At 74.1% G+C, this 44,250-nt stretch carries 30 protein-coding genes and 1 pseudogene; 17 read left to right on the top strand and 14 right to left on the bottom strand.

Going from position 1 to position 44,250, the window contains the following annotated elements:
• Positions 1-2,301, bottom strand: a 2,301-nt coding sequence (locus ACFVFS_RS31860; RefSeq protein WP_380628297.1) for a Tex family protein, incomplete at its 3' end; no start/stop codon positions are given.
• A gap of 402 nt (positions 2,302-2,703) precedes the next feature.
• On the opposite strand from ACFVFS_RS31860, the gene ACFVFS_RS31855 reads away from it, so the two are divergent.
• Positions 2,704-3,645, top strand: coding sequence for an aminoglycoside phosphotransferase family protein (locus tag ACFVFS_RS31855; RefSeq protein ID WP_380628296.1), 942 nt, complete (start codon positions 2,704-2,706; stop codon positions 3,643-3,645).
• A 43-nt stretch (positions 3,646-3,688) separates the two neighbouring features.
• Here ACFVFS_RS31855 and ACFVFS_RS31850 read toward each other — a convergent pair whose 3' ends face one another.
• Positions 3,689-4,885: an FHA domain-containing protein gene (locus tag ACFVFS_RS31850; RefSeq protein ID WP_380628295.1), complete on the bottom strand. Its 1,197-nt coding sequence runs from the start codon at positions 4,883-4,885 to the stop codon at positions 3,689-3,691.
• Positions 4,886-5,079: 194 nt separating this feature from the next.
• Between ACFVFS_RS31850 and ACFVFS_RS31845 the strand changes: the two genes are divergently transcribed.
• From ACFVFS_RS31845 to ACFVFS_RS31825, 5 genes are all read left to right on the top strand, one after another.
• Positions 5,080-5,811 (top strand): tyrosine-protein phosphatase, encoded by a 732-nt coding sequence (locus ACFVFS_RS31845; protein WP_380628294.1) that lies wholly within the window; start codon positions 5,080-5,082, stop codon positions 5,809-5,811.
• A 359-nt stretch (positions 5,812-6,170) separates the two neighbouring features.
• The gene (locus ACFVFS_RS31840) at positions 6,171-6,599 is read left to right on the top strand and encodes a hypothetical protein (RefSeq protein ID WP_380628293.1); all 429 of its coding nucleotides are present in this window, start codon (positions 6,171-6,173) and stop codon (positions 6,597-6,599) included.
• A gap of 45 nt (positions 6,600-6,644) precedes the next feature.
• Positions 6,645-7,487 (top strand): ATP-binding cassette domain-containing protein, encoded by an 843-nt coding sequence (locus ACFVFS_RS31835; RefSeq protein ID WP_380628292.1) that lies wholly within the window; start codon positions 6,645-6,647, stop codon positions 7,485-7,487.
• A gap of 1 nt (position 7,488) precedes the next feature.
• Positions 7,489-8,796 (top strand): hypothetical protein, encoded by a 1,308-nt coding sequence (locus tag ACFVFS_RS31830; RefSeq protein ID WP_380628291.1) that lies wholly within the window; start codon positions 7,489-7,491, stop codon positions 8,794-8,796.
• A 23-nt stretch (positions 8,797-8,819) separates the two neighbouring features.
• Positions 8,820-9,398, top strand: coding sequence for a hypothetical protein (locus ACFVFS_RS31825; protein WP_380628290.1), 579 nt, complete (start codon positions 8,820-8,822; stop codon positions 9,396-9,398).
• A 30-nt stretch (positions 9,399-9,428) separates the two neighbouring features.
• Here the strand turns inward: ACFVFS_RS31825 and ACFVFS_RS31820 are convergent, their stop codons facing one another.
• Positions 9,429-10,346, bottom strand: a complete 918-nt coding sequence (locus ACFVFS_RS31820) for a pentapeptide repeat-containing protein (protein ID WP_380628289.1) — start codon at positions 10,344-10,346, stop codon at positions 9,429-9,431.
• Positions 10,347-10,530: 184 nt separating this feature from the next.
• On the opposite strand from ACFVFS_RS31820, the gene ACFVFS_RS31815 reads away from it, so the two are divergent.
• Positions 10,531-12,147 carry a DUF2079 domain-containing protein gene (locus tag ACFVFS_RS31815; RefSeq protein WP_380628288.1) on the top strand — a complete coding sequence of 539 codons (1,617 nt, stop codon included), beginning with the start codon at positions 10,531-10,533 and terminating at the stop codon, positions 12,145-12,147.
• Between the two features lie 17 nt (positions 12,148-12,164).
• Here the strand turns inward: ACFVFS_RS31815 and ACFVFS_RS31810 are convergent, their stop codons facing one another.
• Entirely contained in the window at positions 12,165-12,962 is a 798-nt protein-coding gene (locus tag ACFVFS_RS31810) for an SGNH/GDSL hydrolase family protein (protein ID WP_380628287.1), read from the bottom strand.
• A 260-nt stretch (positions 12,963-13,222) separates the two neighbouring features.
• Positions 13,223-13,633 (bottom strand): annotated as a pseudogene (locus ACFVFS_RS31805) (winged helix-turn-helix transcriptional regulator); the annotation flags it as partial.
• 97 nt (positions 13,634-13,730) lie between these two features.
• On the opposite strand from ACFVFS_RS31805, the gene ACFVFS_RS31800 reads away from it, so the two are divergent.
• Positions 13,731-14,945 (top strand): pyridoxal phosphate-dependent aminotransferase, encoded by a 1,215-nt coding sequence (locus tag ACFVFS_RS31800; protein ID WP_380628286.1) that lies wholly within the window; start codon positions 13,731-13,733, stop codon positions 14,943-14,945.
• A gap of 63 nt (positions 14,946-15,008) precedes the next feature.
• Here the strand turns inward: ACFVFS_RS31800 and ACFVFS_RS31795 are convergent, their stop codons facing one another.
• Positions 15,009-16,676: a fibronectin type III domain-containing protein gene (locus ACFVFS_RS31795; RefSeq protein ID WP_380628285.1), complete on the bottom strand. Its 1,668-nt coding sequence runs from the start codon at positions 16,674-16,676 to the stop codon at positions 15,009-15,011.
• Positions 16,677-16,855: 179 nt separating this feature from the next.
• Between ACFVFS_RS31795 and ACFVFS_RS31790 the strand changes: the two genes are divergently transcribed.
• The gene (locus ACFVFS_RS31790) at positions 16,856-17,515 is read left to right on the top strand and encodes a ThuA domain-containing protein (protein ID WP_380628284.1); all 660 of its coding nucleotides are present in this window, start codon (positions 16,856-16,858) and stop codon (positions 17,513-17,515) included.
• A 68-nt stretch (positions 17,516-17,583) separates the two neighbouring features.
• Here the strand turns inward: ACFVFS_RS31790 and ACFVFS_RS31785 are convergent, their stop codons facing one another.
• From ACFVFS_RS31785 to ACFVFS_RS31770, 4 genes are all read right to left on the bottom strand, one after another.
• Positions 17,584-21,765 (bottom strand): SpaA isopeptide-forming pilin-related protein, encoded by a 4,182-nt coding sequence (locus ACFVFS_RS31785; RefSeq protein WP_380628283.1) that lies wholly within the window; start codon positions 21,763-21,765, stop codon positions 17,584-17,586.
• Between the two features lie 123 nt (positions 21,766-21,888).
• Complete coding sequence (locus ACFVFS_RS31780; RefSeq protein ID WP_376083663.1) at positions 21,889-22,140, bottom strand: hypothetical protein; 252 nt, start codon at positions 22,138-22,140, stop codon at positions 21,889-21,891.
• Positions 22,141-22,208: 68 nt separating this feature from the next.
• On the bottom strand, positions 22,209-22,637 hold the full coding sequence (locus tag ACFVFS_RS31775; protein WP_380628282.1) for a (2Fe-2S) ferredoxin domain-containing protein: 429 nt from the start codon (positions 22,635-22,637) through the stop codon (positions 22,209-22,211).
• Between the two features lie 6 nt (positions 22,638-22,643).
• On the bottom strand, positions 22,644-24,689 hold the full coding sequence (locus tag ACFVFS_RS31770; RefSeq protein WP_380628281.1) for a heavy metal translocating P-type ATPase: 2,046 nt from the start codon (positions 24,687-24,689) through the stop codon (positions 22,644-22,646).
• A gap of 103 nt (positions 24,690-24,792) precedes the next feature.
• Here ACFVFS_RS31770 and ACFVFS_RS31765 point away from each other — a divergent pair, with 103 nt between their 5' ends.
• Entirely contained in the window at positions 24,793-25,173 is a 381-nt protein-coding gene (locus ACFVFS_RS31765; RefSeq protein WP_376083669.1) for an ArsR/SmtB family transcription factor, read from the top strand.
• Positions 25,174-25,221: 48 nt separating this feature from the next.
• Entirely contained in the window at positions 25,222-25,638 is a 417-nt protein-coding gene (locus tag ACFVFS_RS31760; RefSeq protein WP_380628280.1) for a DUF3592 domain-containing protein, read from the top strand.
• A gap of 49 nt (positions 25,639-25,687) precedes the next feature.
• Here the strand turns inward: ACFVFS_RS31760 and ACFVFS_RS31755 are convergent, their stop codons facing one another.
• Positions 25,688-27,310 (bottom strand): FAD-binding dehydrogenase, encoded by a 1,623-nt coding sequence (locus ACFVFS_RS31755; RefSeq protein WP_380628279.1) that lies wholly within the window; start codon positions 27,308-27,310, stop codon positions 25,688-25,690.
• 254 nt (positions 27,311-27,564) lie between these two features.
• On the opposite strand from ACFVFS_RS31755, the gene ACFVFS_RS31750 reads away from it, so the two are divergent.
• Positions 27,565-28,482, top strand: coding sequence for an SGNH/GDSL hydrolase family protein (locus tag ACFVFS_RS31750; protein WP_380628278.1), 918 nt, complete (start codon positions 27,565-27,567; stop codon positions 28,480-28,482).
• A gap of 94 nt (positions 28,483-28,576) precedes the next feature.
• Here the strand turns inward: ACFVFS_RS31750 and ACFVFS_RS31745 are convergent, their stop codons facing one another.
• Positions 28,577-31,006 (bottom strand): endonuclease/exonuclease/phosphatase family protein, encoded by a 2,430-nt coding sequence (locus ACFVFS_RS31745; protein ID WP_380628277.1) that lies wholly within the window; start codon positions 31,004-31,006, stop codon positions 28,577-28,579.
• Positions 31,007-31,224: 218 nt separating this feature from the next.
• The gene (locus tag ACFVFS_RS31740) at positions 31,225-32,214 is read right to left on the bottom strand and encodes a LuxR C-terminal-related transcriptional regulator (protein WP_380628276.1); all 990 of its coding nucleotides are present in this window, start codon (positions 32,212-32,214) and stop codon (positions 31,225-31,227) included.
• Positions 32,215-32,569: 355 nt separating this feature from the next.
• Here ACFVFS_RS31740 and ACFVFS_RS31735 point away from each other — a divergent pair, with 355 nt between their 5' ends.
• The 3 genes from ACFVFS_RS31735 (at position 32,570) to ACFVFS_RS31725 (ending at position 39,543) form a co-directional block, all read left to right on the top strand.
• Positions 32,570-32,809: a hypothetical protein gene (locus ACFVFS_RS31735; RefSeq protein ID WP_380628275.1), complete on the top strand. Its 240-nt coding sequence runs from the start codon at positions 32,570-32,572 to the stop codon at positions 32,807-32,809.
• 7 nt (positions 32,810-32,816) lie between these two features.
• Positions 32,817-33,089, top strand: a complete 273-nt coding sequence (locus tag ACFVFS_RS31730) for a hypothetical protein (RefSeq protein ID WP_380628274.1) — start codon at positions 32,817-32,819, stop codon at positions 33,087-33,089.
• A gap of 247 nt (positions 33,090-33,336) precedes the next feature.
• Entirely contained in the window at positions 33,337-39,543 is a 6,207-nt protein-coding gene (locus tag ACFVFS_RS31725) for a DNRLRE domain-containing protein (RefSeq protein WP_380628273.1), read from the top strand.
• Between the two features lie 146 nt (positions 39,544-39,689).
• Here the strand turns inward: ACFVFS_RS31725 and ACFVFS_RS31720 are convergent, their stop codons facing one another.
• Complete coding sequence (locus tag ACFVFS_RS31720; protein ID WP_380628272.1) at positions 39,690-40,793, bottom strand: HoxN/HupN/NixA family nickel/cobalt transporter; 1,104 nt, start codon at positions 40,791-40,793, stop codon at positions 39,690-39,692.
• Positions 40,794-40,989: 196 nt separating this feature from the next.
• Between ACFVFS_RS31720 and ACFVFS_RS31715 the strand changes: the two genes are divergently transcribed.
• Together ACFVFS_RS31715 and ACFVFS_RS31710 are read left to right on the top strand one after the other, a co-directional pair.
• Positions 40,990-41,919, top strand: a complete 930-nt coding sequence (locus ACFVFS_RS31715) for a hydrolase (protein WP_380628271.1) — start codon at positions 40,990-40,992, stop codon at positions 41,917-41,919.
• Between the two features lie 156 nt (positions 41,920-42,075).
• Positions 42,076-43,932 carry a CocE/NonD family hydrolase gene (locus ACFVFS_RS31710; RefSeq protein WP_380628270.1) on the top strand — a complete coding sequence of 619 codons (1,857 nt, stop codon included), beginning with the start codon at positions 42,076-42,078 and terminating at the stop codon, positions 43,930-43,932.
• The last annotated feature ends 318 nt before the right edge of the window (positions 43,933-44,250 follow it).

The following is a 44,250-nucleotide window of genomic DNA, read 5'->3' as shown; positions in this document are numbered from 1 at the left end:
GCCCTGGCCGCCCTGGCCGCCGCGGCGCTCCTGGCGCGGCGGGCGGGCCTGGCGGTCGCCGCCGCGGCCGCCGCCCTCGCCGCCGCGGCCCACCTCGTCGTCCAGCCGCAGGGTGAGCCCGATCCGCTTGCGCGGCACGTCGACCGTGGTCACCCGGACGGTCACGATGTCGCCGGGCTTGACCACCTCGCGCGGGTCCTTGACGAAGTTCTTCGACAGCGCCGACACGTGCACCAGGCCGTCCTGGTGGACGCCCACGTCGACGAAGGCGCCGAACGCGGCCACATTGGTCACCACGCCCTCCAGGAGCATGCCGACCTCCAGGTCGCCGATCTTGTCGACGCCCTCCTTGAAGGTCGCGGTGCGGAACGCCGGGCGCGGGTCGCGGCCCGGCTTGTCCAGCTCGCCGAGGATGTCGGTGACGGTCGGGACGCCGAAGGTGTCGTCGGCGAAGTCGCCGGGCCGCAGGGCGCGCAGCCTGCCGCTGTTGCCGATCAGCTCGCGCAGCTCCCCGCCGGTCGCGGCGAGGATCCGGCGCACCACCGGGTACGCCTCCGGGTGCACGCTGGAGGCGTCCAGCGGGTCGTCGCCGCCCGGGATCCGCAGGAAGCCCGCGCACTGCTCGAAGGCCTTCGGGCCCAGCCGGGCGACGTCCTTGAGCGCCTTGCGGGTGCGGAACGGGCCGTTGGCGTCCCGGTGGGCGACGATGTTGTCCGCGAGCGTGCCGGTGATGCCGGAGACCCGGGTGAGCAGCGGGGCGGAGGCGGTGTTGACGTCCACGCCGACCGCGTTGACGCAGTCCTCGACGACGGCGTCCAGCGAGCGGGAGAGCTTCACCTCGCTCAGGTCGTGCTGGTACTGGCCGACGCCGATCGACTTGGGGTCGATCTTGACCAGCTCGGCCAGCGGGTCCTGGAGCCGGCGGGCGATCGAGACGGCGCCGCGGATCGACACGTCGAGGTCCGGCAGCTCCTGCGAGGCGAAGGCGGACGCCGAGTAGACGGACGCACCGGCCTCGCTGACCATCGCCTTGGTGAGCTTCAGCTCCGGGTGGCGCTTGACGAGGTCCTCGGCGAGCTTGTCCGTCTCCCGGGAGGCGGTGCCGTTGCCGATCGCCACCAGGTCGACGTCGTGCCGCTTCGCCAGCGCGGCCAGGGTCGCCAGCGCGGCGTCCCACTTGTTGGCGGGCTGGTGCGGGTAGATCGTGTCGTACGCGACCACCTTGCCGGTGGCGTCCACCACGGCGACCTTCACGCCGGTGCGGAAGCCCGGGTCCAGACCCATGGTGGCGCGGGTGCCGGCCGGGGCGGCGAGCAGCAGGTCGCGCAGGTTGGCGGCGAAGACCCGGACCGCCTCGTCCTCGGCCTCCGCGCGCAGCCGGCCGCGCAGGTCGATGCCGAGCCGGACCAGGATCCGGGTGCGCCAGGCCCAGCGGACGGTGTCGCCGAGCCACTTGTCGGCCGGGCGGCCGTGGTCGGCGATGCCGAAGCGGGCGGCGATCCGCTGCTCGTAGTCGCTCGCGCCGGGCAGGTCGCCGCCCTCCTCGCCGTCGTACGGCGACAGGTCGAGGTCCAGCACCTCCTCCTTCTCGCCGCGCAGCATCGCCAGGATGCGGTGCGAGGGGAGCTTGGTGTACGGCTCGGCGAAGTCGAAGTAGTCGGCGAACTTCGCGCCCTCCTGCTCCTTGCCCTCGCGGACGGTGGCGACCATCCGGCCGCGCGTCCACATCCGCTCGCGCAGCGAGCCGACCAGGTCGGCGTCCTCGCCGAACCGCTCGACCAGGATCGCCCGGGCGCCCTCCAGCGCGGCCGGGGCGTCGGCCACCGACTCGTTCAGGTAGCCGGCCGCCAGCGCCGCCGGGTCCTGCGAGGGGTCGGCGAGCAGGGTGTCGGCCAGCGGCTCCAGCCCGGCCTCGCGGGCGATCTGCGCCTTGGTGCGCCGCTTCGGCTTGAACGGCAGGTAGATGTCCTCCAGCCGGGCCTTGGAGTCGGCGGCGAGGATCTGCGCGCGCAGGGCGTCGTCCAGCTTGCCCTGTGCCTCGATCGACTCCAGGACGGCGCCGCGGCGCTCCTCCAGCTCCCGCAGGTAGCGCAGCCGCTCCTCCAGGGTGCGCAGCTGCGCATCGTCCAGCGAGCCGGTCGCCTCCTTGCGGTAGCGGGCCACGAACGGCACCGTCGCGCCGCCGTCCAGCAGCTCGACCGCCGACCTCACCTGCCCCTCGCGGACGCCCAGTTCCTCGGCGATCTTCCGCTCGATCGCCTGCTGGGCCTGCTGGGCCGCCTGTTCGACTGGCGTGGTCACGAAGCCGGTCACCTTCTTCAGAGTTGCTGTCCGTACCCGGGCATTCTCGCAGCAACCCCCGACACCCCGCCCCGCCCCACCACCCCGGGCGTGGCGCGCCGGCCGCTCCCGCCCTCAGCCCGCGTCGTCGACGAGGCGCTCCGGCGCGCCGCCAGGACTCCGACGAAGAGCAGCGCCGGCACCGGCGTCCCGGACAGTGCGGGGTGCTCCAGCCCGGTGCGCAGGGCCGGCAGTCCGCCCGGACCGCGGCCGGCCCGGCCGAGGGCGGCGGCTCCCGCCAGTGCCGCCGCGAGCCCGAGCGCCCCCCGTGGAACCCAATGCCTCCGCGAAGTACGCACATTCCCACCCTGGTGTTCGAAATCCGCCTGAGGGCGGGGCCCGTCGCGGCGTACAGTGCCGGGCATGTGCGCAGCCGCTCGGACGCCCGACCACATGCACGACGACGACCACCTGCACGACCGTCTGCACGACGAAGAACCCTCCATCGACACCGGTTTGGTGCGGCGGCTGATCGCCGCCCAGTTCCCGCAGTGGAAGGGCCTGCCGCTCGCGTCGGTCGGGCTCACCGCCACGGACAACGCGATGTTCCGGCTCGGCCCAGAACTCGCCGTGCGCCTCCCCCGCGCCGCCTGGGCGGCCGGGAACCTGGGGCGCGAGCAGTACTGGCTCCCCCGCCTCGCCCGGCATCTGCCGGTGCCCGTCCCCGCGCCGATCGGCCGGGGCCGGCCGACCGTCGGCTACCCGTGGGACTGGTCGGTGCTGCGCTGGCTGGACGGCGCGGCACCGACCGTCGGATCGCTCCCCAACCCCGTCCAACTCGCCTACGACCTCGCCGATTTCGTCTCCGCACTGCGCTCCGTCGAACCGGGCCCGGACGCCCCCGCCGCGCTGCGCGCCGGACCGCTGACCGGCCGGGACGCCGCCACCCGGGCCGCCATCGGACGGCTGCGCGGGGTGATCGACACCGAGACGGCGACCGCCCTGTGGGACAAGGCCCTGCGGCTGCCCGAGCACACCGGACCGGCCCGCTGGGTGCACGGCGACCTCACCCCGGGCAACCTCCTGGTCACCGGTCAACGCCTCGGCGCCGTCCTGGACTTCGGCCTGCTGGGGGTCGGCGACCCGACCGTCGACCTGCTGCCGGCCTGGAGCCTGCTGCCGGCCGCCGCCCGCCCGGCCTTCCGCACCTCCCTGGCCGTCGACGACGCCACCTGGGAGCGCGGCCGGGCCTGGGCGCTGTCCCTCGCACTCGTCCAACTGCCCTACTACCGCACCACCAACCCGGCGCTGGCCGCCAACGCCCGGCACATCGTCAAGGAGATCCTGTCGGACCGCAGCGTGTGAGCGCGGGCGCGTGGACGGGCGGGCGGACGGGCGGACGGCGGCGTCAGGGCTGGACGTAACGGGTGGCCTCGGCGGCCCCCGGCGGCAGCGGGGTGCGGGCTGCCTCGGACTGCCAGGCACCGGCCAGCTCGGCCGGGAAGCGGCGGCCGCTGCGGGTCAGTACCAGCCCGGGCGTCAACTCGACCTCGTCGCCCGGGCGGAACGGCCGGTCGGCGCCCGGCGGGAGACGCTCCCACGGGCCCAGGTGGCCGCGCCGACCGGCCTCGCGCACCCGGCTGCCGTAGGTGCTGGTGTCCCGCACCGTCACCGCGCCGCCGCGCACCGAGACCGTCAGGTGCCGGCGGCTGACCAGGGCCGCCCGCTCGACCGGCAGCAGGCCGAGCAGCGCGATGCCGTCCCCGTCCGGACCGGGCGCCCGGCCGACCGCCGTCCGCGAGCCCTCGTCCAGCGTGTACCGGGCCGCGCACTCCCCGTCCAGCACCACCTTGACCTGCGCGGCGCCGGGCCGGGCCCCGTCGTCGAGCAGCGGCGTCCCGTGCAGCTCGCAGGTGGGCACGCCCCGGCGCATCCGCGGCAGCATCACCCGCCCGCCGCGGTGCACGCTGTACACGGCGCACCGCGCCTCCGGGCAGCGCCAGGCGCGTCCGACCACCTCGACCAGCGGCTTGCTGGCGGCCGTCAGCAGACCCTGCTTCTTGAGCGCCGACAGCTCCATCTTCTTGGAGATCTCCGCGCCCGTCCGGTAGCCCATGTCGAGCGGCACCAGCCGCACCGCCCCGCGCCCGGCCGCCTCGGGCCGCAGGAACTGCCAGGTGTTGCCCTGGATCCAGGGGTGCTCGATCCGGTGGTCGTCGTAGTAGTCGGCGGTGACCACCTGGATCCCGGTCATGCCGGCGATCTCCAGCACCCGCTCGTCGGCGTCCGGCACCTCCTCCACCAGCCCCTCCGCCACCCACCGCGCCAGCGTCCGGGCGTCCGCCTCCTCGGCGAACTCCCTCCGCCCGCCCAGCAGACTGCGGTCGGCCACGCAGTACAGCGCCACCTGCCGGTCCCCGGTCAGCCGCACCAGCGCCTCCACCACCAGCCCCAGCCGGTGCAGCGAACGCGGCGCCGAGCCGCCGAAGTCGGTCCGCCGCACGATGTTGGAGAGCTCGATCAGGTAGTCCGCCCGGTCCGCGGACGTGGCGAGGTTGCGATCGAGGGCGCGGTCGAGGACTCGGTCGGGGCGGTGCTGCTCCATGGGGCCTCCGTGCGGTCGGCGTGCACGGGCCGCACCGGACGGCCGTCCCGGCGCCCCGTCACATCCGTTCCATCATGGCCCAGACCCTCCCGCCGCGGGCCGTGACCGTCCCATCGCCCGGTCCGGTGCCACCGGGTCCGGTGCCACCGCGTCCGGCCCGACCGGTCGGGGAACGGCCCCAGTAGGGTGCGAACATGACACGCCATCTTGAGTTCGAGGGCCCCTACAACTTCCGCGATCTGGGCGGCTACCCGGCCGCCGGCGGGCAGAAGGTCCGCTGGGGCCTGCTGTACCGCTCGTCCTCGCTCGGCAGGCTCGGCTCGGCCGCCGACCTCGAACGGTTCCGGGCGCTGGACATCGGCACCGTGATCGACCTGCGCTACCCCTGGGAGATCGAGCGCCGGGGGCGGATACCGGAGCTGGACGGGGTCGCGTACCACAACCTCTCGATCGAGCACCGGCCGTACGACCAGGCCGAGATCGACCCTGGGCTCGACCCGTGGCGCTACCTGGCGGACCGGTTCGCCGAGGTGGCCGAGGACGGGGCGGCGGAGATCCGCACCGTCCTGGAGCTGATCGCCGGGGCCGAGCGGCCGGTGGTGTTCCACTGCGCGGCCGGCAAGGACCGCACCGGGCTGGTCGCCGCCCTGGTGCTGACCCTGCTCGGCGTCGGCGAGGACGACGTGGCCGCCGACTTCGCGCTCACCGAGCTCGTCACCAGCCGGCTGGTGGCCGACTGGCGCGCCGCCAATCCGGGGCGCACCCTGCGCTGGCCCGCCTTCGGGCGCGCACCGGAGGAGGTGATCCGGCTCGCGCTCGCGGACCTGGTCGCCTCCCACGGCTCGGTGCACGCCTATGCCACCGGCAAGCTCGGTCTTGACGAGGCGCTGATCGGCCGGCTGCGGGCCCGGCTGCTCACGGCGTAGCCGGTGGCGACGAGATCCGGCCAGCGCTCCACCGGAACGACAATCGCATGAATAAGAAATCGATCGACCAATAGACCAGAAGCAGTCAAGGTGGATCGATATTCGACCGGATAAGCCCGGTCCCGGGAATTTCCGGCGAATGTCGATCCGCCTCTTGCCAAACCCCGACTCCTCGGCCCCGGCGCGCCGAATGGCCGAAAAAAATAGTGCTGGGCACCTGTTCGTGCACGCTAAGGTCATTTCCGCGGCGGCTCGGCCGATCGGGTGACCGCGACCGTTCGGATCGAACCTCCGCCCGTTTCCTTCCGCCTGCACGACGCCGCCCGTACGGCGGTGTCACCGAAACGATCGGACGGACCATGCGCGCAGAGAACCCCGTCGACCGCCCCCGCCGCATCGACCGCACGCTCGTCCGAGGCGTCCTGGTCGCCGCCGCGCTCCTCGGCCTCACCGGCGCCGGCCCGGCCCTGGCCGAGGGCTCCTGGACGTCCTACATCAGCAACTGGGGGCCCGGCTCGGAGTCCCGCCGCTGGGAGGACGCCGACCGCGACGACGTCGCCACCTCCGTCACCTTCCAGGGCTGCGCGACCGGCAACAACGACTTCAAGGACGCCGACCTCCAGATCCACAAGGACGTCTTCGGGCCCGACAAGTCCTACGGCCACCGCAGCAACCACTGCGACACCTCCACATGGGGCGACCAGAGCGCCGGCATCTACTACTTCGTCCTGGAAGGCGTGCGCAGCGGCGCCAGGCTCTGGGTGGACACCGTGACCACCCGGTACTGACCCCCGCCCCCGCACCCGTTCCGAGCGAAATGCGTCGACCCCGCCATGGCCCTTGAATTCCACCGCGTCGACTTCCAGCACAGCCGGAAGGCACTCCTGTTCACCGGTCTCGATCTGCGGATCGACAATCCGGCCACCGTCCTGCTCGGCCCCAACGGCGCCGGCAAGTCCACCCTGCTGGCGCTCGCCGCCTCGCAGGTGAGTCCGCACCGCGGGTTCGTCAGCTGGCACGGCGTCAACCCGGCGGCGGGCGGCGGCGACCGGGCCGCCTACCGGCGCGCGGTGGCCTGGCTGCCGCAGCAGATCACCCCCGTCCCCGGGCTCACCGTGCGCGAACAGGTCGCGTACTGCGGCTGGTTGAAGGGCATGTCGCGCACCGCCGCCTGGCGGGCCTCGGCCGGCGCGCTCGCCCGGGTCGGCCTCGCCGGGCTCGGCGACCGGGCCGGCCACCAGCTCTCCGGCGGCCAGCTGCGCCGGATGGGCATCGCCGGCTGCCTCGCCCACCACAGCGAGCTGATCCTGATGGACGAGCCCACGGCCGGGCTCGACCCCGCCCAGCGCTCGGTGTTCCGGTCCCTGGTCGAGGAGCTGACGGGCGAGGTGTCCATCGTCATCGCCACCCATCGGACCGAGGACCTCGCGGGCGCCTACCGGCAGGTGGTGGTGCTGGACCGCGGCCGGGTCCGGTTCCAGGGCGCCGCCGAGGAGTTCCACGCCCTCGCGGCCGACGGCCGGAGCGCCGGGGCGGTCGGCGACGGGTCCGACGGCGCGCCCGGCGACGGACCTGACGGCGGACCTGGCGGCGGACCGGGCGAAGGACCCCGCGGCGGCTCCGGCACGCCGACCGCCGAGGCCGCGTACGCGCGCCTGATCGAACGGGAGACGTGACGTGCTGCTGCGCACCGTTCTGCGGATCTCGGCCGGCACCCGGGCGCTCCCGTTCCTGCTCGGCTTCGTCCTGGTCGCGCTCGGCGACGAGCTGACCGCCTGGGTCACCCCGGCGTACGGGCTCGCCGCCGCCGGGCACGCCAGCCTCGCGCTGCCGTTCGCCTGCGCGGCCTGCGCGGCCTGCGGCGCTTGGGAGGGCGGGCGGCTGCGGCGCGGCGGCGTGTTCGACCGCTCGCCGGTCCGCTCCGCGCCGGCCGTCAGCGCACCGGTGCTGCTGCCGGTCGCCGTGATGGGCGGGCTGGGCATGGCCGTCGCGCTGGGCACCGCGATGCTGGCCGGCGGCACCGCGGACGGCGTCCCGCAGCCCGGCCTGTTCGCGGTCTGGGCCGGGCTGCTGCTCGCCAACACCCTGGTCGGCTCGGTCGTCGGACGGGTGCTGGCGCCGGTGGCCGCCGTGCCGCTCGCGCTGGTCGGCAGCTTCGTGCTGAACGCCTACCCCGCCGCGTTCGACACCTACTGGCCGCGGCACCTGGTCGGCGGCGGGCTCTCCGACTGCTGTGCCGTGGACCAGGTGCTGGACGGACGGGCGGTGGCGGGGTCGCTGGTCTTCTCCGGCGCGGTCTGCGCGGCCGCCGTCCTGCTGATCCACCGACGCGGCGCCCCGCTCGCCGTCGCCGCCGCGCTGGCCGTCACGACGGGCGGCGTCGTACTGGGCGGCTGGACCGCCCGGGACCTCGGCCCCGAACCGGTGCGCGCCCGCTCCGCCGCCGCGCTGGTCTGCGACGACGGTCGGCCGCGCGTCTGCCTCTGGCCCGAGCTCGGCGGCGCCCGCTCGGCGATGGTCCGCACCGAGGTCCGCCGGGTCGCCGACGCCCTGGCCGGGCGCGGCGTCGCCGTCCCGGAAGGGTTCACCATGGCCGCCCGGCCCGGACCGGGCGAGGCCGGGCTCGGCGTCCCGACCGACGCCCTGGCACGGGACGTCGCCCCCGCCGTGGTCGGCGGCCTGCTCCCGCGCGCGCCGGACTGCGCCCGCCGCGGCGACCCCTACCCGGCCGCGGCCGCCCTCGGCACGGCCACCGCCTGGCTCACCGCCCGGGCCGGGCCGGACGGCACCACCGTGCCCCCGGCCGGGATCGGCGGCCGCTTCACCGAGACCGACGCGGCCCGCGCCACCCGGCTGGTCCGGCTGCCCGACGAGACCCAGCTCACCTGGTACCGCGCCACCGCCGAGGCCCTGGCCGACTGCGGCACCCCGCCCCCGCCGCTCCCGCCCGCCGCGGCGGCGGCCACCGGAGGAGGTGCGGAGTGATCTGGTGGTGCAAGGCGCGCGCGGTGCCGACACTCGCGGCCGTCCTCGCCGGGACCTTCGCCGCCGGCCTGCTGGTCGGGGACGGCGAGCTGCCGGTGCCCGCCCTGCACGGACAGGCCGGGCACTTCCTCCTCGCCCATGTGATCACCCTGGTCCCGGCGGTGTCCCTGCTGTACGGCCTCGGCCGGGGCGACCTGCGCACCGAATCGGTCGCCGGCCGACACCTGCGCGGCCTCGACGTCGGCCTCGCCCTCGCCCTCGCCGCCACCGGGACGGCCTGCGGCGGCCTCGCCTACGCGGCCGGCCAGGGAGCGCTCGCGCTGGTCCTGGCCCGCAACACCGCCGGCTACCTCGGCCTGGCCCTGCTGGCCCACCCACTGATCGGCCACCGCCCGGCGGCGGCCGTACTCGCCACCGTCCCCCTGCTCTGCTCGGCAGCGGGCTGGTCCCCGGACAGCCACCCGCGCCCATGGGCCTGGCCCCTGCACCCGGCCGACTCCCCGGCCGCCCTGGCCGCCGTCGGCCTGCTGCTGCTCACCGGCGCCGCCTGCACCCTGCGCGCTCCACCGCCGCCCACCACGCTGCGCCTACTGGACCGCTGAACGCCGCAGAGCCGGGACCGGGACCAGCGTTCAGCGCCGCCGGGGCCTGCCCGGGCGGCCGCCGTTCTGCCGGCCGGTGCCCGTGCGGGCACCGCCCCGCGGGCGGGCGGGTCCGCCTGTGGCGGCGTCGGCGGCGGCCGTGTCGGGCCAGTGGGCGGGGCGCTTCAGCGCCGCCGGGAGGCGGGTGGCCGCGTCGCCGCGGGCCGCGTTGAGCTGTGCCTGGGTGAGGAACAGCGCGTCGGTGAGGTCGGCGCCCGCCAGGTTGGCGTCCCGCAGGTCCGCGCCGACCAGATCGGCGAGCCGCAGGTCCGCCCCGGCCAGGTCCGCCGCGACCAGCAGCGCGCCCCGCAGATTGGCCCCGCGCAGGTCCGCCCCGCGCAGCCGGGCCCCGAACAGGTCCGCGCCCCGGTGCTCACGACGGCGCGGGACGGCGGCCCGGACCAGCTCACTCGCCCGGAGCAGCAGCTCGGCCACCGCCTGCCGGTGCGCGGGAACGTCGACCGCCAGGATCTCCTCCGGCGTGCCGCCGGCCAGCCGCTCGGTCTCCTCCAGCATCCGGCGCAGCTCCCCGTGCACGGGGCGGGCCGGGGCGAAGGTGAGCGCCTCGGCGAGGTACCAGAGCAGCTCGTGCAGCTGCCGCACCACCGGGAACACCTCGAACATCGTCCCGGCGCTCTCCGGCGCCTCGCGCCAGCTGCGCCCGCCGAAGGTGACCTGGGAGACGTGCTGACCGGCCCCGAAGCAGTCGTACACCGTGCAGCCGGGGAAGCCGCTGTCGCGCAACCGCTCGTGGATGCCGCAGCCGAAGTCCGCCCGGAGGTTGCGACAGGGGGTGCCGCCGGCCTTGTTCACGGCGAAGTCGGTCCCGGCGGCGAACGGCAGAGCGACGCAGCACAGCCCGAAGCAGCTCCCGCAGTCGGAGACGAGGTTGAGGCTCGGGACGCTCACGGTGCTGTTGATCCTCCGGGTACGACGGTGCGGTGCCCATGCGGCGGCGCAACGATGCGGTGGTTGGTGGTGCAGCTGTAGAGCGTACCGACAGCCCGGAGCGGTCGTCGGTTAGTGTGGTCGGCCGAGCGCGAGCGGCACCAGGGCACGCGCGGCACAACAGCACCGACGGAGGAACCAAGGCATGTCCCGGCACGACGTGGCGCCGTACCCGGACACCGAGGGCACCGCGACGCCCGCCGCCGGACAGCCGCCCGCCCTCCGCCTCCCGCACCGCGCCCGCACCGTCGCGTTCACCGTGCTCTGCTTCGCCGTCTGCCTGGCGATCGGCGCCCAGCAGTGGACCACCCTCCAGCTCGGCGGCTTCGACCTCGGGATCTTCGACCAGGGCGTGCGCGGCTACGCGCACCTCGGCCTGCCGGTGTCGACGCTGAAGAGCTTCCACCACGAGTTCCCGCCCGGCTTCTCGCTCCTCGGCGACCACTTCTCGCCGGTGATCGCGCTGATGGCGCCGCTCTACTGGCTCTGGGACGACCCCCGCTCGCTGCTCCTCGGCCAGGCGCTCTGCTTCGCCGCCGGGGTGCCGCTGATCCGCCGGATCACCGACCGCTGCTTCGCCGGTGCCGACTCCGGCACCGCCCGCCGCGCCGCCGACCTCGCCGCGCTCGCCTACGGACTGGGCTGGCCGCTGCTGGTGGCCTCCCGCGGCGGGTTCCACGAGGTGGCGTTCGCCGTGCCGCTGACGCTGCTGATGCTGGAGCGCGGGATGGCCCGGCAGTACTGGGCGGCCGCGCTGGCCGGCCTGCTGCTGTGCTGCACCAAGGAGGACATGGGCCTGGCGGTCGGCGCGTACGGCCTGGTGCTGCTGCTGCGGGCGCGCCGCGAGCCGGACCCCGGCCGCCGCCGCCCCGCCGTCCGCTGGGGGCTGGGCCTGCTGCTCGGCGGCCCGCTCGCCTCGGCGGTGGCGATCGCGAAGCTGATCCCCGCGATGGGCGGCGTGCCCGGCTACTACTGGAACTACCAGGCGCTCGGCGAGGACGGCGGCTCGGCGGTCGCCAACGTGCTGGCCGACCCGACCCGGCTGGTCTCGGCGTTCTTCGACGCCCCGCTGAAGCCGCTGCTGCTGCTCTGGCTCTTCGGCACCCTGTTCCTCCTCCCGCTGCGCTCCGCGACCGTGCTCCTGGCCGTCCCGCTGCTCGCCGAGCGGGTCCTCTCCAGCAACCCCAACCACTGGTCGATCGCCCGGCACTACGACGCGTTCCTCTGGCCGATCCTGCTGGTCGCCGCGGTGGAGGTGCTGGGCCGCTGCCACGACCGCGCGCTGACCCGGCGGCTCGGCGTGGCGGCGGCCGCGCTGACCGTCGCGGCCGCGCTGCCGCTCGGGGTGGCCAACCTGTTCGTGCCGGCCTACTGGCAGCCGAAGGCGAGCGAGGCGGCGCTGCTGCGCGGCGCGGCGCTGGTCCCGGACGGCGCCTCCGTCGAGGCCGACAACCAGGCGGCGCCGCGGCTGACCGCCCGGGCGGACGTGGTGCTGGTCGACGAGAAGCCGCGCGGGCGCGAGTACGTGCTGATCCGCGCGGACAAGCGGTCCTTCCCGTTCCGGACCGACCACGAGCAGGCGGCCCGGATCGAGCTGCTGCTGGCGCACGGGTACCGGACGGTCTGGTCGGAGGACGGCGTCCACCTGCTGCACCGGGAGGGCACCGAGCCGGTCCCGGGCGAGCAGGTGCCCGGCCCGGACTCCACCCCGTACCAGGACGAGGTGCCGTCGGACGTGGGCCACAACCTCTTCCGCGGCTGACGTCCCCGCGACCCGCCTCAGCCCTCGTAGGGCAGCAGTTCCGCGCGCTTGGGCGGGCGGCCGTCGCCGGAGGAGCGGCCGGTGAGCCGGCGGCCGATCCACGGGCCGAGGTGGGTGCGGGCCCAGCGGGCGTCGGCGGCCAGCCGCTCGCCGCGGGTCGGCGGCGCGGCGACCGGCAGCGGGGCTCGCCAGTCGAAGCCGGCGGGGCGGCCGAGCGCCTCCAGGACGGCCTCGGCGACCCGGCGGTGCCCCTCGGGCGAGAGGTGGAGCCGGTCCTCCCCCCAGAGCCTGCGGTCGTCGAAGCAGGGCGCGGAGAAGAGGTCGACCACGGCGATGCCCGGGTCCCGGGCGAGCTCGTGCACGAAGGCCTTCATCCGCAGGATCGCCGGGAGCAGCCGGGCGGAGCCGGCCATCCGGCGCGTCGGGTCGGTACTGGTGAACATCACCACGGTGGCGCCGGTGGCGCGCAGCCGGGCGGCGGAGGCGCCGAGCAGCTCCTCGACCCGGACGACGTCGCAGCGCGGGCGCAGCACGTCGTTGAGCCCGCCCGCCAGGGTGACCAGCTCGGCGCCCATCGCGGCGGCGGTCTCCAACTGCTCGTCGTGGATCTGGCCGATGAGCTTGCCGCGCACGGCGAGGTTGGCGTACCGGAAGGCGCCGGCCGGGTGCTCGGCGGCGAGCCGTGCGGCGACGCGGTCGGCCCAGCCCCGGAAGTGGCCGTCGGGCAGCAGGTCGTCGCACATGCCCTCGGTGAAGGAGTCCCCGACGGCGACGTAACTGCGGAAGGCGGTGGGCGTGTTCTCCGTGTTCTCCATGGCCCGACGATCGTACGCGCGCGGCCCGCGGCGGGATCCGGCGGCCTCCGGCGGCCCCGGGCGCGCGCCGCGGAACGCGGCGGGCCCGCGGATCAACGGCGGCGGCAATCGGTCGACGATCCCCCGTTCATCGGGGCCGGGCAAGGTGGGGCGGGTCGGCGGCGCTGCCCGACGGATCCGGGACCGGTCGCGGGGGAACCGGTCGCGGAACACCGGGTGCGCCGCCGACCGCGTCGCCCGGCCGGTCAGACCCCCGCCGGCTCCGCCACCGCCTCCGCCGACGCCTCCTCAGCCGGCGCCTCCTCCGGCCCGCCGGTGACCCAGTGCGTGCGCACCGCGTCGGTCGGCCGCTGCTCCCCCAGCGCGTCGAGGCCCCAGACGCCGAGCGCCGCCACGACCGGCCGCAGCGCGGCACCGCGCCCGGTCAGCTCGTAGACGGTGGCGTTGGCCGGCCGTTCGAGGCGGCGCCGCTCGACCACGCCCTCGCTCTCCAGCTGCTTGAGCCGCGCGGCGAGGATGTCGGTGGAGACGCCGGGCAGGTCGGCGTGCAGGTCGGTGTAGCGGCGCGGGCCGGCCAGGAGTTCACGGACGATCAGGAGGCTCCAGCGCTCCCCCACCGCGTCCAGGGCGCGGGCGACGGCGCAGTACTGGTCGTAGCTTCGGCGTGACATGTGGATCAGCATAGCCAAGAGGTTGGACTTTCCAAGTGCCTACTTGGTAGAACAAAGCGACCAGGGTCGATGCGGGGTGACGGTCGGGAGGCCGCAGATGGAGTTTCGGCAGTCCAGCAAGCTGAATGACGTGTGTTACGAGATCCGCGGCCCGGTGGTCGACCAGGCCAACGCGCTGGAGGAGGCCGGGCACAGCGTGCTCCGGCTGAACACCGGCAACCCCGCCACGTTCGGCTTCGAGGCGCCGGAGGAGATCCTCCAGGACATCATCCGCAACCTCCCCCGGGCGCACGGCTACAGCGACTCGCGCGGCATCCTGCCGGCCCGCCGCGCGGTCGTGCAGTACTACCAGCAGCGCGGCGTCGAGGGCGTGGACGTGGGCGACGTCTACCTCGGCAACGGCGTCTCCGAGCTGATCCAGATGGCCGTCACCGCGCTGGTGGACGACGGCGACGAGGTGCTCGTCCCGATGCCCGACTACCCGCTGTGGACGGCGGTGGTCCGACTGGCCGGCGGCAAGGCGGTGCACTACGCGTGCGACGAGGAGGCGGACTGGTTCCCCGACCTCGACGACATCGCCGCCAAGATCACCGCCCGCACCAAGGCGATCGTGGTCATCAACCCCAACAACCCCACCGGCGCGGTCTACCCGAAGGAGCTGCTGGAGGGCATCCTCGACCTCGCCCGCCGCCACCAGCTGATGGTGCTGGCCGACGAGATCTACGACAAGATCCTCTACGACGGCGTCGAGCACCACTGCCTGGCCGCGCTGGCCGACGACGTGCTCACCCTCACCTTCAACGGCCTCTCCAAGTCCTACCGGGTGGCCGGCTTCCGCAGCGGTTGGCTGGTCGTCTCCGGCCCCAAGCAGCACGCGAGCGACTACCTGGAGGGCCTCACCATGCTCTCCGGCATGCGGCTGTGCCCCAACGTGCCCTCCCAGTACGCCGTCCAGGCCGCGCTCGGCGGCCACCAGTCCATCAACGACCTGGTCCTGCCCGGCGGCCGCCTCGCCGAACAGCGCGACGTCGCCTTCCGCGCCCTCAACGAGATCCCCGGCGTCAGCTGCGTCAAGCCCCGCGGCGCGCTCTACGCCTTCGCCAGGCTCGACCCGGCCGTCCACCGCATCGTCGACGACGAGCGCTTCGTCCTGGACCTCCTGCTCCGCGAGAAGATCCACGTGGTCCAGGGCACCGGCTTCAACTGGCCCCGCCCCGACCACTTCCGCTTCGTCACCCTCCCCCGCGCCGACGACCTGGAGACCGCCATCAACCGCATCGGCCGCTTCCTCGCCACCTACCGCCAGGTCTGACCCGCACCCGCGTCGGCCCCCGCAGGCGGTGCCTGCGGGGGCCGACGGGGTGCGGGCGGGGAGCTACCAGCCCCAGCCGCCGCCCTGGCCGTCGTCGTCGCGGTCGCCGTCCCAGCCCGCGCCGACCTCGCGGAGGATGGTGTAGTGGTCGACCCGGGTGCCGTCCTCCGCCAGGGCGGTGACGGTCATCTCGGACTTCCGGCCCAGGTGGGCGGGCTTCACGTCGACCTTGATGAAGGAGTAGCCGGTGTAGCGGACCCGCGACCACTCGACCTTCTCGGTGACCTTGCCGCCGCCCTTGGCGAAGTAGTAGGTGTCCACCGAGTCGAGGCGCTGCTCGTGGCCCTCGTAGGTGTCCGGGGCGTCGAAGCGGTAGAGGCTGCGGCCGGCCGCGCCCGCCGTCACGTACACCACGCCGTCCTTGGCGGGCTCGACGGCGGCGCCGCTCGGCACCGCCTTGGAGACCTTGTTGCCGAGGATCGCGTCGGTGCGCTCGTACACGTGGTTGTGACCGTTGATCACCAGGTCGACCCGGTACTTCTCGAACAGCGGCACCCAGGCCTCCCGCACCCCGCCCTCGGAGGCGTGCTGGTGGGTGGTGGAGAAGGCGCAGTGGTGGAAGAAGACCACGACGAAGTCGATCGTCTCGTCGCCCCGCAGGTCCTTCAGGGTGCGCTCCAGCCAACGGGTCTGCTTGCCCGCCGAGATGCCCAGGTTGGCCGGGATCTCGTAGGAGACGTCGTTGGCGTCCAGCGAGATGACGCCGACGTTCTTGTAGCGGAACGAGTAGACGCCGGGGACGCTGCGCTTGTCCGGGCCGTTGTCCGGCAGGTAGAAGCGGGCGTTCTCGCCGCCGTAGCCGTTCGGCGAGTACCAGGCCTCCATGTCGTGGTTGCCGTACGCGACCATCCACGGCACCTTCGAGGCGACCGTCTCGGTCTGCACCAGGAAGGCGTCCCAGGTGGTGGCGTTGAACACCGACCTGTCGGAGTCCTGGCCGGAGCCCGCCGGGTCGGCGTAGCAGATGTCCCCGGCGTGCAGGTGGAAGGCCGGGTTCTGGGCCAGGATGATGTGGTCGTTGCCCTTGGCGTGGTCGCTGACGCCCTGGTCGCCGAAGGCGGTGAAGGTGAACGGCTCGTACACCTTGCCCCAGCGGTGCTCGCGCGAGGGCGCGGTGCGGAAGGTGCCGAGGGTGGAGATCGCCTGCTGCGAGGCCGGGTCGAAGCCCTGGTGGCCGACGCCGTAGTAGTAGGTGGTGTCGGGGTGCAGGTCCTCCAGCGCCACGTGCAGGTAGTACTGGTCCACCGGCTGGCCGGTGGGGGTGAGCGCCGGGGTGTGCAGGGTGCGCACCTCCGCCTCGATCCTGTGGCCGAGGTCCCACGGGTTCTTGCCGTACCGCAGGAACGGCCGCTTCACCGGGGCCGGCACCTGCCAGGAGACCCGGAACTGGGTGTCCGGCTCGGGACCGAAGGCGAGGTGACGCCCGATCGGGGCGACCAGCGAGCCGTCGACACCCGCGGTGGCGCCGCCGGCCAGCAGCTGCGGCGAGACCGGGGCGGCCGAGGCGGTGCCGCTGCCCAGGGCACCGCCCACGGCCAGCGCGCCCACCGAGACGGCACCGGCGCGCAGCATCCGGCGGCGGGAGAAACGGGCCCGGAGGTACTCGTGCTGCTCGGCCATGCTCATGCGTTCGGCGAGCTTGACCGGCACGCCCATGTTCGGAGTTTCCATGGGCCGGACTCTTCCAGCCACGTGTTGACCGGACACGGACGCGCGGTGAACGCGCCCGGGCGTGCCGGTCAGTCGAACACCAATGTTCGACCATGCCTCGGCAAAGCCGCACGCAGGCGAAACGCGCTTCCGGGGCCCCGGCACGGGCGCCCCGACCGGGGCTGGCAGGATCATCCACCATGGCCCGGATCCTGATCTACCGTCGCAACCTCCGCTTCCCGCACGCCTCGGTCGTCGACGGCACCCGCGCGCTGGGCGAACTGGGCGAACGGCACGGCTTCACCGTCGACGCCAGCGAGGACCCGGCCGTCTTCCGGCCCGCCGCCCTGCGCCGGTACGCCGCCGTGGTGTTCCTCTCCACCGGCGGCCCGGTGCTCGACGAGGCCGGGCAGGACGCGCTGCGCGACCACCTGACCGCCGGTCACGGCTGGCTCGGCGTGCACGCGGCGTCCAGTACGGCGTACGAGTGGCCGTGGTTCGAGGGGCTGGTCGGCGCCCGGTTCGACCGCCACCCCGCGATCCAGACCGCGCCGGTCCGGGTCGCCGACGCCGACCACCCGGCCACCGCCCACCTGCCGGCCCGTTGGGAGTGGACCGACGAGTGGTACGACTTCCGCTCCGACCCGCGCGACCGCGGCGCCCGCGTGCTGCTCACCGTGGACGAGGCCGACTACACAGGGGCCTCGATGGGCCTGGCCGACCGTCACCCGCTCGCCTGGTGCGGCGAGCACGACGGCGCGCCGACCTTCTACACCGCGCTCGGCCACGCGCCCGAGGCGTACGCGGACCGGGCCTTCCGCGGCCACCTGCTGGGCGGCCTGCGCCACGTGCTCGGCTGAGCGAACGGGACCGCCCGGGGCAGCGGCGCTGCTCCGGGCGGTCCTTGGTTCAACCGTCCACCGGCCGACTACCAGCCGAAGCCGTGTCCGAAGCCGTAGTCATAGCCGTGACCGTAGCCGAAGCCATGGCCGTAGCCGTGGTCGCAGTCGTAGTCGTGGTCGTCCTTCTTCCTCTTGTTGGTGAGGTCGACGGTGACGCAGTCGTCGGCGTTCACCTGGATGGGACCGGTGACCGGGTCACGCGGGAACTGGTAGCCGTGCGGCGCCGCGGTCTCCAGCAGGTAGTACTGCCCGACCGACAGGTGGGAGAAGTCGCAGCCACCGTCGGAGGCGGTGGTGCAGTCACCCGCCTGGGTATCCGGCTCGGCGCCGTCGGTCTGCAGACCGGGGACGCCGTTGCTCTCCCGCCACAGCTGGAACACCGCGCCGCCCACGGGCTCGCCCGAATGCGCGTCCCTCTTGGTCAGGTGGATCGCGCCATTGTCCGGCGGCTTCGGCGACGGGCAGTCACTGGCGGTGGCCTGGACGCCCTCGGCGGCGTTGGCCGCCGTCAGCACCAGCGGACCGAAGACGGGCTCGGCCGGCAGGTCGTACCCGGGGGGCGCCACGGTCTCACGCCAGTAGTAGGTACCGAGGTCCACCGTCCGGCGGCAGAAGCCGTCCGCACCGGTGGTGCAGGCAGCACCCACCTGGGTGTCGGGGTTCACGCCACTGGTCTGGAGACCGGGGATCCCGTTCGTCTCCTCCCACAGCTCGAACACACCACCCGCCAGCGGAGCACCGGTCTCCGCGTCCGTCTTCAGCACCCGCACCTCACCCGTCGTCACCGGCTGCGGCGCGTCGGGGGCGGTGACCTGGACGCCGGCTGCGGCGTTCTCCGGGGTCAGCACCAGCGGCCCGAACACCGGCTGGGCCGGCAGCACGAATCCGGGAGGTGCGGCCGTCTCCAGCCAGTAGTACGTGCCGACGTCCACCGTGCGACGGCACAGACCGTCCGCGGCGGTGGTGCAGCTGGTCCCCACCTGGGTGTCGGGGTTCACGCCACTGGTCTGGAGACCCGGAATCCCGTTGGTCTCCTCCCACAGCTCGAACACACCACCCGCCAGCGGAGCACCGGTCTCGGCGTTCGTCTTCAGGACGCGCACCTCACCCGTCACCGGCGCCACCGGAGCATCCGGAGCCGTCACCTGCACACCCTGAGCCGCATTGGCCGGAGTGAGCACGAGCGGCCCGAACACCGGATCGGCCGGGAGCACGTAGCCGGGAGGTGCGGCCGTCTCCAGCCAGTAGTAGGCACCGACGTCCACCGTGCGACGGCACAGACCGTCCGCGGCGGTGGTGCAGGTGGTCCCCACCTGGGTGTCGGGGTTCACGCCCGTGGTCTGGAGACCGGGAATCCCGTTCGTCTCCTCCCACAGCTCGAACACACCACCCGCGAGCGGGTTGCCGGTCACCGAGTCGATCTTCAGGACGCGCACCTCACCCGTCACCGGCGCCACCGGAACATCCGGAGCCGTCACCTGCACACCCTGAGCCGCGTTCGCCGCCGTCAGCACCAGCGGCCCGAACACCGGGTCGGCCGGCAGCACGTAGCCGGCCGGGGCCGCGGTCTCCAGCCAGTAATAGGTACCCAGCGGCACCGTCCGGGTGCAGAGACCATCCGCACCCGTCGTGCAGCTGGAACCGATCTGGGTGTCCGGGTTCACGCCCGTGGTCTGGAGACCGGGAATCCCGTTGGTCTCCTCCCACAGCTCGAACACACCGCCCGCGAGCGGGTTGCCGGTCACCGAGTCCGTCTTCAGCACCCGGACCTCACCCGTCACCGGCGCCACCGGGGCATCAGGGGCCGTCACCTGCACACCCTCGGCGGCATTCAGGGGGGTCAGGATCAGCGGGCCGAACACCGGGTCGGCCGGCAGCACGTAGCCGGCCGGGGCCGCGGTCTCCAGCCAGTAATAGGTACCCAGCGGCACCGTCCGGGTGCAGAGACCATCCGCACCCGTCGTGCAGGAAGCACCGACCTGGGTGTCCGGGTTCACGCCCGTGGTCTGGAGACCGGGAATCCCGTTCGTCTCCTCCCATAGCTCGAACACACCGCCCGCGAGCGGGTTGCCGGTCACCGAGTCCGTCTTCAGGACGCGCACCTCACCGGTCACCGGGGCCACCGGAACATCGGGAGCCGTCACCTGCACACCCTGAGCCGCGTTCGCCGCCGTCAGCACAAGCGGCCCGAACACCGGGTCGATCGGCAGGACATACCCGGCCGGGGCCGCGGTCTCCAGCCAGTAATAGGTACCCAGCGGCACCGTCCGGGTGCAGAGACCATCCGCACCCGTCGTGCAGGAAGCACCCACCTGGGTGTCCGGGTTCACACCCGTGGTCTGGAGACCCGGAATCCCGTTCGTCTCCTCCCACAGCTCGAACACACCACCCGCGAGCGGGTTGCCGGTCACGGCATCCGTCTTCAGGACGCGCACCTCACCGGTCACCGGCGCCACCGGAGCATCCGGAGCCGTCACCTGCACACCCTCGGCGGCGTTCAGGGGGGTCAGGATCAGCGGGCCGAACACCGGGTCGGCCGGCAACACATACCCGGCCGGGGCCGCGGTCTCCAGCCAGTAGTAGATCCCGACCGGCACCGTCCGGGTGCAGAGACCATCCGCACCCGTCGTGCAGGAAGCACCCACCTGGGTGTCCGGGTTCACACCCGTGGTCTGGAGACCCGGAATCCCGTTCGTCTCCTCCCACAACTGGAACACGCCACCCGCCAGCGGCAGGCCCGTCACCGAGTCCGTCTTCAGCACCCGGACGTCACCGGTCACCGGGACCTGTGGCACATCGGGAGCCGTCACCTGGACGCCGGTCGGGGCGTTCAGCGCGGTCAGCACCAGCGGCCCGAAGACCGGGTCGATCGGCAGGTCGTACCCGGGAGGCGCGGCGGTCTCCCGCCAGTAGTAGGTGCCCAGCGGCACCGTCCGGGTGCAGAGACCATCCGCGCCCGTCGTGCAGGAAGCACCCACCTGGGTGTCGGGGTTCACGCCCGTGGTCTGGAGACCGGGAATCCCGTTGGTCTCCTCCCACAGCTCGAACACACCGCCGGCCAGCGGCAGGCCCGTCACCGCGTCCGTCTTCAGGACCCGCACCTCGCCCGTCACCGGGGCGACGGCGCAGTCGGGCAGGCTGCCGTCGAAGGGGTAGGCGTGGAACTCCTGGCCGCCGCCCCCGGTGGGCGAGCTGGTGTGGATGAGGTCGCCGGTGACGAAGACGCGGCCGTTGACGCCGGGCAGGGTGACCGTGGTCTGCGAGGTCTGCTCGCCGACCAGGATGCTGCCCTGGAACTGGCCGGTGCCCACCAGGTTGACCGTGGTGGCGTCGGGGAAGTTCCACAGCAGGCGCTCGCGGTAGGCGTTGAGCGGGTCGGTGTCGGCGATGTCGCCGCTGTACGTGTTGATGGTCCGGGCGGCGCCGGTCAGGTTGACCAGGATGGTGGCGCCCGCCGGGATGTTGGCGAAGGCGATGCCCTGCTGGCCGCCGCCCGGGCCGGCGAGGTCGAAGTCGACGTTGAAGACCTGGAGCGCCGATACGCCGTCACCGGTGAACAGGGTCTCGAAGCCCGCGTTCACTGCGACGCCGGTCGGGGTGCGTGGCACTCCGTTGACCCGGGCGTAGCAGTCGGAGGCGGTGGCGAGCTGGTCGCGCAGGGCGGCGTAGGGCTGGATGGCGTTGGGGTCCTGGACGAGGGTGCCGGTCACGTTGCCGGTGACGGTGCTGGCGTAGCGGACGACACCGCCCTCGGCCACCAGGGTCTGGCCGGCGGTGACGACGACGTCGTCGCCGGTGGTGAGGAAGTCCGCCCCGTCCGGCGGCGGGACCCGGGAGCCCGCGCCGACGATGCCGATGTTGTAGATGGAGCTGGCGCCGACGTCCTTGGACTGGTCGAAGTCGTGGACGACGACGATCCGGCCCTCGGCCTCGGCGGCGCGGCCGCGGACCAGGAAGTCCGAGCCGACGAAGATGTTGATCCCGTTGTCCCGCCCGGCGATCGGACCGTTGCTGATCGGGGGGAAGGGGTCGGGACAGCTGCCGGGGACGCAGGGCCCCAGCCCGCCCGGAAGGGTCGCGGCCGCGGCGGGGACGGCGCCGGGGCCGAGCGCGAGGACCGGGACGAGGGCCGACACGATGGTGCACGGCAGTGCCAGGGCGACCGCCTTGCGGCGGACGCGGTCGAACAAGCGGTTGAGGGAAGCCATAGTCGTAGCGTCCGCCAGCCTGCCGGGGCACGGTCGACTGAAAGGTGCTCACCTACGCTGACCGTGTGCGGACGTACCCGCTCAGACCAACCGTCACCTCGCGGGCCCGCTCCGGCGCCGTGCTCAGGGCGCCTCGTCCCAGGGGGACGCCGCCCGGTTGCCGGTGCCGTCGCAGGTGCGGCAGATCTCGTCGCGGTAGGCGTGCTTGGCACCGGTGGCGTCGACCCGGTAGCGGACGTAGACGCCCGTGCCGTCGCAGAGGAAGCAGTTGCCCCCGCCGCCGCCGACCTCGGTGGTGCCGGTGCCCTGGCAGGTCCGACAGCTGAGGCCGGCGGTGCGGCCGGTGCCCGCGCAGATGCGGCAGACCGTGGTCATCGTCTTCCTCCCGGGTCGAAACCTAGGCCATCGTAGGCGCTGGCCGTTCCTCCCCGGGCGGGCCCCGGTCAGCCCGGCAGACCCGCGCTGACGCGGCGGGAGACGGCGATCTCCTGGAGGTCGAGCATCCCCGGCGGGTCGGCGAGGCCGGGGCCGCCGGCGTGCACCCACGCGGCGATCTCCTCGATCATGTCGTCGGCCAGCACCCAGCCCAGCCAGACCGGCCGGCCGCCCGCCGCGCGGCCCTCGCTGGACGGGCCGACCACGACGACGTTGGAGTGCGCGCAGGTGTCCAGGCACTTCACGGCCCGGACCCGGCCCGCCTCGCCGACCGCCGTGCGCAGCCGCTCGTACTGGCCCGCGTGGTCGACGCCGGGGTGCTTCTCCTGGGTGCCGCAGCAGCAGCCCCGGCAGACGGTGACGGTCACCGGGGACGCCGGGCCGCGCCCGCCGCCCTTCCCGCCGGTCCGTTCACGCTCGCGCTCGCGTCGGCTCATGCTCCCTCAGCCCTCCTCGTTCCGCAGGGCCCGCCGCCACGCCCGTTCGCGCAGCAGCCGCAGGCCGTTGAGGCCGACGATCACGGTGGAGCCCTCGTGCCCGGCGACGCCGAGCGGCAGGGGCAGCGTACCCGCCAGGTCCCAGGCGACCAGGAGGGTGATGGCCGCCCCCGCGATCACCAGGTTCTGCACCACCAGCCGGCGGGCCCGCCGGGAGAGCGCCACCACGGCCGGGACGGCGGCCAGTTCGTCGCGGACGAGGACGGCGTCGGCGGTCTCCAGGGCGAGGTCCGAGCCGGCCCGGCCCATCGCGACGCCGGTGTGCGCGGCGGCCAGCGCCGGGGCGTCGTTGACGCCGTCGCCGATCATCAGCACCCGGTGGCCGGCGGCGGCGAGGTCCTGCACGGCGGCGGCCTTCTCGTGCGGCAACAGCCCGCCCCGGGCGTCGCCGAGGCCGACCTCGGCGGCCAGCCGGGCGGCGGCGCGCGGGTTGTCGCCGGTGAGCAGCACCGGCGGGCGGCCGGTGAGCGCGGCCAGGGCTCGGACGGCGCCGGCGGCCTGGGGGCGCGGGCGGTCGGCGAGGCCGAGGACGCCGATCGGCTCGCCGTCGCGCAGCACCAGGACGGCGGTGCGGCCGTCCGCCTCCAGGGCGGCGACGGCGGGGTGGTCGCGGTGCGGGCCGGGGGCGCCGACGGCGACGACCGCGCCGCCGACCACGGCCCGCACGCCGACGCCCGGGGTGGCGGTGAAGTCGGTGGCGGGCGGGACGGCGAGGCCGCGCTCACGGGCGGCGGCGACCACGGCCCGGGCCAGCGGGTGCTCGCTGGGGTGCTCGGCGGCGGCCGCGAGCGCCAGCAGGCGGTCGGCCGCGATGCCGTCGAGCGGGTGCACCTCGGTGACCCGGGGGGTGCCCTCGGTGAGGGTGCCGGTCTTGTCCAGGGCGACGGCGTCGGTCTGCCCGAGGCGTTCCATCACCACCGCCGACTTGACCAGGACGCCGTGCCGGCCGGCGTTGGCGATCGCCGAGAGCAGCGGCGGCATGGTGGCGAGCACGACGGCGCAGGGCGAGGCGACGATCATGAAGGTCATGGCGCGCAGCAGGGCGTCGGTCAGCTCGGCGCCGAGGGCGAGCGGGACGGCGAACAGCAGCAGGGTGGCGGCCACCAGGACGGCGGCGTAGCGCTGTTCGATCTTCTCCACGAACAGCTGGGTGGGCGCCTTGGTCTCGGAGGCCTCCTCGACCATGGCCACGATCCGGGCGATCACGGTGTCGGCGGGGTCGCGCTCGACGCGCACCCGCAGCACGCCGGCGCCGTTGAGGGTGCCCGCGTACACCTGGTCGCCGGGGCGCTTGGCGGCGGGCAGCGGTTCGCCGGTGATGGTGGCCTGGTCGACGTCGCTCGCCCCGTCGAGGACGCGGCCGTCGGCGCCGATCCGCTCGCCGGGGCGGATCAGCACGGTGTCGCCGACGGCGAGGGCGGTGGTGGGGACGGTCTCCTCGACGTCCCCGCCGACCGCGACCCCGCCGGCCGCGTCCGTTCCGGTGGCGCCCCCGCCGAACGGGACGGAGGCGACGGCCGTGACGGCCGCGGCGGTGCGCAGCCGGGTGGCGGTGGCGGGGGCGAGGTCGAGCAGGCCGCGGACGGAGTCGGCGGTGCGGGCGGTGGCCAGCGCCTCCAGGGCGCCGCTGGTCGCGAAGATGACGATCAGCAGCGCGCCGTCCAGCACCTGCCCGATGGCGGCGGCGCCGAGCGCGGCGACGACCATCAGCAGGTCCACGTCCAGGGTCCGCTCGCGCAGCGCGCGCAGTCCGGCGAGGGCCGGCTCCCAGCCGCCGGCGGCGTACGCGACGGCGTACAGCGCGCCGGAGGCCCAGCCGGGGGCGCCGCCGAACTGGAGGCCGAGCGCGGCCAGGAAGGCGGCCAGGCTGCCGGCCGCCCAGCGGGCCTCGGGCAGGGCGAGCACCCGGGTGCGGCGGGGACGCGGCGGCCCGGCGGGCGGGGCCGGGGCGGCGGGCCGGGTGAGCGGGGTGGGCGGCGTGGCGACGGACATGGCCGTCACCCTACAGGAATACATGAACACACCTTCATGTGTTCATATGACCTGTTCCACCGCTCCCCGGCTCCGCCGCGGCCGCGCCCCGTAGGATTCCCCCATGGGACACGCAGCCGCCGAGAACGCCGTGCCGCGGATGCGCCTGGACGCGTCCAACGCCGCCAAGGTGGCGAGCACGCTCCAGGCCCTCGCCACCCCCTCGCGGCTGCTGATCCTCGCCGAGCTCCGCGAAGGACCGCGGGCCGCCACCGAACTCGCCGACGCCGTCGGCATGGAGCAGTCCGCCTGCTCCCACCAGCTGCGCCTGCTGCGCAACCTCGGCCTGGTCGTCGGCGAGCGCCGCGGCCGCTCGGTCGTCTACTCCCTGCACGACGGCCACGTCGCCGCCCTCCTCGACCAGGCGGTCTACCACGTCGACCACCTCCGGCTCGGCATCGTCGACAACGGAAGGGCGAACTCCCTGCCAACAAACGGCAGTTGAATGTCGTGACGCTGGGCGTGGGAGCGCACCGGCGCTAGGCTGCGGGCCGTGAACCTCCTCGCGCTCACGATCGGGACGGTCTTCGGCGGCGGCTCGTACTACACCGGGTCGCGGTCGTTCCGGGCGTTCCGGATCCGCCGGTACGGCATGCGCCTGCAGGCCTGGGTGACGGAGGTCGACAGCCAGTCGGTGGGCGATGACGGCGGCCTCCAGGACGACGTCAAGGTGCGCTTCGAGCTCACGGACGGCCCGGCGGCGGTGGCGGCGACGGCGATCTCCCTGCGGGGCCCGACGGGGCTGCGGCCCGGCGACCAGGTGGCGATCGCCTACCACCGGAGATACCCCCGGAAGGTGGTCGTCCTCGGCTACCCCAGCGCCGACGGCGTGGGGCTCCTGGGGTACATCTGCGTGCTGTTCGCCGCGATGAGCGCGTTCTTCTACTGGTTCGGCCTCGCCCTCCACTGACGGCGGCCCGGCCTCCGACCCGACCCGGCCGCCACCACCGCCGCACCCGCTACGCCGTCGCCGCGGCGGCCGCACGCCCGGCGGTCCGGCCGGAGAAGAGGCAGCCGCCGAGGAAGGCGCCCCCCAGGGGGCGGCGGCCGTGCAGGCCGCCGCCCCCGAACCCGGCCGCCTCGCCCGCCGCGTAGAGGCCGTCGAGGACGGAGCCGTCGGGGCGCAGCACGCGGGCGGAGAGGTCGGTGTGCAGCCCGCCGAGCGAGGTGCGGGTGAGGACGGACAGCCGGACGGCGATCAGCGGGGCGGCGTCCGGATCGAGGATGCGGTGCGGCGCGGCGCTGCGGAGCAGCCGGTCGCCGAGCCGGCGGCGGGCGCGGGGGCCGCCGAGCCGGCGGTCCCGCTCCTCGACGACGCGGCGCAGTTCGGCCGTGCCGACCAGCCGCACCCGCGCCCTGGCGTTCATCGCGCGGGCGAGGTCGTGCAGGTTGCCCGCGACGACGAAGTCCGGGCCGTGGGCGAGGTGGTCGCGGACCGGGCCGGGAACGCCGGGCAGCGCGCGCCGCAGCAGACCGCGCAGCGGGCGGCCGGTGGACCCGGGGTCCCGTTCGGGGCCCGAGAGGGTGAGCTCCCGCTCGGCGATCCGCCGGTTGAGCACCAACCAGCCGTGGTCGTACCCGGTGGCCCTGGCGAGCTCCAGGGCGCCGGGGGTGTCGGAGCCGGGGAACGGCGGCGCGGGCAGCCGGCGGCCGAGGGCGTCGAGCCGGAGCACGGAGGGGCCGGCCAGGACGCGGACGCCCTGCCCGGGCCAGACCGGGTGCAGCTCGGCGACGCCCTCGGCGCAGTGCCACGTCCGGTCGCCGTTGACCAGCTCGGCCCCGGCCCCGGCGGCGACGCCGAGCATCAGCCCGTCCACGTGCGCGGGCACCCCGGAGAGCATCCGCCCGGGCGGGGCGCCGAGCCGGGCGGGCCAGGCCGCGCGGACGAGCGCGTGGTTGCCGCCGATGCCGCCGGAGGCGAGGACGACGGCCCGCGCACGCAGCTCGAAGCGGCCGGCCACCTCGCGGGAGCTCGCCTCGCCGCGCGCCGCCCCGCTCGGGACGAGCACCTCGCCGGTCACCGTGTCGACGGCCCCGGCGCTCGCCGCCAGGCCGGTGACGCGGTGCCGGAAGCGCAGGTCGACCAGCCCGCGGGCGGCGGCCGCGCGGACCTTGCGGACGAAGGGGTCGAGCAGGCCGGGGCCGGCACCCCGGACGACGTGGCAGCGCGGGACGGAGTTTCCGGGGCCGCCGGTGGACGGCCCGCCGTGCTCCGCCCGGCCGACCAGCGGGCCGAACCGCACGCCCATCGCGCGCAGCCAGGCCCGCTGCTCCCCCGCGGCGAAGTCGACGTAGGCCTCGGCCCAGCGGCGCGGCCAGGCGTCCCCGGGCCGGTCGAATCCCGCGGCGCCGAGCCAGTCCCGCCGGGCGAGGGCGCGCGAGTCGCGGATCCGCATCCGGCGCTGCTCGGGCGAGTCGACCAGGAACAGGCCGCCCGGGGACCAGTGCGCCTGGCCGCCGAGCGAGGCCGCGGGCTCCTGGTCGAGCAGGATCACCCTCCGTCCGGCGTCGGCGAGTTCGGCGGTCGCGGCGAGGCCCGCGAGTCCGGCTCCGATGACGATGACGTCGGTGTCCAGGGCCATCCGGGCAGCTCCTCAAGGCCGGCGGCGAACGGTCCCGCGCATTCCGCTCCGCCCCGTTTCGGAAATGACGTCGATACACCGTGGAGCGAAATTCGAAATTCCCGCCGAAGCGGCCGGTGAAACCTTTGACGGAATTTCGGAAATATGCGCGCACGGCATGGACGGCACCGAAACCTGCCAGTAACTTACCTGTCGGTAGTAGCTGTGGCCCGGCTCGTACGTCCCCCACCCGTTTCTCTCCCCCAGGAGGAACCGTGCTCCGCCGTGCCCGCAATTCCCTGCTGCTCACCTCCGCCGCGCTGGGCGCCGCCCTGGCGATGACCGCCACCGGCGCGCAGGCCGCCGCCCCCGCCCCGCACCGCTACGTCGCCCTCGGCGACTCCTACGCGTCCGGCGCCGGCGTCCCGGACCAGTCGGCCGGCCTCTGCCTGCGCTCCGACCGCGACTACGGACACCTGGTCGCCGCCGCCCTGAACGCCGCCGCCTACCGCGACGTCACCTGCGCCGCCGCGAAGGTCAAGTCGCTCACCCAGCCCCAGTACGACGCCTTCCTCCGGGTCAACGACCCGCAGATCGACGCGGTGACCGCCGACACCGACCTCATCACGCTCGGGATCGGCGGCAACGACCTCGGCGACAGCGACATCGGGATCGGCGACGTGATCGCCACCTGCATCGCGGGCGCGGTGGTCAACCCCCTCGGCACCCCCTGCACCGACGTCTACCACCACGGCTACTGGGACTGGGCCAGCTGGTCCTGGCAGTACGGCAACGACGACCTCGCCGACCGGATCGACGCCACCGGGCCCCGGCTCGCCGCCGCCCTGCGCGCGCTGCGCGCCAAGGCGCCGAACGCCCGGATCCTGCTCGTCGGCTACCCCTCGGTGCTGCCCGCCGACGGCGCGTCCTGCGTCCTGCGCCAGCCGCTCGCCCCGCGCGACGTCCCCTACCTGCACGCCGTGCTCGACCGGCTGAACGCGATGCTGCGGTCCACCGCCGCGGCGGCCGGCGCCACCTACGTGGACACCGCCGCCCCGACCCGCGGGCACGACGTCTGCGCGGACGACCGCTGGATCGAGGGCGCGCTGCCCGGCTCCCCGGCCGTCCCCTTCCACCCGAACGCCACCGGCGAGCGGGCCATGGCGGACGCCGTCCTCGCCGCGCTCCGCTGAGCGCCACGGGCTGTCTTCGAACTCCCGCCCGAGAGCCCCGAGGGGGCGGTGACCGGACCCCGGTCACCGCCCCCTCGGCCGTGCGCCCGCCGCCTCACGGCTTGATGCGGACCACCTGCGGGTCGTGGTCGCTCGCCTGCTGGGCGAACTCGGCGTTGATGTGCACCACGTCGTACTTGGCGTACCCGACCTCCGGGCTGACCAGGATGTGGTCCAGCACCTGCGAGTTGCCCTGGTAGACGTACGAGTACTGCTCCTTCTCCGGCAGCTCGTTCACCAGGTCGCGCAGCACGCCGTCCTTGGTGAGCGCGGCCAGCGCGGGCGAGAACTGGTAGTCGTTGAAGTCGCCGACCGAGACCACCTTGGCCTCCTTGTCGGCGGCCAGCAGCTTGGCGACGAAGGCCTGCTCCACGGTGGCCTGGGCGATCCGCTGGACCTCGGAGGAGCGGGTCGGGGCCTGGAAGCGGCTGTCGATGCCCTGGTCGCCGCCCTTGCTGTTGAAGTGGTTGGCGATGACGAAGACCTTCTTGCCGCGGAAGGAGAACTGGCCCACCAGCGGCTTGCGGCTGTTGGCCCACGCCGCGTCGGCCGGGGCGATCCGGCCGGGCGAGGCGGTCAGCGAGGCGGCGGCGCCGGTGCCGGCGACGTCCGCGGCGGTGGTGGCGTCGCCGCCCGGGATGTCGGTGAACGAGACCCGCTGCGGGTTGAACAGGAACACCTGGCGGATGTTGCCGCCGGGCTCGCCGCCGTCCTTGCCGTCCTGCGGGTCGACCGAGCGCCAGTCGTACGCCGGGCCGCCGGCCGCCTTGATCGCGGCGATGAACTTGGCGACGGTCGCGCTCGCGTCCACCGTGCCGTCGTTCTTGGCGCCGTTGTTGTCCTGGATCTCCTCCAGGGCGACGATGTCGGGCGAGCGCAGGTGGGTGACGACGCCGGCGGCCAGCTCGGCGAACTTGGCGTCGGGGTTGGTGGCGGCCAGGTTCTCCACGTTGTAGGTGGCGACGGTGAGTTCGCGCTCGCCGGCCTGCGCGGTGACCTCGCGCTCCAGGTGGTTGTCCTGGAGCGCGCCGAGGGCGCCGGCCACCAGGGTGTAGCCGCCGAACTGGTTGTAGTCCAGCGGGCCCGAGGTGGTACCGGTCAGCACGTCGCCGACGTTGGCGACCGGGAAGGGCTGCTGGGAGACCGGCGCCTGCTGCTGGACCATCAGGCGGCCGACGTTCGGCTCGGCGTAGGACTCGTAGAGCAGGCCGCCGCGCTTGCTCTTCTGGTCCTGCTTGTCGGCGGCCACCCACAGCTCGTTGTACTTGTCCGTGGCCTGGACCACCCGCACGTCGCGGACCTCGACGAGCATGCCCTCCAGCGACTCGTAGAAGTCGAGGGTGTACTTCTCCGGGTCCAGGGTGACGCCGTTGATGCTGCCGTCGGCACCGGCCTGCGGGCTGTAGGTGCCGGGGATGTTGCGGGTGTCGACGACCACCGGGGCCGGCAGCGGGTTGCCGGAGGAGACCACGGTGACGGCCGGGTTGCTCAGCTGGGTCAGCGACTGCGAGCCGCCGTTGAAGTTCGGGTAGTACTCCGTCACCTTGCCGGTGACCAGCACCGAGTCGCCGACCTTGACGGTCGGGTTGGCGGACCCGGTGTAGACGAAGACGCCCTCGCTGGTGGCCGGGTCGGCGTCCGGGGCGGTGTCCTGGATCCAGAAGCCCTTGGAGCCGTAGGCACGCACGCCGGTGACGACGCCGGGCACGCCCGCGACGGTCTTGCCGGTGCGGTCCGACACCCGGGTCTTCCCCTGGAGGTCGTGGATCCGCACGGTGCCCGGCTCGGTCGGTCCGGTCGGGGTGGAGCCCTCGGCGACCTCGCCGCGGCTGTTGGTCGGCGTCGGGGCGCCGGCCGCGAGGTCGGCCGCGTTGTCGTCGGTGTCGGGCAGGCCGGCCTTGCGGGCCACCGAGGCGGTGTTGGAGGCGCCGGGCACCGAGGCCGAGCCCTCGTGGACCACGGCGGTGCCGAAGCCGACGAGGTCGCGCACCCGCGCGTCGGCGGCGCAGTCGGCGGCGGTCTTGCAGGTCAGCGGGTCGGTGCCGCGGACCAGCGCGACGGTGCCGCTGGTGCCGGAGAGCGCCAGCGAGCCGGCCGCGTCCGGGGCGGGCAGCTCGACGGTGCCCGCCGCTCCGGCCGACTCGGCGACCAGGTAGCGGCCGCCGGGGGCGATCGACCCGGTCAGCGGGGTGACGCCCCACTGGGAGTTGGCGCCGGGAGCGGCCGATATGTACTGGATGCTCCAGCCGTCCAGGCCGAAGGCGGCACCGCCCTTGTTGGCCAGCTCGACGAAGTCGTTCTTCAGGGTGGCGCCCGAGTTGCCGCCACCGCCGTAGACCTCGGCGATCAGCGCGTCGGCCGAGGGCGCGGCCACGGCGGCGGGCAGCGGGGCCAGCACCAGGGAGGCGGCCAGACCGGCCGGGAGGATCGCGGCGCGCAGCAGGGCGCGGCGGGAACGCGGACGGGGAGCAGTGGGGGTGGTCACCGGAACGGGACTCCTAGCTGTGGGTGAGGGTCGGTCGGCCGGGCGCACCGTGCGCAGGGCCTCGCTACCCGCGTAGAAAGCCGTGCGGAAGCCGGGAACGCCCCCCGCAGCGCCCAAAGATACGCGCGTAGAAAATGACCGGACAAGAGCCCGGAAGTGAACTTCTCCGTTACGTCCGACGATCGTTGCCGCGAGGCTGTGACCGGCGCTACAACCGGCTACAGCCAGCCCCGCTGAGCGGCCTTCAGGCCCGCCTCGAAGCGGCTCGCCGCCTCCAGGCGCTCCATCAGCGCCGCCATCTGCCGCCGCACCGTGCGCACCGAGACGCCCAGCCGCTTGGCCGCCGCGTCGTCGGTCAGCCCGGTGGACAGCAGCCGCAGCAGCTCGCGCTCGCCGGGGCTCAGTCCGGTGGCGGCGTCCTCGGGGCGGGGGTCCCCGCCGAGCGGGACGGCCGTCTCCCAGGTCTGCTCGAACAGCGCGACCAGCGAGGCGACGATCCCGGGCTCCTCGGTGCACAGCGCGCCGGCCCGGGTGTTCTCCGGGTCGATCGGCACCACGGCGGTGGTCCCGTCGAAGACCAGCATCCGCGGCGGCAGCACCGGGGCGGTGCGCACCCGGCCGCCCAGCGAGGCCATCCACTGGGTGTAGGCGAAGGTCTCCGGGTCGTTGCGGACACTGTCCTGGTAGATGGTGCGCAGGCTGACGCCGCGCCGCAGGGCGTCCTCGTCGAGCGGGCGGGAGGCGGCCAGGCTGGCCGCGGACTGCGCGCCGCCCGGCATCACGCCCAGGCACTCGGTGGTCAGCCGGGCGGTCAGCACCTCCAGCTTGGACTGGATGGCGTCGAGGCCGACCAGCCGCTCGCCGCCGTCCACCAGGGTCGCCGAGCGGAGCGTGGCGTACTCCGCGACGGCGCGCGCCACGGCGGCCTTGGAGACGGCCAGCTCCTGCTGGCGGCGGGCGAGCTCCTCCTCCTGACGGCGCAGCAGCAGTTCCAGCCCGCGCTCCGGGCTGACCGGCCACAGGGCGCCCGGGCGTTCCCGGGAGGCCCGCAGCAGGGTCAGGTCGGCGAGGCGGTCGAGGGCCGCCCGCACCACGGACTCGGAGATGTCGAGGCGTTCACAGAGTTCGGCCACTCCGCCCTCCGGGTCCGCGAGCATCTCGCGGTACACGGCTTCCGCGGTGGCGTCCAGGCCCAGCAGTTCCAGCACGTCAACGACCCCTGATCGTCACAGCATCGCCTCAAGCGAATGAATATCCGTCCGGTCCGCCGACCCCCGATCCTTCCTCCGGCCGCCGCGCCCCCACAAGACGCGATCCGGTCACCCGGGTAGAACCGGACCATCCGGTCTGTTCCGCGGACGGCCCCGGGCCGGCGGCGCCACCCCCGGTTGCCGCTGCGGGGTTGCAGCATGCTGCCTGGCCGGATGCTGCAACCCGATCACCCTCCCGCGGCGGGCCCGGCGCCGGGAGTATTCAGTCTGCGCGCACCGCACCGCCGGCCACGCACCACCGGCCACGCCCGTCCACTCGCCCTGAACCGCCGTGCACAGAACAGGAACCGCCGTGCCGAAGACCGTCCGGCTGCTCGCCGCCACCGCTCTCGCGCTCACCCTCGCCACCGCCGCCGCCCCCGCCTTCTCCGCCCCGCGGACCGCTCCGGCCGCCGCCCCCACCACGACCGGCCCCGCCGGCGGGCCGGGCATCGGCTGGGACGGTCCCGGCATCGGCTGGGACGCCCCGGGCGCCCGGATCATCGGCTGGGACACCGCCCCGGTCGACGGCCCGGGCATCGGCTGGGACTGACCGCACGGTGTTCGCCGTCCATCTGACCCTCCTGGACGTCTCGACCGCGCCGACGGGCGAGGCCGGACCCGCCGACGTCCAGGGCGCCCTGTGGGCGCGCGCGGTTCCGGGCGACGGCCTGGAACACGTGCGCGCCGGAGCCGTCCCGGGAGGCATCGGCCTGGTGCTGTACGTCCGCGCGCCCGACCGGGAGGCGGCCGAGCTGCGGGCACACGCCCTGCTCGGCCGGGCACTGGCGGAGGGCCCCGCGCGCCGCTACGCGGTGGCGGCTCCACCGTAGGCCGCCGGGCCCTCCGCCGGACGCTTCCTGACCTTCCGTCCGTTTTTCGGACGGTTGTCCCCGCTCGCAAACTTGGCCGATTCATGCCTACGGGTTTGGCCGGTCCCACTACTGACATGCGCATGCCCATTCGCGGGTCCGCGCCCAGGCCCGGCAGCTCCGGGCCGGCCCGGCCGTGCCCGCGCGGCCCGGCGCGCGTCGCCGTCCAGAACGAACCCCCCTCACACCAAGACCGTCGAGGAGCTCCATGTCTCACCCGACCGGCACACCACCCCGGCCCCGCGCCGGGGGCGCCGTGCCAGCCGTCCCCGCGCCACGCCGCCGCAACGGCGTGCTGCGCAACACCGCGGTCGCCCTGGCCGTGGTGCTCGCCGCCGAGACCGCCGCCGTCATCATGACGACCGGTCAGGCCGTCGCCGTCACCCCGGAGGCCCCGGCCCCCAAGCCCGCCCGGGCGCTCGGAGCCGCCGAGGCCAAGGACCTCGCCACCGCCCACCTCAAGGCCCGGCTGGAGAACCGCCGGATCGAGGTGACGGACGAGCGCACCGAGTCCACCACCACCTGGATCAACCCGGACGGCACCACCACGCTGGACCTGGCCACCGGCCCGGTCCGGTACAAGGACAAGGACGGCAGGCTCCAGCCGATCGACGTGACCCTGGCCCAGCAGGCCGACGGTTCCGTCAAGGCCAAGGGCCACCCGCTCGGCCTCTCGCTGGCCGGCGCCACCCCGCCCGCCGCCGCCTCCAAGTTCAAGGCGGCCGGCGCCCCGGCCGGCGACCAGCAGGCCCCGTCCGTCCCGCTGGTCTCGCTGGACAACGGCCAGGGCACCAGCATGTCGCTGTCCTGGCGCGGCACCCTGCCGGCTCCCGTGATCGACGGCGCCAAGGCCCGCTACGAGAACGCGCTCACCGCGACCGACCTGGTCGTCGAGTCCACCCGGACCGGCTTCGAGCAGTTCCTGGAGCTCAAGGACCGCTCCGCGGTCGGCGCCAACGGCACCGTCACGATGACCCTGGACGCGGCCGGCCTGAAGGCCCGGCACAACGCGGACAACTCGGTCTCCTTCCTCGACCCGCAGACCGGCGAGGAGAAGGGCCAGCTGCCCGCCCCGGTGATGTGGGACGCCCAGGTCGACGAGCGCAGCGGCGACCACACCCACACCGCCCCGGTCGGGCTGAAGGTCACCCAGAACGGCAACGCCGTCGACCTCACGCTCACCCCGGACGCGGCGTTCCTCAACGACCCGAAGACCCGGTACCCGGTCACCGTCGACCCCGCGGTCAACATCGGCGTCGGCTTCGACACGTTCGTGCAGCAGGGCTACGCCACCGACGTCTCCTCGCAGACCGAACTGAAGCTGGGCAACAACGGCTCCGGGCAGGTCGCGCGTTCGTTCCTGCAGTTCCCGATGGCCAAGATCAGCGGGAAGCAGATCACCAGCGGCAAGCTCAACCTGTGGAACTTCCACAGCTGGTCCTGTACCGCGAAGGGCTGGGAGGTCTGGGACACCGGCAGCGCCAGTACCGCCACCCGCTGGACGGCGCAGCCCGGCTGGAACCGCAAGTGGGCCACCTCCACGTCGACCAAGGGCTACTCCAGCTCCTGCAACGACGGCTGGGTCAACCAGGACATCACCTCCCTGGTGCAGGCCTGGGCGGGCAACGGCAACGCCAACAACACCCTGGGCATCCGGGCCAGCGACGAGGGCGACCCGTACGGCTGGAAGAAGTTCAACTCCGGCAACGCGACGTCGAACACGCCCTACCTGTCGGTGACCTACAACACCCCGCCGGCCGTCTCCACCCTGATCTCCCCGGCCGACGCCGCGCTCACCGGCGACTCCACGCCGACCCTGTCCGCCAAGGCGACCGACCCCGACGGCGGCAACATCGCGCTGGACTTCGAGGTCTGGGCGTCCAACGGCACGGCGGCGCTGCAGTCCGGCCGCACCGCGATGGCGGCCTCCGGCTCCACCTTCGCCTGGACCCCGGGCACCGCGCTGCCGGCCGGCGCCTACAAGTGGCGCTCCCGATCCTGGGACGGCACCGCCAACAGCGCCTGGTCCACCTTCCGCACCCTGACCGTGGACACCACCAAGCCCGGCACCACCGGGATCACCTCCGGCGACTTCCCGGCCGGCCAGTGGGCGGGCACCCCGGACGCCAACGGCGACTACAGCGGCACCTTCACCTTCACCCCGCCGACCAGCGACGTGAAGGACATCCAGTACAAGCTGGACGGCGGCGCCTGGGTCACCGCGGCCACCACCGGCGCGCCGGTCGGCGCCAAGCTCACCTTCAAGGCGGGCGCCCACACCGTCACCGCGCACAGCCGGGACGCCGCGGGCAACGTCTCCGCCGACAAGACCTACGCCTTCTACGCCGGCAAGGGCTCCGCCCTGGTCGCCCCCGGGGCGGGCGAGCGCCCGGCCCGCCGCACCTCGCTGCAGGCCGAGGGCAACAGCACCTACACCGGTGTGCGCTACCAGTACCGCCGCGGCGAGACGGACGCCTGGAAGGACGTCCCGGTCGCCAACGTCACCACCACCGGCGGCCAGCCGGTGACCGCCTGGCCGCACCCCGCCCCCGGCGGCAAGCCGGCCGCGCTGACCTGGAACATCACCGACACCCTGGCCGAGAACGGCCCGGTCGACGTCCGCGCGGTCTTCACCGACGGCACCGCCACCGACGCCACCGAGCCGAACACCATCACGGTGGACCGCAACGCGGGCACCGCTCCGGAGACCAAGGTCGGCCCGGGCTCGGTGAACACCCTCACCGGTGACCTCACCCTGTCCGAGACCGACGCCGAGGCCTTCGGCCTGCACGCCGAGCGCTCCTTCTCCTCCCGCCGCCCGGCCAACGGCTCGGCCCAGGAGGGCCAGGCGGCGATCTACGGCCCGCAGTGGAGCTCCGGCACCACGGCCGAGGTCACCGACGCCGACTACTCCTACGTCCGCCAGACCTCGGCGACCTCCCTCTCGGTGGTCTCCGCGGACGGCTCCGAGGTCGGCTTCACCGCCACCGGCGCCGGCGGCTGGAAGCCCGAGCCCGGCGCCGAGAACCTCACCCTGACCGGCGCCCTCACCGGCGCCTTCACCCTGAAGGACACCGAGGGCACCACGGTCACCTTCGCCAAGGTCGACCCGGCCGCCACCACCTGGCAGGTCTCCGGCTCCTCGCTGCCCAGCGACAACACCACCACCTCGGTGGTCTCGGAGAAGGTCGTCTCCGGCGGCAAGACCCTGGCCCGCCCGAAGTACGTGGTCGCGCCCAGCTCGGCGACCGCCTCCGCCAACTGCGCCGCCGTGCCGTCCACGGCCGGCTGCCGGGTCCTGGAGTACGTCTACGCCGACGCCACCACGGCCTCCGCGTCCGCCCTGGGCGACGTGACCGGCCAGGTCAAGCAGATCCGCCTCTGGTCCACCGACCCGGGCGCGACCGCCGCCACCCCCGTCGTCGTCTCGCAGTACGCGTACGACGACCAGGGCCGGCTGCGCGAGGTCTGGGACCCGCGGATCAGCCCGGCGCTGAAGACCGCGTACGCCTATGACACGGCCGGCCGGGTCACCACCGTGACCGAGCCGGGCGAGCTGCCGTGGACCCTGGAGTACGGCAAGGCCGGCAACGCCGCCACCGCCGGCGACGGCATGCTGCTCGCCGCCTCCCGGCCCACCCTCAAGCAGGGCAGCAAGGACGTCACCGACGGCACCGCGACCACCTCGGTCGTCTACGACGTCCCGCTGAGCGGCGCCAACGCGCCGTACCCGCTGGCACCGTCCGACGTCGCGGCCTGGGGCCAGACCGACGCCCCGACGGACGCCACCGCCGTGCTGCCGCCCGACGCCGTCCCGTCCACCCACGACGGCAAGGCGCTCGGCACCGCCGGCTACAACCGCGCCTCGGTGACGTACACCAACGCCTCCGGCCGCGAGGTCAACACCGCCACCCCCGGCGGCGGCATCACCACCACCGAGTACAACGCCTTCGGCAGCCCGGTGCGGACCCTGTCCGCGGAGAACCGCATCCTCGCCCTGGCCACCACCGGTGGCGACCTGAACAAGCTGCGCGCCCTCGGCATCGCCGGCCGCTCGACGGCCGACCGGGCCCAGGTGCTCTCCTCCACCTCGGTCTACTCGGCCGACGGCAAGCGCCTGGTGGAGCAGTACGACCCGCTGCAGCTGGTCACGCTGGAGCACGGCGTGGCCGCCTCCGGCACCTCCCCGGCGCTCGCCACCGGCGACGAGGTCCCGGCCCGCGCCCACACCGTCACCGCCTACGACGAGGGCCGCCCGGCCACCGCCGCGGTCAGCGACATGGCCACCTCGGTCACCGTCGGCGCCCGGATCGACGGCTACGCCGCCGACGCCGACACCCGCACCACCGCGACCGGCTACGACTGGGCCCAGGGCCTGCCGACCACGTCCGTGCAGGACCCGGCCGGTCTGAAGATCACCACCGCCACCGGCTACGACGCCAGTGGCCGGGTGACCTCGCAGCGCCGTCCGAACTCCACCGGCACCGACGCGGCCACCACGGTGACCTCGTACTACGGGCCGACGGCCACCGGCGCCTGCGCCGGCCACCCGGAGTGGGCCGACCTGGTCTGCTCTATCGCCCCGGCCGCGCAGATCGCCGGCGGCGGCACCAACCCGCTGCAGCTGCCGGCCAAGACCCTCCAGTACGACCGCTGGGGCAACGTCGCGGTCCAGACCGAGACCGCCAACGGCGTCACCCGCACCACCACCCGCAGCTACGACCCGGCCGGCCGCCCGGTGCGGATCGCGGTCACCGGCGGCACCGGCACCCCGGTCGCCGACACGGTGCTCGGCTACGACCCGGCCAACGGCGAGCTGACCAGCATCAACAACGGCAAGGCCACCATCACCCAGGGCTACGACAGGCTCGGCCGCCAGGTCTCCTACGACGACGGCGCCGGCAACGTCACCACCACCGAGTACGACAAGCTCGACCGCCCGGTGAAGAAGTCCGACTCGGTGCCGTCCACCGTGACCTACGGCTACGACACCGCCAAGGACCCGCGCGGCCTGCCCACCTCGCTGACCGACTCGGTGGCCGGCACCTTCACCGCCGCGTACGACGTCGAGGGCCGGCTGGTCTCCCAGACCATGCCCGGCGGCAACACCCTGACCAGCAGCTACGACAGCCGGGGCATCCAGACCGGCAAGACCTACACCAACCAGGCGGGCACCGTCCTGCTGGCCGACACCGCGGACTACACCGTCCACGGACAGCAGGCCGGCCGCACCCAGAGCGACGGCAACAGCACCACCAGCGGCTACACCTACGACGCCACCGGCCGCCTGACCAAGGCCGTCGACAGCACCGGCCTGGCCTGCGCGACCCGGACCTACGCGTTCGACCGCAGCAGCAACCGGACCAACCGCACGAGTGTCACGGACGACTGCGACCCGGCCACCGCCGACGCCGTCACCAAGGCCGAGAACCACGGCTACGACACCGCCGACCGCCTCACCGACGCCGGCTACGTCTACGACGCCTTCGGCCGCACCACCGCCCTGCCGAAGGGCACCCAGCTCGGTTACTACGCCAACGACCTGGTCCGCACCGAGACCCTCGGCGACTCCCGCAAGACCTGGGACCTGGACGCCTCCGGCCGCCTCGCGGTGAGCACCACGGAGACCAAGGGCGCCGACGGCACCTGGGCCGTCACGGCGCAGGACACCAAGCACTTCGACGGCGGCAACGACAGCCCGGCCTGGTCCAAGGACGCGGCCGGCAAGCTGACCCGCAACGTCCTGGACCTCACCGGCCAGCTCACGGCCGCCACCGGCACCGACGGCGGCGCGGTCCTGCTGCTGACCAACCTGCACGGCGACGTGTCGGTCCAGATGTCCCCGGACGGCACCCAGGACCTCGCGGTCTACCACTACGACGAGTACGGCAACGTCGTCGACTCCACCGGCTCGACCGAGTACGGCTGGCTCGGCGGGGCGCAGCGCGAGGCCGACAGCCTCTCCGGCCTGACCCTGATGGGCGTGCGCCTGTACGACGCGGCCACCGGCCGGTTCCTGCAGACGGACCCGGTCCTGGAGGGCTCGCCGAACGCCTACGGCTACCCGGTCGACCCGATCACCATGGACGACCTGACCGGCCTGTCCTGGCGCAAGAAGTGGACCGCGTACTTCAGCCGGGCCGAGGGCAACACCATCGGCAGCCTGCTGTACGTCTCCGGCATGATCGCCAAGGGCATCTCCAAGATCCTGCGGAAGCTGCCGCACATCGTGGCCCGCGCCGCCGGCTACGTCCTGTGGGCGCTGTCCTACCTGATGAAGAAGATCGGCAAGCAGTTCCTCAAGGCCGCCAACAAGCGCGGCAGCCACGGGGTGATCTTCACCTTCGGGATCTGGCGCTCCAGCCACTGGTGGGTGCCGGACCGTCCGATCTACCGGGTGAACCCGCGGTACTGAACCGCCGGTGACGTCCCACTGACGAACGACAGGCGAGGCCGGGCCCCGGGGGTGTTCCCCCGGGGCCCGGCCCGTTCCGCGCTCCCGCGGGCCGCTGCCGCGCGGCGGGCGCTCGCACTGTCCGGCCCGCGCTCGGGCTGTTCGATCTATTCGGCCTTCTCGGCGGCCGCGGCGGTGAGGCCGGCCGACCACTTCTCCTCGACGTTGCCGAACTTCCAGTAGGCGATCGCCGCCGCCCAGGTCAGCACGAAGAGGCCCACGATGGCGTAGCCGACGAGATCGAGGTTCAGCTCGCCGATCCAGGCGACCGGCCCGCTGGTGACGTCGAGCTTCTCGCCGAGCAGCCCGATCAGCTCGATCGAGCCGATGACCAGGGCGACCAGCACGGAGAGGCCGGTGACGGTCAGGTTGTAGTAGATCTTGCGGACCGGCTTGGAGAACGCCCACTCGTAGGCGAAGTTCATGAAGGAGCCGTCGATGGTGTCCAGCAGGCTCATTCCGGCGGCGAACAGGACCGGCAGCACCAGCAGCGCGTACCAGGGCAGCTGGAACGCCGCCGCACCGCCGGCCAGCACCAGCAGCGACACCTCGGTGGCGGTGTCGAAGCCCAGGCCGAACAGCAGGCCGACCGGGTACATGTGCCAGGGCTTGGTGACGGCCTTGGTCACCCGGCCGAGGATGCGGTTCATGAAACCGCGCTTCTCCAGCTGCGCCTCCAGCTCGGCCTCGTCGAACTCGCCCTCGCGCATCCGGCGGAAGACCTTGAGGATGCCGTTGAACGCGCCCAGGTTGATCAGGCCGAGGGCGAGCAGGAAGGTGCCGGAGACGGCGACGCCGATCAGGCCGGTGGTCTCGTGCAGGGTGGAGTCGTCCGACTCGATCTGGCCGGCCAGCGAGCGGATGCCGAAGGCGAGCAGCGCGCAGAGGCCGAAGACGATCGACGAGTGGCCCAGGGAGAACCAGAAGCCGACCGACAGCGGCCGCTTGCCCTGGCCCATCAGCTTGCGGGTGGTGTTGTCGATGGCGGCGATGTGGTCGGCGTCGAAGGCGTGCCGCATGCCGAGGGTGTACGCGGTGAGGCCCATGCCGGCGCCGAAGACCTGGCCGCCGACGTCGTAGTGCTCGGGCGCGACGAGCGCCAGCAGGGTGAACCAGCCGATCACGTGCAGGGCGAGGATGAAGCCGCCCATGCCTGCGAGGCGGATCCACTCCTCACGGGCGAGCCGGTCGCGCCAGCGGGGGCCGGTCATCGGGGGTCCTTTCATCGAGCCGTCGGAGCCCCGGGGCCCTGTTCGGCCCTCGGAGCTGGGCCATCTTTCCTTCTCGTCGCAATTAGTTGCAAGTCATGCGCAATTACAAACAGGTCACCGGGTGGTGGTCGAACGGGAGGATGATGGGAGTACCGGCCTCACCTCCCGCCCGCTCGTCCCTCGGGAGGTACCGCTCATGCCCCGCCTGCGCACGGCCGCCGCACTGCTCGCGACCGCCTTAGTCACCGTCGGCCTCACGGCACCCGGCGCCCCTGTGGCGCCCACCGCCGCCGCCGTCACGACCCACCGGGTGCTGTTCGACAACAGCAAGGCCGAGACGGCCGGCAACGCCGACTGGATCGTGTCCACCGCCCAGCCCGATCCGCTGGCCGAGAACGGCCACCCCACCACCGACAAGAACTGGACCGGCGCGCTGTCCTCCTGGGGCGTCGCCCTCCAGCAGACCGGCCAGTACAGCCTGAAGACCCTGCCGCCCGGCGGCACCTTCACCTTCGGCACCGGCGCCCCGCTGGACCTGGCCAACTTCGACACCGTCGTGATCCCCGAGCCCAACGTCCGGTTCAGCGACGCGGAGAAGGCCGCCCTGATGCACTTCGTCGAGAACGGCGGCGGCCTCTTCCTGATCTCCGACCACACCATGAGCGACCGCAACAACGACGGCATCGACTCGCCCGCGATCATCAACGACCTGATGTCGGACAACGGCGTCGACGACAGCGACCCCTTCGGGTTCACCGTCGACCTGGTGAAGATCCACAACGAGAACCCGCGCGCGGTGGACGACCCGGCCGACCCGGTGCTGCACGGCCCGTTCGGCACCGTCACCGGCTCGATCATCCGCGACGGGACCACGATGACCCTGCACCCGGCCGACAACCCGGCCGTCAAGGGCGTCGTCTACCGGCCCGGCTCCTCCGGGAACACCGGCGCCTTCTTCGTCACCAGCACCTTCGGCGAGGGCCGGATCGCCGTCTGGGGCGACAGCTCACCGCCCGAGGACGGCACCGGGCAGCCGCACAACGCGCTGCACGACGGCTGGAACGACCCGGCCGGCACCGACGCCGCCCTCGCCCTGAACGCCACCGCCTGGCTGAGCGGGGCCTGACCCCCGCGGCCGGCTCCCGCGCGCCGCCGCCCCTCGCCGGGCGCGCACCCGCTTCCTCCCCTACTGTCGGAATGATCCGCACCGATGCGCGCCGGTCCGCACCCCTTCGCACCGACGCGCACCGCTGCGCACCGACCGGGACCCGATGGAGCGGCCATGCCCTCGTACCCCTACCGCACCACCCGCGAGGACCTGCGCCTCCCCCTCCCCGACGGCACCGAGCTGTTCGCCCGCCTCTGGCGCCCGGTGACCGACGAGCCCGTCCCCGTCGTGCTTGAGTACTCCACCGGCCGCCTCACCGACTGGACCGCCACCGACGACGCCCGCCGCCACCCCTGGATCGCCGGCCACGGCCACGCCGCCGTCCGGGTCGACGCCCGCGGCCACGGCAACTCCGGCGGCCTCCCGCCCACCGCCGACGGCCTCGCCGCCGACGGCGCCGAGGTCGTCCGCCTGCTCGCCGCCCGGCCCTGGTGCAGCGGCCGGGTCGGCCTGCTCGGCGCCGGCGCCGCCGGGGAGACCGCCCTGCGCCTGGCCGCCCTCGCCCCGGACGCCGTCCACGCCGCGGTCGTCGTCTGCCCCGACGGCCCGCACCGCCTCGGCGGCGCCGTCCTCGCCGCCGACGGCCACACCCGCGCCACCGACCGGCTCGCCGACGCGGCCCGCCCACCGGACCCTCGGTACGTCGGCGACGACTGGCGGGCGATGTGGCTGGCCCGGCTCGACGCCCTCGAACCGCCGCTCGCCGACTGGCTCACCGCCGCCCCGGCCCCCGCGCCGGTCGCCGCCGTCCCCACCCTGGCCGCCGCCGGCTGGTCCGACCCGTCCGCCGCCACCGTCCTCGCCCTCGCCACCACCACCGGGCCCGACGTGCGCGCCGTCCTCGGCCCCTGGCCGCACGGTCTGCCCGACGAACTCCTCCCCGAGGCCCTGCGCTGGTACGACCACTGGCTGCGCGACATCGACGCCGGCGCCCTCGCCGCCCCCGCCGTGCGCAGCTGGCGCGCCGACCGGTGGACCGGCGACGACCCCTGGCCCTCACCCGAGGTCCGCGAGGTCCACTACGGCCTCGACGGCCCGCTGCGCACCGCCGGCACCGCCTCCGAGGACCGCTGGGTGCACGTCCGCTCACCGCAGCACACCGGCCTCGACGCCGGCGCCTACGTCCCGCTCGGCCGCCCCGCCGACCAGCCGCCCGACCAGCGCGAGGAGGACGGCCGCTCGGTCTGCTTCGACTCCCTCCCGCTGCCCGAACCGCTGGACCTGCTCGGCACCCCGGCCCTGACCCTGCACCTCCACTCCGCCGCCGCTCCCGCGCTGATCGCCGCCCGCCTCTGCGCCGTCGCCCCCGACGGCACCTCGACCCTGCTCACCCGGGGCGTCCGCGCGCTCACCGCCCCGTCCGGCGCCGACGCCGCCGTGGACCTCGCCCCGACCGGAGCCACCGTCCCCGCCGGCCACCGCCTGCGGCTCGCCCTCTCCTCCACCTACTGGCCGTGGATCTGGCCCGGCCCCGAACCGGCCGGCTTCGCCCTCGACCCCTCCCGCTCCACCCTCGCCGTCCCCGTCCGCCGCCCCGTCGCCCCCGCCGACGGCCTCGCCTTCCGCTCCCCCACCCTCCCCCTCCCGCCCCCGCTCCACCTCACCGAGCCGCTCACCGCCCGCCCCGAACGCGTCACCGTCCACGACATCGGCCGCCGCGAGTGGCGCACCGAGCTCTCCCCCGCCACCGACGGCACCCGCACCCACCCCGACGGCCTGGTCCGCACCGAACAGACCGTCACCGCCTACCGCGTCCTCACCGCCACCCCCCTCAGCGCCCGCGCCCGCACCGACCGCACCACCCGTCTCGAACGCCCCGCCCTCGGCTGGGACGCCACCGTCCACACCCGCACCGAACTCCGCTGCGACCCCACCCACCTGACCGTCCACGCCCATCTCCGCGCCGAGGAGGCGGGCAACATCGTCTTCACCAGGGAGTGGCGCCACCGGATCCCCCGCGGAGCCCCCTGATCCGCGGGCCCGGCCCGGCCCCGACCAGGGCCGGACCGGGCCGGTCACTTCCGCGATCACCCGTGGTTCTTGTGGCACAGGAACCGCCCCGGCCCCTCCCCTCCACCGTCCTCCACCCGGGGAGCGGCCCCACCGCCGCCCGCTCCCCCCGCGAGCGGGACCCGACGGCGGGGCGGCTACGGGTGGCTACGGGTGGCTACGGGCTCAGCTATGGGCTCAGCTGGTGGCGATCGAGGTGTCGTCGATCACGAAGCTGGTCTGCAGCGAGGCGTCCTCGGTGCCGTTGAACTTCAGGGTCACCGTCTGGCCCGCGTAGGC

Origin of the sequence: Kitasatospora sp. NPDC057692, assembly GCF_042799475.1 — a bacterium.
Taxonomy (GTDB): domain Bacteria; phylum Actinomycetota; class Actinomycetes; order Streptomycetales; family Streptomycetaceae; genus Kitasatospora.
This window is presented reverse-complemented; position numbering and strand designations above follow the sequence as displayed.

Coding starts and splice junctions, on each gene's coding strand:
- ACFVFS_RS31855 (WP_380628296.1), top strand. CDS start 2,704: ATGTGCGCAGCCGCTCGGACGCCCGACCACATGCACGACGACGACCAC.
- ACFVFS_RS31850 (WP_380628295.1), bottom strand. CDS start 4,885: ATGGAGCAGCACCGCCCCGACCGAGTCCTCGACCGCGCCCTCGATCGC.
- ACFVFS_RS31845 (WP_380628294.1), top strand. CDS start 5,080: ATGACACGCCATCTTGAGTTCGAGGGCCCCTACAACTTCCGCGATCTG.
- ACFVFS_RS31840 (WP_380628293.1), top strand. CDS start 6,171: ATGCGCGCAGAGAACCCCGTCGACCGCCCCCGCCGCATCGACCGCACG.
- ACFVFS_RS31835 (WP_380628292.1), top strand. CDS start 6,645: ATGGCCCTTGAATTCCACCGCGTCGACTTCCAGCACAGCCGGAAGGCA.
- ACFVFS_RS31815 (WP_380628288.1), top strand. CDS start 10,531: ATGTCCCGGCACGACGTGGCGCCGTACCCGGACACCGAGGGCACCGCG.
- ACFVFS_RS31810 (WP_380628287.1), bottom strand. CDS start 12,962: ATGGAGAACACGGAGAACACGCCCACCGCCTTCCGCAGTTACGTCGCC.
- ACFVFS_RS31800 (WP_380628286.1), top strand. CDS start 13,731: ATGGAGTTTCGGCAGTCCAGCAAGCTGAATGACGTGTGTTACGAGATC.
- ACFVFS_RS31795 (WP_380628285.1), bottom strand. CDS start 16,676: ATGGAAACTCCGAACATGGGCGTGCCGGTCAAGCTCGCCGAACGCATG.
- ACFVFS_RS31790 (WP_380628284.1), top strand. CDS start 16,856: ATGGCCCGGATCCTGATCTACCGTCGCAACCTCCGCTTCCCGCACGCC.
- ACFVFS_RS31785 (WP_380628283.1), bottom strand. CDS start 21,765: ATGGCTTCCCTCAACCGCTTGTTCGACCGCGTCCGCCGCAAGGCGGTC.
- ACFVFS_RS31780 (WP_376083663.1), bottom strand. CDS start 22,140: ATGACCACGGTCTGCCGCATCTGCGCGGGCACCGGCCGCACCGCCGGC.
- ACFVFS_RS31775 (WP_380628282.1), bottom strand. CDS start 22,637: ATGAGCCGACGCGAGCGCGAGCGTGAACGGACCGGCGGGAAGGGCGGC.
- ACFVFS_RS31770 (WP_380628281.1), bottom strand. CDS start 24,689: ATGTCCGTCGCCACGCCGCCCACCCCGCTCACCCGGCCCGCCGCCCCG.
- ACFVFS_RS31765 (WP_376083669.1), top strand. CDS start 24,793: ATGGGACACGCAGCCGCCGAGAACGCCGTGCCGCGGATGCGCCTGGAC.
- ACFVFS_RS31755 (WP_380628279.1), bottom strand. CDS start 27,310: ATGGCCCTGGACACCGACGTCATCGTCATCGGAGCCGGACTCGCGGGC.
- ACFVFS_RS31725 (WP_380628273.1), top strand. CDS start 33,337: ATGTCTCACCCGACCGGCACACCACCCCGGCCCCGCGCCGGGGGCGCC.
- ACFVFS_RS31720 (WP_380628272.1), bottom strand. CDS start 40,793: ATGACCGGCCCCCGCTGGCGCGACCGGCTCGCCCGTGAGGAGTGGATC.
- ACFVFS_RS31715 (WP_380628271.1), top strand. CDS start 40,990: ATGCCCCGCCTGCGCACGGCCGCCGCACTGCTCGCGACCGCCTTAGTC.
- ACFVFS_RS31710 (WP_380628270.1), top strand. CDS start 42,076: ATGCCCTCGTACCCCTACCGCACCACCCGCGAGGACCTGCGCCTCCCC.